General features: G+C 65.4%; 42 protein-coding genes (2 of these 42 running past the window's edge). 18 read left to right on the forward strand and 24 right to left on the reverse strand.

The features are described from left to right. The 3 genes from ASD71_RS27925 to ASD71_RS06385 all read right to left on the reverse strand — a co-directional run. Nucleotides 1-4,993, reverse strand: partial view of an autotransporter-associated beta strand repeat-containing protein gene (locus ASD71_RS27925; RefSeq protein WP_056561259.1) — the 5' end (the start) only. It extends 7,904 nt beyond the left edge of the window; the window shows 4,993 of its 12,897 coding nt (coding positions 1-4,993); the start codon lies at nt 4,991-4,993; its stop codon lies off the left edge, out of view. Between the two features lie 620 nt (nt 4,994-5,613). After that, nucleotides 5,614-6,252 (reverse strand): FMN-dependent NADH-azoreductase, encoded by a 639-nt coding sequence (locus ASD71_RS06380; RefSeq protein ID WP_056561261.1) that lies wholly within the window; start codon nt 6,250-6,252, stop codon nt 5,614-5,616. Beyond that, nucleotides 6,249-6,707, reverse strand: a complete 459-nt coding sequence (locus ASD71_RS06385; RefSeq protein ID WP_056561263.1) for a GNAT family N-acetyltransferase — start codon at nt 6,705-6,707, stop codon at nt 6,249-6,251. Before ASD71_RS06385 ends, ASD71_RS06380 begins: the two co-directional genes overlap by 4 nt. A gap of 111 nt (nt 6,708-6,818) precedes the next feature. On the opposite strand from ASD71_RS06385, the gene ASD71_RS06390 reads away from it, so the two are divergent. Both ASD71_RS06390 and chrA read left to right on the forward strand, forming a co-directional pair. Further along, entirely contained in the window at nt 6,819-8,243 is a 1,425-nt protein-coding gene (locus tag ASD71_RS06390) for a PLP-dependent aminotransferase family protein (RefSeq protein ID WP_056561264.1), read from the forward strand. A gap of 205 nt (nt 8,244-8,448) precedes the next feature. Continuing rightward, on the forward strand, nt 8,449-9,705 hold the full coding sequence (gene chrA, locus ASD71_RS06395) for a chromate efflux transporter (protein ID WP_056566483.1): 1,257 nt from the start codon (nt 8,449-8,451) through the stop codon (nt 9,703-9,705). 111 nt (nt 9,706-9,816) lie between these two features. On the opposite strand, the gene ASD71_RS06400 is transcribed toward chrA, so the two are convergent. Then, nucleotides 9,817-11,019 carry a multidrug effflux MFS transporter gene (locus ASD71_RS06400; protein WP_056561266.1) on the reverse strand — a complete coding sequence of 401 codons (1,203 nt, stop codon included), beginning with the start codon at nt 11,017-11,019 and terminating at the stop codon, nt 9,817-9,819. A gap of 87 nt (nt 11,020-11,106) precedes the next feature. On the opposite strand from ASD71_RS06400, the gene ASD71_RS06405 reads away from it, so the two are divergent. Both ASD71_RS06405 and ASD71_RS06410 read left to right on the forward strand, forming a co-directional pair. Further along, on the forward strand, nt 11,107-11,436 hold the full coding sequence (locus tag ASD71_RS06405) for a SelT/SelW/SelH family protein (RefSeq protein ID WP_056561268.1): 330 nt from the start codon (nt 11,107-11,109) through the stop codon (nt 11,434-11,436). A 155-nt stretch (nt 11,437-11,591) separates the two neighbouring features. Then, nucleotides 11,592-12,038: a carboxymuconolactone decarboxylase family protein gene (locus ASD71_RS06410; RefSeq protein ID WP_056561270.1), complete on the forward strand. Its 447-nt coding sequence runs from the start codon at nt 11,592-11,594 to the stop codon at nt 12,036-12,038. Between the two features lie 119 nt (nt 12,039-12,157). On the opposite strand, the gene ASD71_RS06415 is transcribed toward ASD71_RS06410, so the two are convergent. The 7 genes from ASD71_RS06415 to ASD71_RS06445 form a co-directional block, all read right to left on the reverse strand. Then, nucleotides 12,158-13,684: a tripartite tricarboxylate transporter permease gene (locus tag ASD71_RS06415; protein ID WP_056561272.1), complete on the reverse strand. Its 1,527-nt coding sequence runs from the start codon at nt 13,682-13,684 to the stop codon at nt 12,158-12,160. Nucleotides 13,685-13,687: 3 nt separating this feature from the next. Then, on the reverse strand, nt 13,688-14,158 hold the full coding sequence (locus ASD71_RS06420; RefSeq protein WP_056561274.1) for a tripartite tricarboxylate transporter TctB family protein: 471 nt from the start codon (nt 14,156-14,158) through the stop codon (nt 13,688-13,690). A 236-nt stretch (nt 14,159-14,394) separates the two neighbouring features. Beyond that, complete coding sequence (locus tag ASD71_RS06425; protein ID WP_056561276.1) at nt 14,395-14,874, reverse strand: nuclear transport factor 2 family protein; 480 nt, start codon at nt 14,872-14,874, stop codon at nt 14,395-14,397. Between the two features lie 53 nt (nt 14,875-14,927). Then, entirely contained in the window at nt 14,928-15,506 is a 579-nt protein-coding gene (locus tag ASD71_RS06430; protein ID WP_056561278.1) for a TetR/AcrR family transcriptional regulator, read from the reverse strand. Between the two features lie 62 nt (nt 15,507-15,568). Beyond that, nucleotides 15,569-18,040, reverse strand: coding sequence for a TonB-dependent siderophore receptor (locus ASD71_RS06435; protein ID WP_056561280.1), 2,472 nt, complete (start codon nt 18,038-18,040; stop codon nt 15,569-15,571). A gap of 138 nt (nt 18,041-18,178) precedes the next feature. Then, nucleotides 18,179-19,174, reverse strand: a complete 996-nt coding sequence (locus ASD71_RS06440; protein ID WP_056561281.1) for a FecR domain-containing protein — start codon at nt 19,172-19,174, stop codon at nt 18,179-18,181. Between the two features lie 21 nt (nt 19,175-19,195). Then, the gene (locus ASD71_RS06445; protein WP_056561283.1) at nt 19,196-19,693 is read right to left on the reverse strand and encodes a sigma-70 family RNA polymerase sigma factor; all 498 of its coding nucleotides are present in this window, start codon (nt 19,691-19,693) and stop codon (nt 19,196-19,198) included. A gap of 312 nt (nt 19,694-20,005) precedes the next feature. On the opposite strand from ASD71_RS06445, the gene ASD71_RS28180 reads away from it, so the two are divergent. After that, nucleotides 20,006-20,161 (forward strand): hypothetical protein, encoded by a 156-nt coding sequence (locus tag ASD71_RS28180; RefSeq protein WP_175121543.1) that lies wholly within the window; start codon nt 20,006-20,008, stop codon nt 20,159-20,161. Between the two features lie 31 nt (nt 20,162-20,192). Here the strand turns inward: ASD71_RS28180 and ASD71_RS06450 are convergent, their stop codons facing one another. The 3 genes from ASD71_RS06450 to ASD71_RS06460 form a co-directional block, all read right to left on the reverse strand. Further along, nucleotides 20,193-21,947 carry a diguanylate cyclase gene (locus tag ASD71_RS06450; RefSeq protein ID WP_056561285.1) on the reverse strand — a complete coding sequence of 585 codons (1,755 nt, stop codon included), beginning with the start codon at nt 21,945-21,947 and terminating at the stop codon, nt 20,193-20,195. 250 nt (nt 21,948-22,197) lie between these two features. Then, on the reverse strand, nt 22,198-23,748 hold the full coding sequence (locus ASD71_RS06455; protein WP_056561287.1) for a sensor domain-containing diguanylate cyclase: 1,551 nt from the start codon (nt 23,746-23,748) through the stop codon (nt 22,198-22,200). 111 nt (nt 23,749-23,859) lie between these two features. After that, nucleotides 23,860-24,978: a site-specific integrase gene (locus tag ASD71_RS06460; protein ID WP_056561289.1), complete on the reverse strand. Its 1,119-nt coding sequence runs from the start codon at nt 24,976-24,978 to the stop codon at nt 23,860-23,862. Nucleotides 24,979-25,192: 214 nt separating this feature from the next. Here ASD71_RS06460 and poxB point away from each other — a divergent pair, with 214 nt between their 5' ends. Both poxB and ASD71_RS06470 read left to right on the forward strand, forming a co-directional pair. After that, complete coding sequence (gene poxB, locus ASD71_RS06465) at nt 25,193-26,920, forward strand: ubiquinone-dependent pyruvate dehydrogenase (RefSeq protein WP_056561290.1); 1,728 nt, start codon at nt 25,193-25,195, stop codon at nt 26,918-26,920. A gap of 253 nt (nt 26,921-27,173) precedes the next feature. After that, nucleotides 27,174-28,226: a DNA-binding protein gene (locus tag ASD71_RS06470; RefSeq protein ID WP_056561292.1), complete on the forward strand. Its 1,053-nt coding sequence runs from the start codon at nt 27,174-27,176 to the stop codon at nt 28,224-28,226. A 122-nt stretch (nt 28,227-28,348) separates the two neighbouring features. Here the strand turns inward: ASD71_RS06470 and ASD71_RS06475 are convergent, their stop codons facing one another. The 4 genes from ASD71_RS06475 to ASD71_RS06490 form a co-directional block, all read right to left on the reverse strand. Continuing rightward, nucleotides 28,349-29,158: a response regulator transcription factor gene (locus ASD71_RS06475; protein ID WP_235512029.1), complete on the reverse strand. Its 810-nt coding sequence runs from the start codon at nt 29,156-29,158 to the stop codon at nt 28,349-28,351. 197 nt (nt 29,159-29,355) lie between these two features. Further along, nucleotides 29,356-32,625 carry a hybrid sensor histidine kinase/response regulator gene (locus ASD71_RS06480; protein ID WP_056561297.1) on the reverse strand — a complete coding sequence of 1,090 codons (3,270 nt, stop codon included), beginning with the start codon at nt 32,623-32,625 and terminating at the stop codon, nt 29,356-29,358. A 9-nt stretch (nt 32,626-32,634) separates the two neighbouring features. After that, entirely contained in the window at nt 32,635-33,852 is a 1,218-nt protein-coding gene (locus ASD71_RS06485; protein WP_056561299.1) for an EAL domain-containing protein, read from the reverse strand. Then, nucleotides 33,849-36,665: an ATP-binding protein gene (locus tag ASD71_RS06490; RefSeq protein ID WP_200949361.1), complete on the reverse strand. Its 2,817-nt coding sequence runs from the start codon at nt 36,663-36,665 to the stop codon at nt 33,849-33,851. Before ASD71_RS06490 ends, ASD71_RS06485 begins: the two co-directional genes overlap by 4 nt. 136 nt (nt 36,666-36,801) lie before the next feature. Here ASD71_RS06490 and ASD71_RS06495 point away from each other — a divergent pair, with 136 nt between their 5' ends. Next, a complete protein-coding gene (locus tag ASD71_RS06495; protein ID WP_056561301.1) occupies nt 36,802-37,569 on the forward strand; it encodes a hypothetical protein in 768 nt (255 codons plus the stop codon). 66 nt (nt 37,570-37,635) lie between these two features. Continuing rightward, a complete protein-coding gene (locus tag ASD71_RS06500; RefSeq protein WP_056561304.1) occupies nt 37,636-37,992 on the forward strand; it encodes a hypothetical protein in 357 nt (118 codons plus the stop codon). A gap of 42 nt (nt 37,993-38,034) precedes the next feature. Here the strand turns inward: ASD71_RS06500 and ASD71_RS06505 are convergent, their stop codons facing one another. Next, on the reverse strand, nt 38,035-38,223 hold the full coding sequence (locus tag ASD71_RS06505) for a hypothetical protein (RefSeq protein ID WP_056561306.1): 189 nt from the start codon (nt 38,221-38,223) through the stop codon (nt 38,035-38,037). 199 nt (nt 38,224-38,422) lie between these two features. Here ASD71_RS06505 and ydiK point away from each other — a divergent pair, with 199 nt between their 5' ends. The 5 genes from ydiK (at nt 38,423) to ASD71_RS06530 (ending at nt 43,890) form a co-directional block, all read left to right on the forward strand. Beyond that, on the forward strand, nt 38,423-39,550 hold the full coding sequence (gene ydiK, locus ASD71_RS06510; RefSeq protein ID WP_255357166.1) for an AI-2E family transporter YdiK: 1,128 nt from the start codon (nt 38,423-38,425) through the stop codon (nt 39,548-39,550). Between the two features lie 434 nt (nt 39,551-39,984). Continuing rightward, the gene (locus tag ASD71_RS06515; RefSeq protein ID WP_082578808.1) at nt 39,985-40,872 is read left to right on the forward strand and encodes an RNA pseudouridine synthase; all 888 of its coding nucleotides are present in this window, start codon (nt 39,985-39,987) and stop codon (nt 40,870-40,872) included. 272 nt (nt 40,873-41,144) lie between these two features. After that, entirely contained in the window at nt 41,145-42,086 is a 942-nt protein-coding gene (locus tag ASD71_RS06520; RefSeq protein ID WP_056561310.1) for an LD-carboxypeptidase, read from the forward strand. A gap of 135 nt (nt 42,087-42,221) precedes the next feature. Further along, on the forward strand, nt 42,222-42,566 hold the full coding sequence (locus ASD71_RS06525; protein WP_056561312.1) for a helix-turn-helix transcriptional regulator: 345 nt from the start codon (nt 42,222-42,224) through the stop codon (nt 42,564-42,566). 16 nt (nt 42,567-42,582) lie between these two features. Further along, nucleotides 42,583-43,890: a type II toxin-antitoxin system HipA family toxin gene (locus ASD71_RS06530; RefSeq protein WP_235512032.1), complete on the forward strand. Its 1,308-nt coding sequence runs from the start codon at nt 42,583-42,585 to the stop codon at nt 43,888-43,890. A 7-nt stretch (nt 43,891-43,897) separates the two neighbouring features. Here ASD71_RS06530 and ASD71_RS06535 read toward each other — a convergent pair whose 3' ends face one another. Beyond that, nucleotides 43,898-44,362, reverse strand: coding sequence for an Rrf2 family transcriptional regulator (locus ASD71_RS06535; protein ID WP_056561314.1), 465 nt, complete (start codon nt 44,360-44,362; stop codon nt 43,898-43,900). 194 nt (nt 44,363-44,556) lie between these two features. On the opposite strand from ASD71_RS06535, the gene ASD71_RS06540 reads away from it, so the two are divergent. Next, a complete protein-coding gene (locus ASD71_RS06540) occupies nt 44,557-50,118 on the forward strand; it encodes an autotransporter domain-containing protein (RefSeq protein ID WP_156395091.1) in 5,562 nt (1,853 codons plus the stop codon). Between the two features lie 6 nt (nt 50,119-50,124). On the opposite strand, the gene ASD71_RS06545 is transcribed toward ASD71_RS06540, so the two are convergent. Then, complete coding sequence (locus ASD71_RS06545; RefSeq protein ID WP_369818960.1) at nt 50,125-50,883, reverse strand: cyclopropane-fatty-acyl-phospholipid synthase family protein; 759 nt, start codon at nt 50,881-50,883, stop codon at nt 50,125-50,127. A gap of 166 nt (nt 50,884-51,049) precedes the next feature. Further along, the gene (locus tag ASD71_RS06550) at nt 51,050-52,414 is read right to left on the reverse strand and encodes an APC family permease (protein WP_056566498.1); all 1,365 of its coding nucleotides are present in this window, start codon (nt 52,412-52,414) and stop codon (nt 51,050-51,052) included. A 530-nt stretch (nt 52,415-52,944) separates the two neighbouring features. On the opposite strand from ASD71_RS06550, the gene ASD71_RS06555 reads away from it, so the two are divergent. Together ASD71_RS06555 and ASD71_RS06560 are read left to right on the forward strand one after the other, a co-directional pair. Further along, a complete protein-coding gene (locus tag ASD71_RS06555) occupies nt 52,945-53,331 on the forward strand; it encodes a DUF6152 family protein (protein WP_056561318.1) in 387 nt (128 codons plus the stop codon). Nucleotides 53,332-53,344: 13 nt separating this feature from the next. Then, entirely contained in the window at nt 53,345-53,830 is a 486-nt protein-coding gene (locus ASD71_RS06560) for a DUF6644 family protein (RefSeq protein ID WP_056561320.1), read from the forward strand. Between the two features lie 8 nt (nt 53,831-53,838). Here the strand turns inward: ASD71_RS06560 and ASD71_RS06565 are convergent, their stop codons facing one another. Continuing rightward, the gene (locus ASD71_RS06565) at nt 53,839-54,774 is read right to left on the reverse strand and encodes an SMP-30/gluconolactonase/LRE family protein (RefSeq protein ID WP_056561321.1); all 936 of its coding nucleotides are present in this window, start codon (nt 54,772-54,774) and stop codon (nt 53,839-53,841) included. A 155-nt stretch (nt 54,775-54,929) separates the two neighbouring features. Then, on the reverse strand, nt 54,930-56,591 hold the full coding sequence (locus ASD71_RS06570; RefSeq protein WP_056561322.1) for an arylsulfatase: 1,662 nt from the start codon (nt 56,589-56,591) through the stop codon (nt 54,930-54,932). Nucleotides 56,592-56,879: 288 nt separating this feature from the next. On the opposite strand from ASD71_RS06570, the gene ASD71_RS06575 reads away from it, so the two are divergent. Next, a protein-coding gene (locus ASD71_RS06575) for a tetratricopeptide repeat protein (protein ID WP_056561324.1) crosses the window boundary here: on the forward strand, nt 56,880-57,671 show its 5' portion. 531 nt of this gene lie beyond the right edge of the window; 792 of the gene's 1,323 nt are visible here — the first part of the coding sequence; its start codon is at nt 56,880-56,882; its stop codon lies beyond the right edge, outside the window.

Raw genomic sequence — 57,671 nt, forward strand, 5'->3', positions numbered from 1 at the left:
GCCCGGCGCCGATCGCGCCGTCGTTGCCCAGCACCAGACGGCCACCGTCCAGCCGGGTTCCGGCGTACGTGTTCACGCCGTTCAGCGTGAGCGTGCCCGCACCCGACTTGATGAGCGTTCCGCCGCCCGTGATCGTGTTGTTCAGCGTCAGATCGCCGGCCCCGCCCGTCGTCAGGGCAGCGCCTAGCACGATGGCGTTGTTCAGTGCATGCGTGCCGTCGGACAGCAGGCTGGACGCCCCGGCAACGTTCAGCGCGCCGGTGCCCAGCGCAGAGTCGCTGCCCACGCGGATGGCGCCGCCGATCAGCGCCGTGCCGCCGCCATAGGTGTTGTTGCCGGCGAGCGTCAGCGTGCCGCTGCCCGCCTTCGCGAGCGAGCCGGTCGCGCCCGACACCGCGCCGTTCAGCGTCAAGTCGTTCGTGCCGGCATTGGTCAACGTCGCGCCCGCGCCGATGGCCACGTCGTTGGCCAGCGTCACGGCGGTTGTCGCGTTGAGCCCGGCACCGCCCGTGACATTCAGCACGCCCGAACCCAGCGCCGTGTTGCTGCCCGCGGCAATCGTGCCGTCGGCCAGCGTCACGCCACCGATGCTGCTGTTGTCGCCGCCCAGCGCCAGAGTGCCGGCTCCCAGTTTGGTGATGCGGCCCGCGCCGGACAGGGATTGGTTCAGCGTAAAGACGTTGCCCGCATCGGCAATGTCGAAGCCCGCGCCCGCGCCGATATCGATGGCGCGCGAGGTGCCGGTGTAGCCGGTGCCGGCCACGCGCAGCGTGCCGCCGGCAAAGGTCACGCCCGTGCCGGCCGCGCCCAGGTTGTTGTCGGCGCTGACCTGCAGCACGCCTTCGCTGATCTGCGTGCCGCCCGTGTATTCGTTCGCGCCGCCCAGCACCAGCGTGCCTTGGTCGCGCTTGTTAAGTCCCCCGGCCCCCCGGATCACGCTATTCACCGTGCCGGTCAGCGTCGGATCCACGCGGAAATTGTTGGGCCCGGCCGCCAGCCGGATCGCGCCGCCTTGCAGCGTGTACCCATTGGTGAAGAACTGCATGCCGGTCACGGCCTGTTCACCGGCCACGGTGACGGCGCCGCCCGACGTGCCGCCGAACACAGCAAAGTTGCCGGTCCAGCTTTGCGTCAGCGCGCCCGCCTGATTGGTCCAGTTGGTCGAACCCGCCTGCCAGGTGCCCGCGCCGCCCGCCAACGTGCCGTCGGCAAGCTGCTTGGCGCCATTCCAGAACTGCACGCTGCTGCCCGTGGTCTGCACCACCAGGTTCACCTGCTGGTTCACGGCGGTCTGGATCTGCAGATTCGACGGCACGGTGCCCGGGGGCAGGGAGCCCAGCGCCAGCCCGTTGTCCGTAAGCTGTCCGGTGTAGGTGATCAGCCGGTACACGCCTTCGCCAAAGCCGCCCTTATCGGTGACGTTCAGGTCGCCGTCCAGCGTCAGGTTGCCGTTGACCTGCACCAGCGTCTGCGGCGTGGCTTGCGGCGCGCCCAGCGCCACGTTGAACTGCGATCCCTGGTTGAGCGTCAGTCCGCCCAGTGTCAGGGTCTGGCCGGATGTTGCCGACAGCGCACCGCCCGAGGCAAGCGTCGTCAGGCCGCTCAGCACGCCCGAACCGGCCAGCGTCGCGCCCGCGCCCACATTGACCTGCGCACTGGCCAGGCTGCCGTTCACGTTCAGCCCACCCGACGCCACATCGAACGTGCCGCTTTGCGTGCTGTTGCCCGCGAGCGTCAGCGTGCCGGTGCCGTTCTTGACGACATTGCCCGCGCCCGTCAGCGCGCCGCCGAAGATCGAGTTGGCGTTGTCCTGTCCCATCTGCACCGTGGCGGCAGCGCCCAGGTCCAGCCGTCCGGCGCCCGCGAGCGAGCCGAACGTTTCGCTGTCCGCCAGCCGCAGCACCGTACCGGCGCCCAGGTTGACGGCAAGGCTGTCCGCCAGCGCCTGCCCGCCACGCGTTTCCACCGTGCCGGACAGCAGGTTCAGTCCGCCCGTGAACGTGTTGGCGCCGCTCAGCACCAACGTCTGCGCATTGGCCGCCACATCCACGCTGCCCGAACCGCTGATCGCGCCGGCGTAGGTCGCGTCCGCGTTCTGACCGATCACCAGCTTCGAATTGTTCAGCACGCTTGCGCCCAGGCTGCCCGCGCCCGCCAGCACCGTGCCGCTGCTGATCGTCGTGCCAGCATGCGTGTTGGCGCCAGACAGCGTCAACGTGCCCGCGCCGTTCATCACCACACGGCCCGGTCCTGCAATGGCGCCGGCCAATCCGATATCGTTTGCGCCGCCCACGGTCAGGTTGCCGTTCAGCGCAACGTTGTTCACGAAGTTGCGCGACGCCGTGCTCTGCAACGTGGCGTCGCCGCCGACGGCAAGCGTGCCGCTACCCAGCGCCGTATCGCTCGCGGCGATCAGCGTGCCCGCGTTCAGCGCGACACCGCCGCCATGCGTGTTGTTACCCGACAGCGTCAAGGTGCCGGCGTCGTTCAAGGCGATGGCGCCGCCGCCGGACAGGTTGCCCGACAGGTTCAGCGCCTGTCCGCCGGTGGCGATGCCCAGCGTGTTGCCCAGGCGGATGTTGTTGCCCACGGTCAGATTGCCCGCGGCCAGCGTCGCCGGCCCTTGGACGTCGAGCAGGCCGGTGCCCAGCCCTTGCGCGTTCGTCAACGTCAACTGGCCCGCGTTGAGCAGTACGCCACCGCTGTGCGTGTTGGCGGCCGACAAGGTGAGGTTGGCGTTGCCGTTCTTGACCAGCGTGCCGCCGCCCGACAGCGTGCCGGCCAGCGTCAGCGCCTGGCTGCCGCCGACAGTAAGCCGGTCACCCAGCACGAACTGGTTGCCCAGGCTGACGGGCGCGGCGCTATCCACCGTGGCCGCGCCGGTCACGTTGATCACGCCGGTTCCCAGCGCGTTGTTCGCGCCGGCGACGATCGTGCCCGCTGCAAGCGTGCCGCCGCCGAAACTGTTGGTGCCGTTGAGCGTCAAGGCCCCGGTGCCTGTCTTCACCAGCGTGCCGCCGGCTCCCGACAACGTGCCATTGAGCGTGAGGTTGTTGGCGCCGGCCACGGTCAGCGCGTTGTTCAGCGTAAAGTTGTTGCCCAGCGCCACGCCCGAACCGGCGAGGGTGGTGGCGCCGCTGACGGTGACCGCGCCGGTGCCGAGCGCGCCGGACGCGCCCACGTTCACCGTGCCGCCCGCCAGCGTGGTGCCACCCGCATAGGTGTTGGCGCCGTTCAGGTTCAACACCCCCGAACCGGTCTTCACCAGCGATCCGGCGGCACTGATCGGCCCATTCAGCGTCAGCGTTTCCGTGCCGTTCAGCGTCAGCGCATTGTTCAGCACGATCGCGTTCTGCAGCGCGACGCTGGTGGAAGAGGCCAGCGTCGCCGCGCCGTTGACCGTAAGCGGTCCCGCGCCCAATGCGGTGTTGTTGCCAACCACCAGTCCGCCGGCACTGATGCGCGTCGCGCCATGCGAATTCGCCCCTGTCAGCGTCAGGACGCCGGCGCCGCTCTTGACCAGCGCGGAGCCGCCCGACAGCGCGCCGGAAAGGGTGAGGGCCGACGCATTGGCCAGCGCAAGATCGGCATTGAGCACGATGTTGTTGGAGAGGCTGGTGGCGCTGCCGGGTTGCAGCGACGACGCGCCGTACACGACCAGATCGCCCAGTCCCAGCGCGCTGTTGCCGCCAAGCGCCAGGCTGCCGCCGCCCAGCCGCACGCCGCCCAGATGCGCATTCGCGCCATTGAGCGTCAGGACGCCCGCGCCGGATTTGTCCAGCGCGCCGGGGCCGGAGATGACGCCCGCCAGCGTCAGATTGTTCGCGCCCTGGACGCCCAGACCGCCCGCATTGAGCTGGATGGCGTTTGCCAGCGACAACCCCGGCGTGGCCGGCGAGATGGCGCCGCCGTTGCCGATCAGGGTCCCGGTGCCGAACGCGGTGTTGCTGTCGAAGTTGACCAGGCCGCCGTTCAACGTGGACTGGCCGCTGACGAGCGGCCCGTTGAGCGTCCAGGTGCCGCCATTCACGCGCAGGTTGTTGAAGTTGCGGTACACCGACGCGCTTGCTGTGCCGGTGCCGGTGGTGCCGGATGCGCCCGGATTCTGCAGCACGAGCGTGTTGTTGCCGTTCGCCCCGCCGTCCACCGTGCCGCCCTGGGCAAAGCCCAGCGCGATGCTGACGTCCAGGCCGGCCACGGCCAGATCGACGCCGACATCCGCGCCGCCCGTGGATATTGTCGATCCCGTCACGGCGGTGAACGTGTTGGTGCTGTTCTGCCCCATGCTCACGCTGCCGTTGATTGCACCCGCGTTGACGAAGCTGTTGCCGGTGGCGGAACGGCCAAGCCCGACGCGCCCGTTGATGACCCCGCCCGCCGCATTGTTCACGGTGACCGGCGCGCCGCCATAGGCGGCAATCACCGGGCTGGCATTGAGGAGCGACAGGGAGAGCAGTCCCGGCTTCAAGCCGATCGTTCCCGAGTTGTCGATGTTGATGCTGCCCGTGGCGTTGCTGCGCAAGGAGAGGGCAGTGCCGTCCAGCGTGCTGAGAACCTGCAGGCCCAGCACCGACAGGCCCGCGCCGTACAGGGTGCCGCTGTTGTTGACACGCACTGCACCGGCATTTGACGCGTTGCCCATGATCGCGCCCGACGTGCCAAGCGCCACCAGGGACAGCGTGGGATCGATGAGTCCCTGGTTGGTGAGCGTGGTATTGCGGCCCGTCAGCTTGACGGCGGCCGAACCCGGCAATCCCAGCAGGGGGCCCGCGGACTGGCCCGTCGGCGTCACCAGCACCGAGACGTCGTTGGCGCTACTGGTGACCGTGTTCCAGTTCAGCACCGACGCCGCGTCATTGCAGATGATGCTGGTGCCGGTTGTCGTGCACGCCAGCGCTGCTGGCATGGGCAACAACAGCATCGCGAGGACGCGCCAGACATAGTTCAGGTGAAGGGGGACGGGGAAATAGCCATGCCGGTGGCCAGGTGTCATTGTCAGCTCCAGGGACAGAAGGAGCCTTACCCGTTTTCGCACGCGTACCATCCGCAAACGGACAAGGCGATGCTGCAACTTCAGGTATCCAATCGGCGGTTGCTGTTGTTGTCCCGTCCGCTGAATAGGGGTCAGTGTTGGGGGCAAACTGGGGCGGGGCTGTAAATAATCTGCGTTAAACGTAACGGATAAATTCGAGAAAACAACGGATCGTCTCTAGTTGAAACGTACGACTAGTTACTACAGTTTCAAATAGAAATTACAGTTGTAGATAATGCTGCAGCGCACTTGTTCGGATTGTTCTTATTCTTGCGGGCAGATTATAAAATTCGACACAATTCATAAATGTATTAAGAAAAGCGTCGTAAGTACTTGATAGCGCATGAACTTTTGCGGCATTTAAAACGATGGTTTGAGATGTTCTTAGCGTATGAAGGACCGTCCGATGGTTTTGGGCGACATGCGTAGCGCTGATAGACCGATTTTCAGCCGCGCCGCACTTGATTATTTCCGGTCAGCGGGCGGCAACAATTCCAAGGTCAAAGCCCCGCGATCCTGGCTGGATCCGGGGCCCGTTTTGCCCGCTGCTCGCGTCAAAACGCAAGCAACCGTAAACGCCATCAGCCGGCCATTTCCTCAGCCACTGCGGCAAACGAAATTGCACCGAGCGCGGCGTGTGCGCGCGCCCGCGCCGCCGCCAGCAGCTCAGGGCCACGAGCGGTCCCTTCAACCGCCACGAACGTCACCTGCTTCAACCCGATCGTCGCCAGCACATGCCGCAGGTACGGCGTCAGGAAGTCCGGCTGCCCTGCGTCCTCGCCGCTGAACGTGCCGCCCGACGAAATCGCGACAAACACCGGACGGTCCGCGAGCACGCCGACCTTGCCTTGCGCAGTGATGTGGAACGTGTGGCGCACCCGGACCACGTGGTCCAGCCATGCCTTCAGCGCGGACGGCACCGTGAAGTTGTGCATCGGCGTGGCCAGCACGATGTGGCTGGCATCGTCCAGCATTCGGATCAGTCCGCCCGACGCGAGCAGCGAGCCATTTTCCGATCCGTCGGCCGCGGGCTCCTCTCGCGCCGCCAGGACGGCCGCATAGTCGCCATCCGCATGGGTGAGGGTGGTGGCGTCGAACTCCACGACCTCCAGTCCGCCTGCCGGGCCCGTCTGCGCCAGCCGGTCGATGATCTGCTGCGACAGGCGATAGCTTTCCGATTCGAGCCCCCGCGGGCTGCAGCGGATTCGAAGAATGCTCATTGGGAACTTCCTTTCAAGGGCTTGCTGAACCGGATGGCGCTGGTCAACAGGCCCTGCCGGAAGTAGAAGCGTTGCGCCAGCGCGTTGCCCAGGCCGGTATCGAGCACAAGCTTGTCGCAGTCGGCGCCGCGCGCGAGTTGGTCCAGTTCGGCGATCAGCCGGGCTCCCCAACGGCTGCCGCGCGCCGATGGATCCACCACCAGGTCGTCCACATACATGAAGCGGCCGTAGATCAGGTTTTCCTGATACCGATATCCGGCCAGCGCGACCGCCTGGCCGTCGCGCATGACGGCGAGCAGCCGGTAGTTTTCCTGGTGCATCCGGGCCAGGCGCTCAGTAAAGTCGTCGGCATGGGCCAGATGGGGACGCAGTTCGCGCATCAGCGGCAGGCAGGCCCGCCATTCTTCAGGCGTCTCCAGATGGCGCAACGCGGGTTCCGTGGAGGATGTGTGCATGGATAAGTACCTCAGAGGTCAGGGCGCTGAACGTACGCCCACCGTGAGTACGAATCTTAAAAACCACATGACATAATTCAAAGGGCCATAAATGCGCTTAAGGACTATGCCATGATTCCCGCAACACCCCACGGGCTGCAAACCGTCACCGACGCCGACGCCAACCCGCTGTATCGGCAGGTCTACGAGCGCTTTCGAAGCGCCATCGCCGAAGGCACCCTTAAACCCGGCGACCGAATCCCCTCAGCGCGCGCGCTCGCCAAGGAAATAGGCGTGGCGCGCGGCACCGTTGAAGTCGCGTACTCGCTGCTGGCCTCGGAAGGGTATATCCAGGCACGCGGGCAGGCCGGCACGGTGGTCGCGCCAAATCTGCAACCCCTCGCGCGCTCGGCGCCGGCGGTGCGGACACCGCCGACCGAGGTGATGGAAGATCGCTGGCCGCGACCTGGCACGCCGCTGCCATTCCAGATGGGGCTGCCTGCGCTTGACGCCTTTCCGCGCAAGATCTGGGCGCGCCTGGGCGCGCGCCATCTGCGCGGCATGCAGCCGCCGGACCTCGGCTATCCCGATCCCGCGGGATTGCTCGGGCTGCGAACCGCCACGGCGGCCTACCTGCAGGTGGCGCGCGGCATTCAGTGCACGCCCAGCCAGGTGTTCATCACGTCCGGCTACAACAACACCCTGCAACTCATCATGCAGGCGCTCTTCAAGCCCGGCGATTCGGTCTGGGTGGAAGATCCCGGCTATCCGCCCACGCGGACGCTGCTTGCGCAGGCCGGCATGCAGGCCGTGCCGGTGCGCGTGGATGCCGAAGGTCTCGTGGTGGAGGCGGGCATTGCGCAAGAGCCGCGGGCTCGGGCCGCCGTCGTGACGCCCGCGCACCATAGTCCGCTCTGCCTGTCGCTGTCGCTGCCCAGGCGCCAGGCCTTGCTGGACTGGGCAGAACGCAGCAGCGCCTGGATCGTGGAAGACGACTACGACGGCGAATACCGCTACGTAGGTCGTCCGCTCCCGGCCCTGAAAAGCCTGGATCAGCAGGGGCGGGTGCTGTATTCGGGCACGTTCAGCAAGGTGCTGTTCCCCGGCATGCGGCTCGCCTATCTGGTCGTGCCCGAAGCGCAGGCGCCGCGCTTCGAGCGCCTGTGCAGCCTGCTGGCGGGCGGCTCGCCGGCGCTGACGCAAGCCGTTCTGACCTCGTTCATCAACGAAGGCCATTTCGCACGCCATATCCAGCGCATGCGCCGCCTGTACAGCGAACGGCGCAACGCCACGGCGGCAGCGTTATCCGATGTGTTGGGTTCTCGCATGCGCATCGATTTGCAGCCGGGCGGCATGCACCTGGTGGCGCACCTGGAAGGCCATCAGACCGACCGCGAGCTGGCGGCGCGCATGCTGCAGCATGGCCTGTATGCGCAGGCCTTGTCGCACTGGTCGGCGGCGCCCGATGCGCGCTCCGGCCTGCTGATGAGCTTCACCAACATCGTGTCGGCCGAGCAGGCGGAGCAACTGGCCCGCCGGCTCCTGCAGCTCATGTGAGCCGCGCAAGGGCGAGGCCGGTCATTGGCCTGATACTGCGTGTCAGCCACCCGGTTTCCATATGGGCCATGATCCGCGCCGGGACGGGCGCGGCAAGCGCCAATTTCTGACATTTATCCGATTGAATCTCGGCCGTGGCCCGGCTATAAGCTTGAAACCGGGGCCCGAAAAAATCGACGCCCTGACTCCCAAGAAGCCCGAGCCGATGCCGCATCCATCCCCCCACGATGAACACGTCGACAGCAAGCCGGCCACCGGCGCGCGCGCCCAGACCGGCCGCGGATCCTTCCTTGAAGTGTTTCTGGTGTTCCTGCGCCTGGGCCTGACGTCCTTTGGCGGACCGGTGGCGCACCTGGGCTACTTCCGCACCGAATTCGTAGACCGGCGGAGATGGCTCGACGACTACGCCTTTTCCGATCTGGTCGCGTTGTGCCAGTTTCTGCCGGGCCCCGCCAGCAGCCAGGTCGGCATGGCGATCGGCCTGCGCCGGGCCGGCTGGGCCGGCATGCTGGCCGCGTGGATTGCGTTCACGCTGCCGTCGGCGCTTGCCCTGATCGGCTTCGCGCTGGGGCTTGCCCACTATGGCTGGCTGTCTGAGTCGGCGGCCATTCATGGCCTGAAGGTGGCGGCGGTCGCCATTGTGGCCCAGGCGGTCTGGGGCATGGGACGCTCGCTCTGTCCGGACCGGCCACGCGCCGCGCTGGCCGTTGCCGCGGCATTGCTCACCGTCGTGCTGCCCACCGCGCTGGCGCAGATCGGGGCCGTCGTGCTGGGCGCAGTCATCGGCGCTGCCTTCCTGCAACTGCCGCCCCGGCCCGTCCTGTCCAACGCCTCATCGGGCGTGCCTCGCGCGGCGGGTCTGGCGTCACTGGCGCTGTTTGCCGCTTTGATGGCGGGGCTGCCGCTCTGGGCGATGTTCTCGGACGGCGCGCTAGCCAGCCAGATAGCCGGTTTCTACCGTGCCGGGGCGTTGGTGTTTGGCGGCGGGCACGTGGTGTTGCCGCTGCTGGAGACCGCGTCGGTCTCTTCCGGAATGGTGTCCAACGCGGACTTTCTCGCTGGCTATGGCGCGGCGCAGGCGATGCCCGGCCCGTTGTTCACGTTCGCGGCCTTCCTGGGCGCCATGTCGTCCGGCCCCTTGTCCGGCTGGGCGGGCGGGCTGACCCTGCTGTGCGTCATCTTCGTGCCGGGCGCCTTGCTGCTCGCTGCTGCGCTGCCATTCTGGGACACGCTGCGCCGCCGGCCCGGCGTGCGCAACATGGTGGCCGGCGTCAATGCCAGCGTCGTCGGCATCCTGCTCGGCGCGCTGTACGACCCCGTCTGGACCAGTGCGATTCTCGGCAAGGCCGACTTCGGCCTCGCCTTGCTGCTGTTCGCACTGCTGGTCTATGCCCGCTGGTCGCCGGTATGGGTGGTGCTGCTGGCGGCCGTCAGCGGCTGGTCGCTGGGCTGGCTGGTCTAACCAATGAGCGCGCCCGATCTGATGCGAGGTGTCTGACACCCGCTGAGACGCTGCCACGCGCTGACGGTCGACTGCCCAGGGTGTCAGACACCGGCCCGAATGCGCGTGCGCTCAGGAACCCGGTCCAAGGCGCCGGCCCAGTGCCGGCGACAACAGCAGCAACGGCGCCACAATCACCGCCCCAATCAACGCCATGGCCGCTTGCGGCGCCATTCCGCTATCCAGCAGCACGGTCGCGATCACCGCCGATCCGCTCATCTGGAACAACCCGTAGACTGCCGCGGCGGTGCCCGCCCGGTCCGCAAACGGCTCCAGCGCCAGACTTAACCCTGACCCCAAAGCCAGCGAGAATCCCACGGTCAGCACCGCCACGGGCAGCATGAAAATCCATGCCGACAGCGGCGCCCACAGCCACGCGCCCAGATGCAGGGCCGACGCAATCAACAGGGCCACCATGCCGACACGCACCATGGTGTAGCGGCCGTACCGCGCGATGAACGCAGGCGCCAGGAAGAACGCCGCGATGTTGATCGCCGCATTGCCACCGAACCAGGCCGAAAACCCCAGCTCCGAATAGCCGAGCTGCTGCACCAGAACGACCGGCGCGGCCGACACGAACACCAGGATCATGGCCATGCCCGCCATGCCGAAGCACGCAAAGTACAGAAACCGGCCGCTCGCAACGATGGGCGCATAGCGGGGCAGGCTGTACAACGCGCCCGGCCGGTGCGCCGGCTTGGCCCGCGTCTCCTCGAAGCGCAGCGCAAGCAGCGCCGCCAACGCCAGCGCAAACACCGCCATGAACACGAACGTGCTGCGCCAGCCGGCATGCAGCGCCAGCACGCCGCCCACCATCGGCGCCAGCGCCGGCACCGTGCACAGCGCGCCGTTCAGATAGCTGTAGACCCGCGCGCCGACGGCCGGACTGAAGCAATCGCGCACGGCGGCAAACGCCACCAGCGACGCCGAACACGCGCCCAAGCCCTGCACGATGCGCGCCGCATAGAACACCTCGAGCGACGTTGCCGCCGCGCCCAGCGCGGAGCCCGCCAGATACGCCATCGCCCCGCACAGCGCCACGGGCCGCCTGCCATAGCGGTCGGCCAGCGGTCCGATCACCACCTGGCCCAGGCCCACCGCGAAGATGAACAGGGTGATGCTGGCCTGCAGCGCGCCAATGGACTCGCCAAGTGCGTGCGCCATGGCGGGCAGGGAGGGCAGGTAGATATCGATGGCCATCGGCGTGAGCGTGACCAGTCCCATCAAAAGACCGATCAGCCAGCGCTGGCCTCGGGGCGTCAAGGCAGACTTCATTGCAGGCTCTGGGCCCATTGCAGACCCGGGAAAACCCGACATTATCCATGATCGTGCGCGGCCGGGCTGGCGTAGAATGCCTTTCCCATGAATCCGCCCGCCTTGCGCCCTCGCATCGTCATCCTGTACTGCACACAGTGCCAGTGGCTGCTGCGCGCCGGCTGGATGGCGCAGGAACTGCTCTCCACTTTTTCGACCGATCTGGGCGAAGTGGCGCTGCAGCCCGGCACCGGCGGCATCTTCCAGATTACCTACAACGGCGACCTGATCTGGGACCGCAAGCGCGACGGCGGTTTTCCCGAAGCCAAGGTCCTGAAGCAGCGCGTGCGCGACCGGCTGGATCCGGGCCGCCCGCTCGGGCACATCGACGGCCACACCGGCGCCCCGACCGGCCCCGTCTCCACGCCCGATCGCTGACTCCACCCGCGTGCCATGAAGGGCTTTACCCATCTGCAGGCACGGTCGCGGCAATTGCCATCTTGGTCCAGTCAATACGCCAATTCTTGGATCTGTTGCGTGGGCATCCGCAAGGGTAACGTTGCGGTTATCAACCACAGCAGCAAGGAACTGGAATGACCCGATTGAACTGGCAAGAAGCCGCACCCGAAGGCGCGAAAGCCCTCTTTGGCATCCACCACTACGTCACGCAGCGCACGGCGCTTCCGGCGGAACTCGTGCATCTCGTGTTTTTGCGCGTCTCGCAGATCAATGGCTGCGCGCACTGCATCGACCTGCACAGCCGTGACCTGCGCAAAACCATGTCGGTCGAGAAGATCACGCTGGTACCCGTGTGGGACGAGGTGCACCACCTGTTCTCCGACGAGGAACGCGCCGCGCTGGCGTGGGCAGAGGAAGTGACCCGCGTCAGCGAAACCCACGCGTCGGACGAAGCCTATGCCGCCGCCTCGGCCGCGTTCGCACCCAAAGATCTGGTCGATCTCACGATCGCGATCGCTGCCATGAATGCCTTCAATCGGCTGGGCGTCCCATTCCGGGTTCCCGTTGCCGCCAAGGCATGACGATCTGAAGCGCGCCAGCCACACCTGAGCAGCGTTCCAATTAAGCCCGCGATAAGCAAAAAAAGGCCGGTCCTTGCGAGACCGGCCAAAGCAGCACTACCCCGAAACTTGCCTTGCGGCTACGCGGAGGACTCCGCGTGCTTGAGCGCTTCGCGCGCCTTGCGCTGGCGCAAGGCCGACACCCCGAGCAACGCGATCAGTCCCACGCATGCCAGGATGAAGCCCAGGCTGATGGGCCGCGTCACAAAGATCGACAGCTCGCCGCGCGACAGCAGCAGGGCGCGGCGGAAGTTCTCTTCCACCATGGGCCCGAGCACGAAGCCCAGCAGCAATGGCGCCGGTTCAAACCGCAGCCGGATCAGCGCATAACCCGCCGCGCCAAACAAGGTCACCATCCCCACATCGAACAGGTTGTTGTTCGTGCTGTAGACCCCCACGCAGACAAAGAACAGCGCGGCAGGGAACAGATAGCGGAAGGGAACGGTCAGCAGCCGCACCCACATGCCGATGAGCGGCAGGTTCAAGAGCAGCAGCAGCACGTTGCCGACCCAGAAGCTGGCGATCAGCCCCCAGAACATGTCGGCGTGCTCGATCATCATCTGCGGACCCGGCTGGATGCCGTGGATGATGAGCGCGCCCAACATCAGCGCCATGACCGGGTCGCCCGGAATGCCCAGGCTCATCGTCGGAATGAAGCTCGTCTGCGTCGAGGCGCTGGTGGCCGCTTCCGGACCGGCGATGCCTTCAATGGCGCCGCGGCCGAAACGGCGCGGTTCCTTTGCAACCTTCTTTTCCGTCGCGTACGAAATGAACGACGCAATGGTCGGACCCGTGCCCGGCAGGATGCCGAATGCCGCGCCGATGGCCGTGCCGCGCACCAGCGCGCCGCGCGACTGCTTGATGTCGCCGGCCTCGGGGCGCATGGACTTCATGCTGATCTTTGCCGACGTGACCTTGCTGTCGCTGCCGATACGGTTGATGTTCTTCAGGAAGTCCGCCACACCGAACAGACCCATGGCCAGCGCCACGATCTGCAGGCCGTCGGACAGTTCCAGGATGCCGAAGTGAAAACGCATCGTGCCCGTGTTGACGTCCGTGCCCACCACGCCCAGCAGCAGGCCGACCACCACCATCGCCACGCCCTTGATCGCCGATCCCTTGGCCAGCGTGGCGCCGGCCAGCAGACCCAGCATCATCATCGAGAAGTATTCGGCCGGACCGAACTTGAACGCGACGTCGACCAGCATTGGCGAGAACAGGATCATGGCCAGGATGCCGACGGACGCGCCGCAGAACGACGAGAACATCAGCATGAAGAGCGCAGAGCCGGCCTTGCCGTTGCGTGCCAGCGGATTGCCGTCCAGACACGCTACCGCATGCGACGCGGTGCCCGGCAGATTCAGCATGATCGACGTGATCCCGCCGCCGTATTGCGAGCCGTAGTAGATGCCGGACAGCATCACCAGCGCCGCGGTCGGCGTCATCGTGTATGTCAGCGGCAGCAGGATAGAAATAGCGGCTAGCACACCCATGCCCGGCAGCACGCCGATCAGGTTGCCCATGAACACGCCAAAGATCGCCCACATCAGGTTGTCCAGCGCGAACGCGACAGAGAACCCGTGCATCAGGTTAGTGAGGATTTCCATGGATCAACCCCAGCGGAACAACGGAAACTGGAGCTGCAACGCCCAGGAGAAAACCGCCACGCCGAGCACCGTGACACCGGCGGCAAGGATGGCTGCGCTGCGCCAGGTGTGCTGGCGATCGCCCATGGCAGAAATGAAGACCAGCACGAAGGTCGCCGGCACCAGGCCGCCGAACTTGCCGACCAGGATGAAGGACAGCAACCCGCCGATGATGCAACCCCAGCCGCGCCATTCGGGCGGCGCCACTTCTTCGGCATCTTCCTCGGCGGCCACGGGCGAGGCCGCCATCTTGGCAATGGCCAGGCCCAAGAGGACCAGCAGCACGCCCAGGATCGCGGGGAACATGCCCGGACCCATGCGGTCCAGGCTTCCCAATGTATAGGTTGACGCCTGCGCGATGGCGCCCAGGCCCAGCACGATCATCGTGCCCGCGGCCCACGCCTCGCGCCGCACGGCGCTGCGTTTTGATTGCATGGTCTTTTCCTCCCGTTGTTGTGCTTATGTCTGACTGCGGTCTGAACAAAAGCTGACACTGCAATGAATGCGGGAGTCTAAAAATCCAAACTTCCGTTCACCTTTCAAGGCTCGCGAAAGTTGCGCAGGGGTGTGCGTATCGCAACAAAACCGGGGGAAATCCCTAGGCTGTTTTCAAACGAAATGCGGTTGTTGCGCGCATGCGGAGCGCATGCGCGCATGGGTGCCGAAGCGCACTACAGGCCCAGTTCCGACAGCCCCGGATGATCGTCGGGACGCCGTCCCAGCGGCCAGTGGAACTTGCGGTCCGCTTCCTTGATCGGCATGTCGTTGATGCACGCATAGCGGTTGAACATCAGCCCGTCTTCGCCAAACTCCCAGTTTTCGTTGCCATACGAACGGAACCAGTTGCCCGAGTCGTCATGCCATTCGTAGGCATAGCGCACCGCGATGCGGTTGCCGGTGTAGGCCCACAGCTCCTTGATGAGGCGGTAGTCCAGCTCGCGCGCCCATTTGCGCGCCAGGAACGCACGCGCTTCCTCGCGGTTCGTGGCGAACTCGGCGCGGTTGCGCCAGCGGGTATCAAGGCTGTAGGCCAGCGAAACCTTCTCGGGATCGCGGCTGTTCCAGCCGTCTTCGGCCAGGCGCACCTTCTGGATGGCGCTCTCGTGCGTGAAGGGAGGAAAGGGCGGGCGGACTTCGGGCGTTGTCGTCATGGCAAGGGCCTCATGGACAGGGGTGGAAAAAACGGGAATAGGAGCGCGCGGACTCAGCCGTCCGCGTCAAGCAGCGCCTGGGCGGCGCGTTCGGCGCTGTCGGTGATTGACGCGTCGCCCGTGACCATGGCCACGGCAATCGCGCCGTCAATCAGCACCAGCAATTGGCGCGCACGCTCATCGGCGTGCGGCAGGCCCGCGGCCTGTACCAGCGACTGCACGTGGGCAAGCAAGCGCTCTTTGTGGCGCCGGGCGACTGCGCGGATAGGGCTATCAGCGTCGCCGATTTCGCCGGCGGCGTTGATGAACGCGCAACCGCGAAAGCCGTCGGACGCAAACCATTCGCGCAGCGCATCGAAGATGGACAAGAGGCGGGCGCGCGGCGACGGCGCGCGGGTCGTGGCGTCGATGAACCACTGCATCCAACGCTCGTCGCGGGCCGTCAGCGCCGCGGCCACCAGGACTTCCTTCGTGCCGTAGTGCTTGTAGATGCTCTTGCGCGAGACGCCGGAGGTCTTGACGATGAGGTCCATACCGGTGGCATTGATGCCGCCGCCATAGATCAGATGTTCGGTGGCGCGCAGCAGCTTTTCCTGCACGTCGGAAGCGGGGGTAAGGGCGGTGTCGGACATTGGGAGAATGATCGTTCTATCTGCAATGGGCAGATGGTAGAACGATCATTCTCCAAAGTCAATCACCAGTTGTAGCGCAGCGTCGCGAGCACCACGCGGCCCGGACCGTAGAAGCACAAGTTGACGTTGTTGCACGAGGCGACGTAGGCCTTGTCGAACAGGTTCGACGCGTTCAGGCTCAGCGTGGCGCCCTTCATGGCCGGGCTTGCGCGGCCCAGGTCATAACGGATCGCGGCGTCGGCCAATGTCACCGAAGGCACCTTCACGGCGTTGTCAAGGTCGCTGTACGTGGTGCCCAGATAGCGCGCGCCCGCGCCGAATCCCAGTCCGGCCAGCGGCCCCGTGTCGATGGTGTAGTCGACCCACAGCGACGCCATGTGCGCGGGCACGCCGGCAAAGGGCACCTTGCCGATCTGTTCCGGGTAGTTGCTCGACACCGTCGTGATGTCCGTGTAGGTGTAGGACCCGACGATATCCAGGTTGCGGGCCAGCGATGCCTTGCCTTGCAGCTCGAAGCCTTCCGAGCGCACCTTGCCGGTCTGCACCTGCGAATTCGCGTGTTCGGGGTCGCGCGTCAGCACGTTGCGCTGCTCGATCTGGAACACGGACGCCGTGATGAAGCTGTCGAACCCCTTGGGTTGGAACTTCACGCCCGCCTCGTACTGCTCGCCCTTGGTCGGACGGAAGGGCGTGCCGGCGTAGGTGGTGCCCGCTTGCGGCCGGAATGACGTGGCGTAGCTGACATACGGCGCCAGCCCCGTGTCAGACAGGTACACCATGCCGATGCGGCCCGCGAACGCGTTGTCGTTCTGCTGCGTGCGTGTACCGGTCAGGTTGTTGCGCGTACTGGCTTCTGACCAGTCCATGCGGCCGCCCGCCGTCACCACGACCTTGTCCATGATCTTGACTTGATCCTGCGCGTACAGGCCAAGCTGGCGCATGCGCTGGAACGTATCGTTGTAGATGGGCGGCGCGTCGATCTGGTAGCCGTAAACCGGGTTGAACGGATTGATCGGCGGCACGCCATCCATGCCGAATCCCAGTTGAGTGTCGAAGCTCGACTGCTGGTAGTCCAGACCGAGCAGCACGGTGTGCGCGAATGCGCCCGTGCGGCCCTGGTACTGAAGCTGCGTGTCCAACGCAAGCGTGCGCGCCTTCTCGTCCGAGCTGAAGGCGTAGCGTTGCAGGGACTGGTAATCCGGCTCGCCATCGGGCAAGGTGCCCCAGCCCAGTTCCGAGATCAACGCGCGGTAATGCGTGCGGTTCTGGTTGTAGCGGGCGTTCTGGCGCACCGTCCAGCTATCGTTGAACTTGTGCTCGAACAGGTAGCCCAGCATCGCCTGGTCCTTGTCGTAGCGGTCGAAGTCCGGCTCGCCCGAGAAGAAACTGCGCGAGATCCGGCCGTACGGCGTGGGCGTCAACGTGCCCACCGACGGCAGCCACTGATCGGTGGAGCCCGCCCGGATGCGCTGGAAATTTGTCAGCACGGTGAAGTGCGTGGCGGCGCTGGGCTGCCACGTGAACGACGGCGCAATGAACGCACGTTTGTCGCGCACCGTGTCCACTTCCGTATCGGCGTTGCGGCCCTGGCCGGTCAGGCGGTACAGCCATTGCCCGTCTTCTGTCACCGGACCGCTGAAGTCGAAGCCAAGCTGCGCGCGGCCCGGGTCGCCCGTCGTGAACTCCACTTCGCGCAGCGGGGTCTCGGTGGGCCGCTTGCTGACCTGGTTCACGATCCCGCCCGGCTGGTTCTGCCCATACAGCAGGGACGCGGGTCCGCGCAGCACTTCCACACGCTCCAGGGCATACGGATTCACGTCGTACGAGCCGTAGTAGCGGGTCGCGAGCGCCAGGCCGTCCAGGTAGATGCCCTGGTTGGACGCGGCCACGCTGAAGCCCCGCACCGTGATGTTCTGATGGCGCAGGTCGTCCGCCAGTTCGGCGCGAACGCCGGCCTCGTAGCGCAGCGCCTGCTCGGTTTTCTGAATGGCCTGCCACGTCATCTGGTCGCGGGTCACCACGGAAATCGACTGGGGCGTTTCGATCAGCGGCGTATCGGTCTTGGTGCCCGTCATGCTGTACGCTGCCACGAATCCCTCCACGGGGCCCCACGCGCGGCTCGACAACGGATTGGCAGCCACCTCGATCGGCGCCAGCGTGGCAACCGGCGCCTGCGCCGCCGGCCGCAGCGCGTAGCTGCCGTTTGCCAGGCGCTGGGCAGCCAGGCCCGTGCCGGACAGCAGCGCGGCCAGCGCCTCGGCGGGCCGGTAGGCGCCACTGACGCCGGGGCTTTGCCGGCCTTCGACATCCGCAGCCGAGTAGGACAGCATCAGTCCGGAATCACGGCCGAATTGCAGCAGCGCGCCGGCGAGCGGCCCCGCGGGAATGCGGAAGTTCGTGGTGGCGGTCTGCGCTTGCGCCGCACCCGGAAACGCCAGGACGGCGGGCAGGGCGCTCGCGATGCCCAGTGCCAGGACCAGGGCGCGCAGGGCTGGCCGCGGTTGGCGCGGCCTCTTGAAGGCGGGAAGACTCATTGGGTTCTCGATGTCGTTGGGAGTGAAGACAGGGACTTCAGCTCCTATGCCACGCGAGATCGGAAAACCCATCACGGAACCTGAAAATAATTTGCGGGTATGGGAGAGGGGGAATGCGCCGGCCCGCACGGGCCAGATTCAAACCGCCGACCCGCGCGGTCCGATTGACACCCAATAGCGCGTCATCGAGCGCATCGATACGGGCAGCGTCAGCGCCAGCGTCTCGAGCACCTTGTCGGTATTGCCCAATGGATACACGCCGGATACGCGCAGGTCCGCCACCGCCGGATCGCAGCGGATCACCCCGGGGCGGTATCGCGACAGTTGCGCCAGGAAGGCGTCAAGCTGCATGTCGTGCGCCGCCAGCACGCCATCGGTCCAGCTCAGATCGCCCGCGCGCGCCGGCTCAGGCGTTTGGACCTCGAGCGCGGTAAACGCGGCCTGCAGGCCTGCCGCCAGTTCGCGCCGATGCGCCGGCGCCTGGGCCGGCGTCACGATAAGCGGACCCGTCACGGCGTGGACGAGGCTGCGCGCGGCCTCCAGCCGCAGCGCAAGCCGCGATCCGGGCGTTTCGACCTCGCCGTGGCGGGTCTGCACGATAAACGGCGATGCCAATGCGTCGCGGGCGCGCACCGCGTCCACCAGGATCTCGCCGCGCGTCAAGCGAATGCGCCGCCCATCGCCGGCGCCGATATCGATCGCGCTATCCGTGTTGAGCAGCACGGTGGAGCCGTCGGGCAGCGTAAGCCGCCGCTGCTCGCCCACGCGCGTGCTGGCGTCGGCCAGCAGCGGCTGCCAGGGTTCTGTGCGCACGGCCCACCACGAGGCGCCTGCACCGGCCGCCAGCAGCGCGGCGGACTTCATGAAACGGCGGCGGCCGGTGGCTGCCGGGTGCGCCAGCGTCGCGTGCGCCAATACTGATGGCAATCCCGCCACGTCGCCCGCGCAGTGCTGCAGATGGTTCCATGCGCGCGCGTGCTCGGGGTCGGCCGCCATCCATGCGCGCCACGCGTGTTGCAGTTCGGGCTTGACCGCATCCGCGCGCAGCCGCACGAACCAGTCGACGGCTTGCCGCGCCACGGCGTCGGCAATCGGCGCCGCGGGCGCAAAGCGCGAAGGATCGGAAATGCTCACGTCGTGATCTCCCGGTCCGCGTCAAAAGAAGCACTGCAGCAACGCGCGGGCGACGTAGCGCTGCACCGTCGGCAGGGAGACGCCAAGCGTCGCGGCGATTTCGGACTGCTTCATGCCGTCCACCTGCGCCAGCAGGAACGCCCGCCGCACCGGCGCGGGCAGCCCACTGAGACGCCGGTCGATCTCGACCAGCGTCTCCAGCACCATGGCGCGAGACTCGGGCGAGGGCGCGAACGTCTCGGGCAGATCCGCCAGACTGCGCAAATAGGCCTGCTCGATGTCGCGGCGCCGGTAAAAGTTGGCCAGAATGCCGCCGGCCACCGTCGACAAGAATGCGCGCGGCTCGCGAATGTCGGCGCGCGCATTCCCGAGCACCCGCAGGAAAGTGTCATGCGCCAGATCGGCGGCATCCGTCGCGCTGCCCAGGCGCCTGCGCAACCATCCCAGCAGCCATCCGTGATGGCTGGCGTACATCGTGGTGATCGAATCCGCTGGTCGGGGAGGAGGGGATTCGATCATGGTTGGCCCGGCGAGATGGGTATGGTCGAGAATGAGAATGGATAGCGATTATAGAGGCGGCATTTGCCGATTGGCACGCACTCGGTACTCCTGCTTGCTATTTCTGTCAACTTCGTGCTAAAATCTTTTATCTATCGGCAAAACCCGCACTATAAGAACAACATTACAAGTGCACCACTAAGATTGCCGATATCTCTTCCCGGCGCCGCCTGCCTTCTGAATGCTCCCCCGCACCCGCGGCATTCATGGCCCGCCAGAATCTGTGCATGGTGCTCGGCGGGGGAAGCCATGTGCCTGTCCAGGAGCATGCTTATGACTCATCAATTGACTGCCAAGAAGGGAAGCTTCGAGATCCCCCCGCTGAATTGGAAAGCGCCCGAATCCAACAAGCAGTCCGACCGTCACGACGCGCCGTCCCGTAGCGCCGAGACCTCCAAGCAGGCCGACGTTTCACGCGTCAAGTCGTAATCCGGCAAGCCTCCGGGCCGCCAAGCCGGTTTCACCCCAGGGTGCGTTGCTGGACCTGATTGCGCCCATTCAACTTCGCCAGATACAAGAGTTCGTCAGCGGCCCGGAAAAGGCCGCTGACGGATTCGGCATGGCTCCACGAAATACACGCCACGCCAAAGCTGGCCGTCAGGCCGAACGTGACGCCGGTCTCTGACGTCACCGTGCTCGCGCCAATGCATGCGCGCATCCGTTCCGCCATCTCCACCGCCTGCTGCGCGCCGCGCGTGCGGCACAGCACCGCGAATTCCTCCCCGCCCACGCGCGCGACCACGTCTGACTGACGCCAGGTTGTGCAGCACAGGTCGGCCACGGCCTTCAGCGCCAGGTCGCCGCTGGCATGTCCGTGCGTGTCGTTGATGGTCTTGAAGTGGTCGATATCGAACAGGATGAAGGCCAGCATCGGCTGGCTTTCATCCCAATGCGCGCGCGCCGCCTCAAACCGCTTTTCAAACGCACGCCGGTTCAACAGTCCCGTCAGGTAGTCCGTCTCGGCGGTGTGCGCCAGATCCGCAATCAGCCTGTCGCGCTCCGCTTCCAGGCGTTTGCGCGCCGCGGCGTTTTCCTTAAGCACGCGCAGCGCATTGAAGACCTCTTGGACTTCGCCGTGGTATTTGCCCAGTGGAATCTTTGCCGGCGTCGACCCGTTGGCGACCGATCCAATGATGCGCGTGGCCAGCGCAAAAGGCTGGATCACGCGCTTTCGGAATTGAACCAGCGCCGCCGCCAGCGCCGCTACGAGCAGGGCGGTCGCCGCCAGGGTCACGGCGAGCAACCGGGCCGCTGACACGCGATGCGCGTCGATGTGGCGTTCCATCTCGTCCAGCAGCACGTCGCGAAATTCCGTGATGGCGCCCATCAACGGCACATACGCCGCAGCCAGCTCGCCGGTCGAGACCGATGCGTCGTCCCACTGCCGCGACGCCTGGTCGCGCACCCGTTCCAGATAGGCGAGGCCTTCCCCGAAATAGCGCTGCTCCATCCGCGCATACATCTTGGACGCCTGCGCATCCGGATGCGTTGCCATCCGCGCCCGGATCAGCGCGTGCAACGCGTCGATCCGGCCCAGCACCCGTTCGATGCGGAACTGCTCCTCGGCGGTCAGCTTCCGATGCCGGCTCAGGGCGGGCGTGTAGGTCGAGCCCAGCAGGCCGGCCTGTTCGCGCAGTTCGCTGGCCAGCAGTGCCAGCGTCAACAGGCTGGGCGCATTGGCTTCGCTGCGCATGACCAGCCCCGCGTTGACGGCCAGGCTCGCCTGCCATTGGGGAATGATGCGCACCATGGCGCTGACGCCGTCCCATAGCATCTGCCCGGATAGCTGATCGCGCGGGATGGCGATCAGCCGGTCCACGTCCTGGCGCGCGTCAGCCAGCGCCTGGCGTATGCGTTGGATCTCACTGCGCTTGGCCTTGCCGTCCGCGCCGGGATGCAGGGCTAGCAGCGCCTCGATCAGGCTGTCCGTGTTGGCGCGCGCGGCGGCCAGGGAGGTCATGACCGCTTGCGGCACGGGCAGGGCAGAACCCAGTGCCGCGTTCATGGGACCGCGCTCGGCAGAGGAATGCTCCAGGACACGGATCGTCGCCCGCACCGAGGCAAATGCCTGCCGCGCGTCCGACGCCGCGCCGTACGACTGCCAATTCTGATAGAGCAGGATGCTGGCCAGCACCGACACCAGCAACAGCACGCCGACAGCCAGTGCAATGAAATGACGTTCCAGCGATTTTGGCGCGACGGCAGGGCGCAACATCTCGGCGTGCAGGTCCAGGCAAAGTCGAAGCTGCGCAGGATACTGTAAATGCCCCTACCCAAAACGTTGTTTTGGCAGATTCCGGTCTATTTCAATTTGTGGTGGCAAGAATATTTCGCTGCAATGCGGTTGATTGCGATTTTCTGCGAAAACTTGCAGGGGAGGGGCGCGCCATGCCTTGCTGCGAAATAGGCGGGTACAGGTCGGCGCACGTCTCGTGCATCAAGCTTCGTGTATCAAGCTTCGTGCATCACGCTTCGTGCATCACTACGCGGTTGCGCCCCTGCTGCTTCGCCACGTAAAGCGCGGCATCGGCGGCCCGGAACGCTTCGTCCACGTCCGGCCCGGTCGACGGCCATTGGGCAACGCCAGCAGACACCGTCACACGGTTGGCGCCGTGCAATGGCCGCTGCGCGATGTGCGCCCGCAGCCGTTCGGCGACATTCACCGCCTCCGGCGCAGCCACGCCGGGCAACAGGATCAGGAATTCCTCGCCGCCATTGCGGCAGAGCACGTCCGACGGCCGCGAACATTCGCGCATGATCTGCGCCATGTCGCGGATCACCTCGTCGCCCACGGTGTGGCCGTAGGTATCGTTGATCCGCTTGAAATTGTCGATATCCAGCGCCACCACCGAAAACGGCGTGCTGCCGGCCTGCATCTGATCCACCGCGTCCTGCGTGCCGCGGCGGTTGCGAAGCCCGGTCAGCGGGTCCGTGATGCTGGCCAGGTTCAGCTTGCCGATCTTGTCCTGCAGGCTCGTGAAGCTGGCCATCACGGCACGCTTGAGTCGTTCGGCCTCGAAATACCAGGCTTTCACGGACTGGACCCGCTGCATCGCCACGGCCACGTCCTGATGCTCCACGTTCGTGGCCAGTTGCGACAGCGGTAGCGAAATCATCCGGGCGCACCACCAGATGGCCAGCAGGAAGGCCACCGCCAGTGGCGCGGCGTAGCCCAGCAACGCCCAGATCAGGTCGTGGATCGGTTCCAGCGTGATCTGGGCGGGCCGTTGCGCGACCACGCCCCAGCCGCTGATGGGCACCGGCGCGTATCCGGCCAGCATGTCCACGCCCTTGGTGTTGATGACGCGCATCGCCCCCGTGTTGCCCTTGATCACCGACGTGACCACCGGATTCGTCAATACCGTTTCGCCGACGCGCGTGGGATCCGTGTGATAGAGAAGCTGTCCTTCGCCGTCCACCACATACAGATAGGATCCATCGTGGTAGTGGTGCTTGCCCAGCAGCTCATTCAACGCGCTTTCGTTGCGCAGGTAGATCGTGCCCCCGAGGTACCCCAGGTAGGCGCCCTCGTTCGAAAAGATGGGGTGCGTGACATTGATCAGCAGATTGCCCGCGATCGACACGTACGGCTTGCTGATCATGGGCTGGCGTTTGCTCAGGGCGGCGCGGCTGCCCGGACTGTCGACCTGTGTGCCCAGAAAACTGCGGAAGGACGCCGTGGTCGCCAGGATGGTGCCGTCCGCGCCCACCACGCCCACCGAGTTGAAGCTGTCCGTCTGTTGTTGCACGCGCATCACTTCAGCGGCCAGCCGATCCGGCGACTCCATCAGATCCGGCATGTGCCGGGCGCTGTATCCCAGTTGCTGCTGCGCGGATCTCAGAAAACTGGAGGCGCCTTCCGCCAGTTTCGTGGCGTAGACGCGGTTGGATTCGAGCGTGTTCTCGATCAATTGCTCCCGCTGCACGCGATAGCTTGCATACAGGGCATTGGCCGTGGCGGCGATGGCGCTGAAGACGGTAAGCGCAAGCACAAGCCCGCGAAGATTGATTTGCATGGGATCGGAACGGGCAGGGGACAAGCCGGCGCCCGGTCGCTCATCCTGAATCCGAAGAGAATCGGTCGGGATAAAGGCCGGAGCGCGGTGATTGTAAGGCGACTGCAAGCATTACGGCAGGTTGTGCGGATCCTGTAGGGCTGGCTCCTGCGGGTCGTCCAGCAGGCGTGCGGCGGGTGACTGAGCAGCCGCGCCGGCGCGAAAATACCCCATCACCGTCGCCACGCTGGCATGGCCGGTCATCGCCATCGTGTCGCCCAGCGGCACGTTGCGTCGCCCGGCTTCCGTGACGAATCCCGAACGCAGACTGTGCGCCGAATACGCGCCGTCCAGTCCGGCCAGCCGGCTGCGGTCCAGCACGATGTCGCGCACGGCTGCGGCGGCCAGCGGTTCGCCCAAGACATCGCCGCGCCTGACCCGGCGGAAGATCGGCCCTTGCTGGATGCCGCTCGCCGCCAGCCAGTCCGCCAGCGCCTCGGCAGCCTTGCCCAGGATCGGTTTCTGGTCCTGGGCCCGCACGGCGCCCGTCTGGTTGGTCTTGGAATGCGCCATCGTATAGAGATAGCCGTCGCCCGTGCGCCGGGTGTTATCCATCGTGGCACGCACCACCTCCGACCGGCGCCGGCCGCCGCTGGCCCAGGCAAACAGGAGCAGCGCGCGATCGCGCTTGCCGCGCAACGTGTCGTCGCAGGTGTCCAGCATGGCCTCCAGCGGTTCGCGCGTCAGCGCCTCCTTGCGGGCGGGCGCCACGCCGCGGCGGGCATAGGCCCGGCGGGTCTTGGACACCAGCTCCCGCACGGCGGGGGTGCGGCAGGGGTTCGGGTGCCCCAGCAACTCATGCGCCTTCGACAGCACCGACAGACGCTGCAGCAGCGTGTTCAGGCTGGGCGCGCCCAGCCGGCCCTTCGCCTTCAGCCGCACCAGCTCCCGGTCCAGCGCCAGCGGCAACTCCCATTCCAATCCGCTCCCGGAAGACCGTTGCGCGTGGTCCACCACAAACTGAATGACCGCCGCCTCGGACACGGGCAACGCGAAAGCGCGGCCATACCGCAGCCCAAACCAGGCTGACCAGTACCGGATCGCCGCGCGGTAACTGGCTGCCGTATTGGCGGAACTGCCTTCGCGCAGCAAATCGCGCACTGCCGCGTCCGCGTGGCTGTCGAGCGTGTCCGGATCCAGCCGCGTCAAGGCGCCTGTCACCGCCGGCGTCGTGCCTGGCAAATCATTCATGTTTCCGCGCCCATGGCAGATAGCCGTCCCTTTGGTAATAAAACGATCAAATAATCCCGTCATGTTAGCTGGTGGGCATGGCGCGGCCGGGATCCGGCCATTAGGTTTGGCCGTGGGGTGCGGTGCTACGATTTCCGCACGCAAGTCAACTTCCGGCGCTTGGGCCAAACCATAGCGGTAAGTGTCCCGGCGGCGTTCCTTCAAGGAGCATTCCATGGCCGCAACCGTCGCAGATTATCTCGTCAACGTGCTTGCCGAAGTGGGGGTCCGCCGCATCTGGGGCGTGACGGGCGACAGTCTCAATGGACTGAACGACAGCCTACGAAGAATGGACCAGATCGAGTGGATGCACACCCGCCACGAAGAGACCGCCGCATTCGCCGCCGGCGCCGAGGCCGCGATTACCGGCACGCTGGCGGTATGCGCCGGCAGTTGCGGTCCGGGCAATCTGCACCTGATCAACGGCTTGTTCGATTGCCAGCGCAGCCGCGTCCCGGTGCTGGCCATCGCCGCCCACATCCCGTCGTCTGAGATCGGGCTGGGATACTTCCAGGAAACCCGTCCCCAGGACCTGTTCAAGGAATGCTCCGAATTCGTCGAACTTGTCTCCAATCCGGCGCAACTTCCCGGGATACTGGCCCGCGCCATCAACACGGCGGTCGGCAGGCAAGGGGTGGCGGTCCTGGTGATACCCGGCGACGTGGCGCTCGCGGCCGCGCCATCGGATGCGCCGGCATCGTGGCCGTTGCCTCCCGCGCGCCCGCACATCCGCCCGGACGCAGCGGCGGTCCAGGAGCTGGTCCATCTGCTGTCTGGAGCAGGGAAGGTGTCGATACTGGCCGGCAGCGGCTGCTCCGGCAGCCACGACGCGGTCGTCGCGCTGGCCCAGCGGCTCAAGGCGCCCGTCATCCATGCGCTGCGCGGCAAGGAACACGTCGAGTGGGACAACCCCTACGACGTCGGCATGACCGGCTTCATCGGCTTTTCGTCCGGCTACCACGCGATGGAGAACGCCGACCTCCTGCTGATGCTGGGCACGGACTTTCCGTATCGCCCGTTCTATCCCAAGCACGCAAAGATCGTGCAGGTCGATCGCGACCCGAGCGCTCTGGGCAGGCGTGCACCACTGACGTTGGGCATTGCCGCGGACGTCGGCGAGACCATCGCCGCGTTGCTGGAGCAGCTTGACGAGCGCCAGGACAGCGCCTTTCTCGACGCCGCGCTCCGCCATTACCGGGATTCCCGCAAGGAACTCGACAACCTGGCCGCACCGGCGCCGGCAGGCCGTCCGCTGCATCCGCAGTATCTGGCCCGCCGCATCAACGAACTGGCCAATGACGATGCCATCTTTGCGGCGGACGTCGGCTCGCCAACCGTGTGGGCGGCCCGATACCTCACCATGAACGGCAAACGCCGCCTGCTGGGCTCCTTCAACCACGGCTCGATGGCCAACGCGATGCTCCAGGCGATCGGCGCGCAGGCGGCGGCGCCGGGGCGGCAGGTGATTTCCATGTCCGGCGACGGCGGGTTCACGATGATGATGGGAGATTTTCTGTCCCTGTCCCAATTGCAGCTTCCCGTGAAGATCATCGTCTTCAACAACGGCTCACTTGGCTTTGTCTCCATGGAAATGAAAGCCGCCGGTTTCCTGGATACGGGGACGGACCTGTCAAACCCCAATTTCGCCGCCATGGCAGAAGCCGTCGGCGTCCGAGGCATTCGAGTCGAATCGTCGGAATTTCTGGATGCCGCCCTGCAGGAAGCGCTGGCCCATCCCGGCCCGGTGCTGGTCGACGTGCTGACCTCGGCGCAAGAGCTGATCGTCCCGCCCAAGATCAAGCTTGAACAAGCCAAAGGGTTTGGCCTCTACATGCTGAAGGCCATCATGAACGGCCGGGGCGACGAGGTGATTGAATTGGCCAGGACGAATTTGGGACGGTGAGGGGCGCGTGTTAGGCGGCGCGTCCCTTCCGAATCCCGTCTCAAGCGCTAAAAAAATTCTGCAGAGGTGGCGCAGCGAAACGCGCCGCCACTGCGGTCTCTTTTCACGCCAAAGCCCCAGCGGAGCGCTGCCAGATCGTTGTGTATTAAATCATACGTATGCTGTATGATATAAAACATCGATTCTCAGCAAGTCACGATAAGGTTCCATTATCGTGACTAATCCGGCGCGTTAACCCGACTCAAACATCATCATGGCCACTGGAATCACCGAATCAGACGTCTGGTCCGCCGCGGACGCGCTTTTGCTTGAAGGCGCACGGCCCACCATCGAGCGCGTACGACAGAAGATCGGCCGAGGCTCCCCCAATACGGTCAGTCCGCACCTGGAAACCTGGTTCCGCGCGTTGGGCGCCCGCATCCAGGATCCGCGCGCCTTCGCCGCACCGCCCGCCGTGCCTGATCCGATCGCGCAGGCGGCTACGCATTTCTGGGAAGCGGCGCTGGCCGCGGCGCGGGCAGAACAGGCCCAGGCCTATCAGGAACGCTGGGAAGAGCTCGCCAGTGAAGGGGAACGGTTCGCAGCGCAGGCCGAACAGCTGGAACAGCGCGAAGCACAATTGCTCGAGCGCGAGCGGGACCTGCAGGAAGCCCTGAAGGTCGCTACGGCCCAACTGGCAACCACGGAGGCCCGCTTGCAGGCAGCGGAAGGGCAATTGCGTCAGCGGGACACGGCGCTCGCCGCCACGCAGGACAGCCTGGAGGATGCGCGCGGCGCCAACAAGGCGTTGCTGGCAGACGCAGAACAGGATCGCGACCGCCACGCGCAAGCTATTGCCGCTTTGGAATCCCGCCACGCCGCCCACGAGCGGCGGTGGCTCAACGAGCTGGATGTAGAGCGCGGAGCCGTAAAGCGTCTGCAAGCTCGCCTGGACGCGTCCCAGGCTGCCGCCCAGCAGCAGGCAGATCAACTGCGAGACGCGCTTGCCGCCGCGCAAGAGCAACTTCGTTTGTCGGACCAGCAGGCGGCAGCCTTGCAGGCGCAAGCGCTGGCAGACCAGCGCCTGCAACACACCGAAGCCGTCGCCGCCGCCAATGCGCTTCAGGCCAGCCAGGTGCGAGAATCCGACATGGCGCAACGCCTGGCCGCCGCGTCCGCGCAGGTAAACGATCTGCTGGCGCAATTGAAGTCGCGGGACGCCCAGTTCAGCGACCTGGCCAATCGCTTGCTGGCGATTCAGGAAACGTCTCGGCCAGCGCCGTCGCCGCATCAACAGGACCCGGCGGAAGCCGAGCGTTCCGAATGACGCGGTAGCCGACGCGCAACTGGCAGTCCGCGACCCCGTACGACGGGATGCGTGACAGCACTGGGAAGTGGCGTAAAAAGATGCCCCGAATGACCAATCGTCCGGGGCATCTTTGCAGACCCTCAGGAAAAACCTTGCTCGTCGGCGTACCGGAGCAGCTCGGCGTTGGTTTCGATGTTCAGCTTGCGCATGGCCGACTGTTTTTGCGTGCCGATGGTTGCCACCGACCGGTGAAGGCGCCGCGCGATCTCGGTGACGGAAAGCCCCTGCGCAAACATCCGGACCACCTCAAGTTCCTTGGGCGACAGGCCCTTGGCCTTGCTTGCGCGCCCCATCGTTACATCGTTCTGGCTGAGCCGCTGGCTGATGCTGTTCGACAGGATCGGACCGCTTTCGCTCAGCGCGCGGACGCAGATGGACACCAGTTCGTCGATCGGCTCTTCCTTGCTGACGATGCCCGCCACGCCGACCTGGCGCAGCTGGTTCAGAATGCCGCTGTTGGACAGCATCGTGAAGACCACGATGGGAATTTCCGGGAACAGGCGCTGCAGCCGTTCAATCAGGCGCAAGCCGTCTTCGTCCGCGGACCGGGCGGCCATTGAAAAGTCGGTGACGATGAGATGGCAGGGATGACCCTGCACGGCAGTGACGAGTTCGAGGCCCGAGCGCGCCGTGGCGACCACCGTGAACCCCGGCACCTCGTTCAGGGAATCCGCAAGCGCGAGGGAAATGATGGGATGGTCGTCGGCGACGATGATCCGCACATCCTGATCGGACGAAAGCTTCATCATGGTCCCGCCATCGTGTTGATGATCGAATGAGCCTGGTGTACCCGGGTGCCCGGACTGCGACACGGCGCGGGGAAGCCGGTCCATGGCTGGCCCCACCAAGCTGAGAGCGCCACGATTTTCGGTACTTCCGTCGGTGAGCATTTTATGTTCAAACTCCACTGAAAAGGCGAGGAGAAACGGTTGGGCTGCAGGCAGAAATACGCGCCAAACGGGCTGCCAGGGCTATTGCGAAAGCCGCAGAATCTACCGTCGGCAACACACCTGATACATAGACAAGCTTCGAAAGCCCGTCGCCGCCATCCCAACAAGCGGACTGATCGAAGGCTAAATTTTGTAGGCTAGAGCTTCGCCAGCGTGTCGCGCAGCAGTCTCACAACCGCGTGGCCCTCCGCCTGGGCCGCTGAGCCCAGGCCCGCGTTGCGCAACTGGTCTTCCAACGCCTCCAGACGTTCGGTAATGGCTGTCATCTGCATGACGCTCAACGCGCCGCGCATCCGATGCAGCGTGCGGCCGAGCAGGCGCTGGTCGTTCATCTCCAGAGCCCGGACCATCTGCGCGATGTCGGTTTCCATCGTGCTGACGAACAGTGCGCGGTATTTTTCCGGGACGGCCGGCGCGGGATCGGGTTGCCGGGATGCCCGCGGCTGCGCCGCGGCTTCGGCAATGTCGGCCGATGGCGTGCCGGTTCCCTGCAGATGCCGGCGCAACGTGGATAGACTGATCGGCTTGACCAGCCACGACGTCATGCCCGCAGCCAGGCAACGCTCTTCTTCTTCGCGCATGGCATTGGCGGTGACACCGATGACGGGAATGGTGGCGCCCTGGGCCCGCAACGCTTTCACGAGTTCATAGCCGTTCATGCGTGGCATGTTCACGTCGGTCAGAACCACGTCGTAACGCGTAAGCCCCCACAGCATCAGCGCTTCCGCGCCGTCTGACGCCACGGTGACCTCGCACCCGAGTTGTTCAAGCTGGTGCTGCAAGGTCGCTTGATTGATCGGGTTATCTTCGGCGACCAGGATCGACAGGCCCAGCGGGGCAAAGGCGCCGATGTCGGTTTCCGGGGTCAATGCATGTTCTCCGCGAATCGCGGCCAGCATGCCGGCGGCAATGTGCTCGACGCTGGTGATGACCCGCACGGTACGGGCGGTGGGCGGCTTGGCGCTAGCGCTGGCCAGCACATGGTGGCCGGGCCAGTCGTGGAGGTTGCCGCTGCCGGGATACAGCACGTCCACCAGGATGTCGTCGGGCGCGCCAGCGGGCAGGGGAGAGGGCGCGGGAACCGCCTTGGCGCCCCAGCGCTTGAGCCATTGGCAGACGTTGTCGGATAGTTCGTGGTGCGGGCTTCGGACATGGACGCACAGGTTGCTCAGATCGGGCGGACTGGCAGGCTGGCCCGTCGCCACTTGCAGCGGCAGATCCAGCGAGAAGCTGCTGCCCAGCCCAAGCTCGCTGGTGACATGGATGCTGGTGCCCATCAGCCCGGCCAGGCGCGCGCAGATGGATAGGCCGATGCCGGCGCCGCGCACCGTATGCGAGCCGCTGTCGATCTGATAGAAGGGAACAAAGAGCTGCGCCTGTCCTTCCTTGGGAATGCCTATGCCCGTGTCGACCACCTGCAGCCGTAGATGCGTTTTGTCGGCCAACGTTTGCGCCACCGTCAGCCGCACGATCACGTGCCCGGAATCGCTGAACTTGATGGCATTGCTGAGCAGGTTGCTGAGGATCTGGCGGATGCGCACCGCGTCGCCCGTCATCCATTCGGGCACGGCGACGTCCACGCAGCAAAAGAGCAGCAGCCCCTTCTGTTCGGCCATCGCCGCGTAGGAGTTGGTGCATTCTTCCACCAGCTCGCGCGGATTGAAATCCGAAAATTCCAGCGCGAGCTGTCCGGCTTCGATCTTGGTGATGTCCAGGACATCGCTGATGAGCTGCAAGAGGATCGCCGACGAACTTTGCATGCGCTCCAGGTGCTGGCGCTGTACCTCGTCCAGCGTGGTGAGGCTCAGTAGTTGCAACGTGCCCAGCACCCCATAGAGCGGCGTCCGGATTTCGTGGCTCATCGTGGCCAGGAAGGTGGACTTGGCTTCGCTGGCCTTGTCCGCTTCGCGCTTGGCGTCTGTCAGCGCCTGCTCGATCACGGCGCGGGCGCTGATGTCGGAAAAAGCACACAGCACGACGTCCTGGTGGTTGTAGCGGGTGGGCGCATAAGCCACGTACAACGGACGTCCATCCGTGGACTGGAAGCTTGCAATCGTGCCCGGGCCGGCCGCCCCGAGCACCTGCCGCAGGAACAGGTTGGTCTGCGGCGAATTGTCCAGTTCCCGGCCGGCCTCGGCGCCCAGCCATTGCAGCGCCAGGCTGTTGCCAAAAACGACTTCACCCCCGGGTCGCGCCAGCACGCACAGCGCCACGGGCGCGGTCTCGATTAACGTGCGGCTGAATTCTTCCTTTTCGACGATGTCGCGTTGGGCGTTTGACGCCGGGGCAATGACGTGGCGGCTGTACCAGCGCGAGGACACGATGCCGGTGCCAAGACTGAGCAACAGCAGCAGGCCGGCGATGGCCGGGAGCCAGAGGTTGTCCTGGAAGAAAGCGCCATAACTCACGCGATAGGTGCCGGTCCACACGCCCGACGGGTCCGTGATGCGCAGAACGATGCCTTCTGCCGTGTATTCAAGGCCGTCCTTGGACGCGGCCGGGCCAGGAGGCTCGCCCAGCAGCAGCCCTTCGCTGCGGTGGGTCAGCCAGAATCCGCCATGCAGCGGCTTGCGCAGCGTCTTTTCAAAGATGTTGATCCGCTGGTGATTGAATTGCGTGGTCGCGTAGACGGCGGACGTTCCGTCCTGTCCCGTGGACCAGACCGACTGCGGCATGTCGGCGTAGATGATGCCCAGCATGCTGCCGGCAAGTGCCTCCGACCGGAACCAATGCACGCGCTTGGATCCCGGCGTTTCGCGATTTCCGGGAAGATCTTGCTCGATGAGACGTTGGCGCACCGTCTGCAGACGGCGCAATTCCGTTCTGACCGCGTCCGTGACGGCCAGGAAAGCGGCGGGGCTCAGGCGCTCATACCCCGACACCGCGCCGACGGCAGGCACGCTCATGCTGATGCTGTCAGCCTGGTTGACCAGGAAGATCGTGGAGGCGGGGTAGTACGACGCCGCCCAGAAGCTTGAATAGAAGTCGGCCACGAAACCGCCCAGGTTTGCTAGCCGGCGTCCGGCGGTAGGGCAGTCCGACGCCTGCTCGCACGCCAGCGAGAACGCCATTTCCGCATAGGTGTGCTGTCCTTCGAAGAGCTGCATGCCGAAGCGCTCCGGCACATCGGTCGCATGCAGGTTGATCGTCGTAGACAGGCTTTCGGCGGGGAGCGACGCGTTGTGGGCCCGAAGCTTGCCCAGGAATTGCTCCTGCGCCTGGATGTAGCCGACCAGGATGGAGAAATCGAGCTTGAGGCGATCGCGCTCCTGATCGACGATGCGGTTCAGTCCCCAATAAAGCGCGCCAATCAGGACCAGCGCAAAGGGCAGGATGCCGAACAGGGCAAAATTCAGCCAGCGAGACGTGCGGGTGATCCGGGCAAACGGAGTATCGGGCTTTCGCATGGCCGGCTCTTACCGTTGCACAGGGTTCGTGGCCTGCCGCGCGCTGGCGAGAAGCTGGCTGAAGCGATCGGGGCCGACGGCGGCCGAAATGAAATACCCTTGTGCGCAGTCGCAACCGATGCGCCCAAGAAAAGCAAGGTCGTGGGCCGTCTCGACGCCTTCGGCGGTCACCTGCAAGCCCAGTTGCCGGCCAAGCTGCACGGACGACACGAGCGCTGCCGCCTGGCTTTCGTCATGGGCCGCGCCGCTGACAAAGGCGCGATCGATCTTCAGTTCGGTGAATGGCGTCGAAATCAGGCTGTACATGGAGCTGTAACCTCGGCCAAAGTCGTCCTGCGCCAACCCGAAACCCTTCAATCGCAACCGGCTGGCCCCCATATAGTATTGGCCTTGTATGGCCGGTGTCTCGTCCTCGAGTAGCTCGAAGGTGATTTCGGGCGCCGCCACCCCCTTATTTACCACCAGGTCCTCGAGTTCGTCAGGCAGATCCGGGTCGTCCAGAAACTGAGTGGGCAGGTTGACGGAAACGGGTACTCGAAAGCCTATCCGGCGCCAGTTCAGGTGCGCGTTCAGGGCGTCTTCAAGGATGCGCCGCAGCAACGCCTTGTCCAGCCCGTGCCCGCGCACGGCGGCGAGAAACGTATCGGGCGACAGGCAGCCTAATGCCGGGTGCAGCCACCGCGCAAGCGCTTCGGCGCCGACGATTCGCCCGCTGGTGAGCGATTGCTTGGGTTGGAACCAGGCTTGCAGGTGCCCTTGTTGCAGCGCGTCCTCGATCGAGGCTCGGTCCAGCGCGGGGCTCGTCAGGCGCCGGACGCGCGGTGGCGCCAGCTGGTCGCGGCAAAGCAGGCTGGCCAGTTGGGAGGCGTGGTGCGGGGTAAAGGGCTTGGAAAATGAGCCCAGCACGGCAAGCCCCTTTTCCTTGGCCATCATGGCGACGCTGTTGATGATGCGGGGTAGACAGGCCGACACGATTGCCAGCCTGGGAGGGCGTTGCTGCCGGGCGAGCCGGTCGATGAACTGCACGCCATCCATGCCGGCCATGTTCAGGTCGATCAGCACCAGGTGATACGGCTGCCGCGCGATCTTGGCCAGGGCGGTCTCGGCGGATGGCGCCACGTCTGCCGGGCCAAATCCGGCCGACGCGAGCTGATCGGCGAGGTGAACGCATTGAAACGGATGATCGTCCACGATCAGGACCCGGTACTCCGACAGCTTTCTCGTCATGCGGCTTCCTTGAAGGGCATTAGCGCCTGGCACAACGCGGCGATTGGCAACGGCTTGAGCAGCACGGTGTTCATACCGGCTTCCTTGCTGCGCTGCAAGTCCTCGGTGAATGCACTGGCGGTGATGCCCACGATCGGTCGGGTGTAGCCCTGCCGTCGCAGTGCGCGGGTGAGGGCGTAGCCATCCAGCTCGGGCATGTGCAGGTCAGTCAGGATGGCGTCGAAATCAGGAAGTTCGGGCAGGGCCAACGCGTCGTTGCCGTCTGCCGCCATGACCACCGTGCAGCCCAGGTGTTCAAGCTGTTCTCTCAAGATCTGCCGGCTGACCGGGTTGTCCTCGACGACGAGCAGGTGCATGTCGAGCGCGTCGCGCGACGGCTCCAGCGCGGCTGGCGCCTTGGTGGCGACGCTGTCCTGCGCCAGGCGGACTGCCGCGATGATGCTGGCCAGGCTATGGCTGTCGGCCGTCCAGGTGTTTCGAGTAGGCCGCGGCTGGACGCCCGGCGGTTGTGCAAACACCCGGGCGCCGCTCCAGGCGGCCGGCGTCAGATCGCGTGACCAGGTTTCCACCAGGACGCCGCCTTGGCGCCGGCCATGCAAGGTGGCCTTGTAGGGCATTGCCAACGCGCCGCAGTGACGCAACCATTGGCACAGATTGGCGACCAGCTCGTTGTTGGCGCCCCGCACGAAGACCGGCCTGGGATCCAGCCGTACGCCCAGGTCCGCATGTGCGCCGTTGACCCGCGGCAGGGTCAGGATGAGCGACATGCTGGTGCCCAGGCCGGGTTCGCTGACGGCGCTGAGTGTTCCGCTCATCATCTCTGACAGCCGCCGGCATATGGCAAGCCCGAGACCGGTGCCATGGACATTCTGGTTGGAACCGGTTTCAGCACGGTAGTAGGGCTCGAAGAGGCGCGCGTGGTGCTTCGCCGAGATGCCCATGCCGGTATCCGCCACCTGGAACTTCAAGGTGGCGAAATGCGCATCCTGGCCGAGTATTTGCAGGCGCAACACCACCTGGCCCGAACCGGTGTACTTGATGGCGTTGTTGACGAGATTGTTGAGGATCTGGCGAACGCGGGTGGCGTCGCCCAGGACCCGCGCCGGCGCTGCCACGTCGGCCAGGGCGTGCAGGAGCAGTCCCTTGGCGTCGGCGCGCGCCGCATAGGTTCCGATCACGCTATCCAGCAACTGAACCGGCGAAAACTCCGAGGTTTCGAGCTTCAGGTAGCCGGCCTCGATGCGCGACAGGTCGAGCGTGTCGTTGATGGAGCTGAGCAAGGTTGCCGAAGACTGCTGCATCGTTTGCAGGTATTGCTGCTGCTGGCTGTCCATGGCGGTAAGGCCAAGCAACTCGAGCGTGCCAAGAATGCCGAACAGCGGCGTCCGGATCTCGTGGCTCATGGTGGTCAGGAACACCGTCTTTGCGTGGTTCGCGGCGTCGGCGTGCAGCTTTGCCTGGGTAATGGAATGCTCGACCCGCTTGAACGCGGTGATGTCGTTGATGCCGCAGAGGATGACGTCCTCGGCGCGGTAGGTGATCGGGGCGAACGTCAGGTAGAGGCACCGGCCGTCGTCCAGGGCGTACTCGCGTTCGGTGCAATGGCCGTCTTCGGACAGCAGCCGGGCCAACAGCGACGGATCTTCCAGCAGCCAATCCCGCGCGAGTTCGTTTGACAGCAGCGGCATGCCGTCGGCACGGCGCAAGAGGCACAGACCCACGGGCGCGACTTCGACCAGTCTTCGATTCAGCGAAACGCTTTCGGCCAGGGCTTCGTATTGGCGCAAGGCGGGGGCGACGAGTTTCTTGCGGATGTACCGTATGCCGAAGATGACGGCCGCGCAAAGCAGGAGCGCACCGCCCAGCGTGGCCTGGATGGCGTAGGCGGCGTCGCCCAGGATCCGGCTGACCGGCGTGTAGTAGACAAGCCGCCAGCCGTCTTCGCCGACCGATTTGCTGAGAACGACGTAGCGGGGCAAGAGGCCCGGGCCCCACCAGCCGAACGCGTCCTCGCGTCCGGCGTGCCGGCTCAAGCCCGCCAGGATTTGCGGGTCGTCCGGGCTGTGCAGCACGGGCGCACCATCCTGATCATGCAGGATGTAACTGCCGCCACGCAAGGAAGACAGGTCGATGGCCGCGTTGATGTCGCCGAGTTCGAGGCCGATCCACCCCGCGCGGGGCGCGGAGGAGTCGACGGGCGTGTACAGGTACAGCGGATTGGCGTTGTGCAGGGGCGGCTTGAGCCAGGTGATGGCATTTTGCCCGCCGTGCGCCGCGTTGGGATCCGCCATGGCGAGCTCGCGTGCGATCCAGGATTGCGCGGCGTCGTCCAGACTTGCGCGTTGACCGGGGCGCGGCGCGACGTACGTGGTCTGCCCATTGCGGATGGAACTGAACAGCAGTTGGGTGTGCGCGAACGCAATGTCGTTGAGGTCGCGCGGGGTGAGAATCAATGCCCAGTCGTAGGCGTTTGGTTCTTCGTGCAGGGGAAAGACGTTGATCTGCCCGGTGTTGCCGAAGTGCCGCGGGGTTTCGGAGGGGGGCGCGGCATCGGTATTGCGGACCAGGCTGGACGCCAGCGAGCGAAGCAGCGACTCGCGCTGATCGAAGAAGATCTGCGCGTTGTACGCGGCGGCGTTCATTTGCCGGCGGTAAGTGGAAACCGAGCTGGTAAACGACCAGTAAAGCAGAAATGCAGCGGCCGCCGCGATGCAGGCAAGCAACGCGGCGGCGAAAAGATGCAGGAGCAGCGTGGGGGCTCGGGGGACTGGCTGGACGTCTGGCGCGAGGGTGTTGGATTCCTTGACAGGCATGCGCCCATCGTAGGTAGGGCCCAACTCGGCGGATATAAGAATATTTTGAAAATACGCCAATGACGGGGCAAACGACCAAGCAAATCGTACTTTTACGATTGGTTTGTGTAATGGCGATCCATAAACTCGTCCGCTTATGAACGCTATCAACCAGGCCGAATCCGCCTCACTCGTCAGCGAGCCGTTACGAATCCAACCCGTGCTGGACGCCAAAGGTGTCGTCCGCGAAATGGCGCTGGTCGGCGGCCGCAGCGGTCACATCCCCGCGCTGCTTGCCAATGCCGCCTCGGCAGACGCCTTGCGCCGCGCAGGACGTGTTTTCCGCGCCGCGGGCTGCTTGGCAACGCTGTCCATGGATCATCCGCTCAACGTCAACGCCGACATTCTGCTTCCGCAGCAGCTATGCCAGGATCTTCGCATTGGCGCCGTGGCAGGCGACCAACTGCGCGAAACGCCGCAAGAAGCGCATCCCAGCCAGCCCATCTATCCGTGCGCCAAGGTTACGTACAACGTCCCCCTCAGCGATCGTCTTGCGCAGGGCGCCACGCTTTTTAACGGCTACCAGGAACTGCGGCCCGCGTTACGCGTGCGGCTGCTGCCTTCGCCACAAGTCCAGTTCGGCACGCTTCGCGCCATCGGGCTGCGGGTCGGCATTCCAGAAGGCATCTGCACCCGCCGCCCATTGCAGGAACGCTTTTTCAGCCTGCTCGGGCAGGCCTCCCGTCAAGGGCTGAAGGTATTGGCGCAGGACATCCGCAGAATCGATGACTTCAACTGGCTCCGCGCGCAGCCGGATGTGCTGTTTCAGGGCGAGGCCCTGTCCATCGCCTTGAGCCTGCAGTACGTGCAGGAATGGCTGACCAGCGCGGGCTCCGGCTGGCGGGCCTTTCAGTTGGGGACGTAGGCCAAGGCGGCATAGATCAAGGTAGCGTAGACCAGCCGTCACGGCGGATCCGATTAAAATCCGCGCATGCTTCCTACTCAAGTCATTCTGGCGCTGCTGGTGCTACAGCTTGCGCTCCTTATTCCCCTGATCGCCGTGGGCATCCAACTCGTGCGCTGGTTACATTGGCGCTTTCTCGCCAATCCCCAGACGCGGGGAGAGCGCCCTCGATTCACCGGCCCGGTGCTGGCCCTGATTTTCAGCACATTGGCGGCCACCGACTTCATCGGCTTCGAACCCTTCCTGACCCTGTCGCAGATGAATCCTGTGCCGGAGGGCGCACGCGCCTACTTCACCGTGGCGATGCTGGCCCTCGCGGTCTGGTGCTGGGCTTATGCCGGCGCGATCCGCAGCCGGTTCCGCACGATGCTGGGCGTCTCGTAGCCCCTGCGCCCTGTTCTCGTCACGGTTGGCCCTTGGGCGGACCTAGTGGCCCGGATAGACACCCTGGAACGGTTCATTGTCGGGCTCGCCAAAATTGGACCGATGGTAATTGGCGGGGTCGGAATGGGTCGCGCGCGTGGCGCGCGATCCGTCGGCGCGTTGAGAATCCATGTAACTGCAGCCGCTCAACACGAGTGCCAGCAAAGCGCCAGCGAAAGCCATGTTTTTCATGGCACACCTCCACAGTTTTTACCTGCGCCCCGGACCGGCGAACCCGGCCGGTCGCAGCGGCAAGCCGAGCAAGTAACGTTCCCATTCAAGTTCACGCCGATTTCGGATACATTCGACTGATTGCGATGGCTGGCAGGACGGGCGCCGCTCGGTCCGCATCCACCGCAATTCGGGGCGGCAGCCCCGCCAGGAGCCGCGTGTGATACCACGCCAGTCTGTCGACATCGCCCGGGTTCTTCTTGTCATCGTCATGCTGTTGGCCTTGATGGTCGGCAGCCTGTACGTCCTGCGTCCCTTTCTTCCTGGGCTGATCTGGGCCACGACGATCGTGGTCGCCACTTGGCCGGTGCTGCTTTCGATTCAGCGGCATTGCGGCGGGCGGCGCTGGTTGGCCACCGTGGCAATGCTCTTCATCCTGTTGTTCGTGATCGTGCTGCCGTTGTATCAAGCGATCTCGACGCTGGCGTTGCATGGCGGCGCCATCATGGCGGCGGTCAAGAGCCTGCCCGACTATGCGCTGCTGGCGCCTCCCGCGTGGATTGGCAACATTCCGCTGGCCGGCCCTCGCATCGCCCAGGAGTGGCAGACGCTGTCCGACGCCGGCGCGGGCGGGCTGCTGGCGCGCATTGAACCGTACCTGACCACCGCCGCGCACTGGCTGCTGGGTCACGCCGCGATCGTTGGCGTGTTCGTGATGCACATGCTGATCACCGTGATCATTGCCGGCATCCTATACAGCAAGGGCGACGCCGCGGCGGATCTTGCGCGGCGGTTTGCCAACCGGCTTGCCGGCCAGCGGGGCGTGGCCGCGATCAGGCTGGCCGCCTCTGCGATCCGTGCGGTGGCGCTGGGCATCGTCGTCACCGCAGTGGTGCAATCGGCGTTGGGCGGTATCGGGCTGTGGATTGCGGGCGTGCCGGCCGCGGGGGTGCTGACTGCGCTCATGGTGATGCTGTGCTTGGCGCAGCTTGGCCCGTTCCTGCCGATGCTGGGCGGGGTTGCCTGGCTGTTCCAGAACGATATGAAGCTTGCGGCCGCCGTGCTGCTGGTCTGGGCCATCGTGGTTGGCACCTTGGACAACCTGCTGCGGCCGATGCTGATCAAGCGGGGCGTGAACCTGTCGATGCTGCTGATCCTGTCAGGCGTGCTGGGCGGCATGTTCGCCTTCGGCATCGTCGGATTGTTCATCGGCCCGGTGATTCTGGCGGTGACGTCGACGCTGCTCAAGGCCTGGATCGATGAGGTGCCGCCACCGGCGGACGTCTATCCGGACGAGGCGGCCTTGGACGCAGACCATCCCGACGGATCGCAGCAGAAAAGGGCGTAACATCCGTCTCAAGGTGCGGGCCATGTGGCCCGCTTTTCGCAATACCCGGCAACACCGATGACAAAGCTTTTAACCGAGGCGCCCGCAGGCGCGCCTGACCTTTTCCTTTATCGCTTCAATCCGATGCACCAGGAGGGGGGACGATGAGCAACACCATGCGGCCCACCAAGCCCGGCACGCTCAGCCTGACCTCTCGCCCCGCTAAGCGCGCTACGGCAAACCGTAACGGACGTCCGACGAGATCGGACGGCTCCGCTGCGACGAGCAAGCCGTACCAGCGAGACCCGGCAGGCTCCAACCCGCGCGGGTCCGACGCGGACCGGACCGCGCGAAATGCGACTTCCGGACGCCCCGAGCGCTCTGGCAGTGAAGGCACCGGCCGTCCCGCCAGAGGCCCCGGCGCTGGCCGAGCCAATCAACCGGCCAAGCCCGGCATGAAACCCCGCGGCGCAAAGCCTGGCAACGTCAGCAGGGGCGAGAAGGGCGACAACGCCGGCAGCGCGGCCAGCCCGCGCAGCACCGGCTTCCGATCGGGTGGCCCGGTCAAAGACGTTGCATCGCCAGCCCGCGCCGCCCGCCCCGCGAGAACCCCGGCCGCCCCAAACACCGATCGCCTGGCCAAGCGGCTCGCGGCCGAGCTGCCGTGTTCCCGAGGCGATGCCGAACGCTACATCGAAGGCGGTTGGGTGACCGTCGACGGCAAGGTGCAGGAAGAGCCGGGTTTGCGGGTCGGACCGTCGCAAGCGGTCAGCCTGATGCCCGGCGCGCGGCTCGAAGAAGGCCGTCCGGTCACCGTGCTGGTCCACAAGCCGGCCGGCATGTACGCCGACGACCAGCGGGGTTCCGCGCTGGACCTTATCCTGCCCGAGAACCTGATGCCCGGCGACCGATCCGGCCAGCGCTACCTGAAGCGCATGTTCAACGGCCTCAAGCTGGTGACGCCCCTGGAGCGCGCTGCCAGCGGTCTGGTCGTCTACACCCAGGATTACGCGGTAGCTCGCAAGCTGGTGGAGGAGGGCCGCCACGTGGAGCAGGAGTACATCGCGCATGTCGAAGGCCAGTTGAGCGAGGCGGACCTCGCCCGCATGCAGCGCGGCATGGCGTACGAAGGCCGCGCCGCCACGCCGATGAAAGTGAGCTGGCAGAACGAAAGCCACCTGCGTTTTGCGCTGAAGTCGCCGATGCCGGGTTTCATTGAAGCCGTATGCGAGGCCGCGGGTCTGCGCTTGCTGGCGTTGCGGCGTCTGCGGATCGGGCGCTTGCCGATGGCCGGCCTGGCTGCCGGGCAATGGCGCTACCGGCTGGAGTACGAGCGATTCTGATGCGTCGACCCACCAGCTTCCAGATGGCCGATCCCGTGGTCGGACCGAATCCTCAAATGGGGCCGCGGGGTGATGCCGGGTATGCGGATATCGGGCGCCCGGACGCCGGACGCCGGCGGATGTTGTTGAACGCGGGCGCGCTGTGCCTGGCCGGCTTGGGGCTGGCGGGATGCGCAGGCGGGCGGCGAGGCTCGCCGAACGCCTCGCCGAATGCCGCAGCACGGCGCGACACTGCGCCCCCGCCTTCGCACGCGAAACCGGCAGCCGCGCCTGTGCCCGCACTGCGGCCCGGCGCCAAGGTCGCCATCGTGGCGCCGGCGTCGGCGGCCCCAAACGCCAGCGACCTTGCCGCCGAGTGGCTGGAAGACCGGGGTTTCGTTCCGTTGATCATGCCGGCATCGCGTACGCGGCTCGACGCCCCCTATGAATACCTGGCCGGTACCGACGCGCAGCGTCTGGACGACCTGCATGCCGCGTTTGCCGGGCCGGATATCGGCGCGGTGTGGTGCCTGCAGGGCGGTTTTGGCTCATGGCGGCTGTTGGATAAGCTCAACTTCGATTTGCTGCGCCAGAATCCCAAGCCCTTCATTGGCTATAGCGACATCACGGCCCTGCATCTGGCCATGCAGCGCCACGCCGGTTTTGTGACGTTTCATGGGCCGATGCTGGCGCAGGATCTGGTCGCGGGCAAGCGCGAGCCCACTGAATCCCATCTGCTGGCCATGCTTTCCGGGCAGATTGGGCAGGGGGCCTGGATTCAACCTCCGCCGGACACGCGTGCGGTGGAGCTGGTCGCAGGCACGGCCAGCGGGCGGCTGATCGGCGGCAACCTGGCCCTCATCGCCGCGCTGATCGGCTCCCGCCATGAGATCGACACCCGCGACGCGATCCTGTTTTTCGAGGACGTCAACGAGGCGCTGCCACGCGTGGACCGGCTATTGAGCCAGTTGGCGGCCGCGGGCAAGTTCGACGGCGTCAAGGGCGTGGTCGTGGGCAGTTTCACCCGCATCGCCGGGACGAACCTGGACGACGCGCAGGCGCAAAGCCTGTTGTATCCGCTATTGCTCGAGCAGGTTGGCGCACGCGGCATTCCAGTTCTGGCCGGCTGGCCAAGCGGACACGGCGAGCCCAACCTGACGCTGCCGCTCGGAGCGCGCGTCACCCTGGACACTGCGCGGGCGGCCTTACGGCTGGATCAGGCCGTGATACGGTAAAGTCAAACCTGAATACATTATTTGCCTCATTAATGGCGCATAATTTGCATCTATGTACCATTAGTGAGGCAATTTATATCAATAGCTTGACTCATTAATGATGCATTAACGCGTTTACAGCGCTATTATTGCGTCATGAAAAAGAAGATCGAGCCCAGTTTCGAGGCGGCCGAGGCCTTGGTTCGCCTTGGCGCGCACATCCGCACCGCGCGTTTGCGCCGCAACGAAACCGAAGCTACATTGGCCAGCCGCATGGGGGTGTCGCGCGCGACCATCAACCGGCTTGAAAGCGGCGATGGCGGCGTGTCCCTGGCGCTCGCGTTCGAGGCCTTGCTGCAGTACGGCTTTGGTGAACAGGTATTCGCGCTGGGCGAACCCGACCTCGATGGCGTCGGCAAGCGTCTGGACGCCATGCGCAGGCCTGCCCGGGGCAGCGGCAAGGCGCGGCATTCGCATCGCGCCGATCCTTCCAGCCTGTAGCGCGGCGGTCGACATCGTGCCAGCCAAAAAGCATAAAACCGTCGAAAGCGAGCTTTTCGTCTACGTGGATATCCGCGGTGAGGCCGTGCTGGCCGGGATCCTGACTCTGGACGACACCGACGAAAACCACTTCTTCGCCGAATTCACGTACGTGCAGTCCTACGTGAACGATCCGCGCGCGTTTTCGCTGGATCCGCTCAATCTGCCCCTGACTGACGCCACGACCACTTTCCGGACCGAAAGCCGCTATCAAACGTTAGGGGCCATTTTCGACGCGGCGCCGGATGCCTGGGGCCGCAATGTGATGCGCGTCGACAATGCGGGCGCCCGCGTGACGGAGAACGAGGTCTTGCTCAAAGGCCGCGGCATGGGCGTGGGGGCGCTCTTTTTCAGCGCCCGCCAGTTGACGCCCAACATGCGCAAGACCTACCGGCTGCCTGAAGTCAGCCAGTTGGAGTCGCTGGCGGACCTGCTGACGGACATCGATCAGGGCATCAAGCCCAAGGGGCTGTACCGAGACATCCTGGGCAGCTCCTGGGATATTGGCGGCGCGCGTCCCAAGACGATCGTGCGGGACGCGGAAGGCGAGATGTGGATTGCCAAGTTTCCCCGCAAGGGCGAGTCCTATGATCGCCAGCGCGTGGAGTACGCCAACCTGCAAATGGCCCGCGCCATCGGGCTGAACGTGCCGGAGATCCGCCTGGCGCAAACGCACCTGGGCGCCGTGCTGCTGACGCACCGGTTCGACCGCGAGCTATTGCCGGTTCAACACGGCGCGGACCCGGTCATCGCTCGGCGGCACTTCCTGAGCGGCGCCTCCCTGATCAGCCCGTCCGTGCACATCGGCAAGCGCGAACTGGACGGGCCGCGCGGCAAGGCCACGTATTCCTACGCGCGCCTGGCCGACGTGGCGCGCCGCATCTCGTCGAATCCCGTGCAGGACCTGCTGGAACTATATGCGCGGATGGTCCTGAACGTTGCCGTCCACAACACGGACGATCACCTGAAGAACGTGGGCTTCCTGAAAGACGACGGGGCGCTCACCTACCGGATGTCGCCGCTGTTTGATGTGGTGACCCAGGAAGGGTCGGCCCGCCATTACCTGCATATCGGCGCCGACGGCCGCGACAGCACCTTTGCCAATTGCCTGACCGAGTACCGGCGTTTCGGACTCCGGTCGGAAGCCGCCGCCAGATCGATCATCGGCCGCGTCCTGGACGTGGTGCGCGAGCGCCAGCGGTTCTACGAAGAAGCCGGCATGTCGCCGGCCGAGATCGCGCACGTCGAGGCCTCATTGATGGCGTGGCGCCAGCCGTGGGAGTAGGGGGCGATCACGCCTCGTGCACTGCCTGCGGGTCGAAAGCCTGCCCGCGTTCGACCATGCGCGCGTGAAAGTCGCGGCTGAGTGCGGCCAGCGTAACCTGGCCGAGGCGTTGCAGAAGCAGTCGTTGTGCCTCTTCGAATGCGCCGTCCAGTGACGCATTCACCGCCTCTTCGACGAGGCAGCCGGGGGACTCGCTGCGGTTGCCCATCGCGAAGATCTCGGGCGCGCCCAGGGCGTCGTAGATGTCGCGCAGCGTGACGTCGTTGAAATCGCACGAGATCGACCATCCGCCGCCATGGCCTTTTTCGGAGCGGACCAGACCCTGCTCGCGCAGGCCGGCCATGATGCGGCGGATCACCACGGGGTTGGTCTGCATCACGCGGCCCAGGTCGTCGGAGGTCATGGGACCGGGGTGCTCGGCCATATGCAGCAGAACGTGCAGGACGCCGGAAAGCTTGCTGTCTCTTCTCATGCAACCGATGCTATTGCATGACGCCGCACACGGTCAACGCGGCGTGGCTGTCAAAATAATTACATTTCGTGATAGATTGCAAGGTTGATCCCATGTCGACAGATTGCAAAGCGGCGAACTAGATCCGACGTTTGACGACGGGCCTACCGCCGAGACGATCAGGTTTGGCTCCTCCAACTCAGATAAAGATCACCATGACCCTCCGTTACTCGACACACGGTGCATCGCGCTTTCCCCGGCGGCCCTTGGCGCTCGCCGTTGCCTCCGCGATCAACCTGATGGCCGGTTCGGGCGTGGCGCTGGCCGCCAGTGTGCTGGTCGGCATCGGCGGTGATGGTGGTGAGGCGGACCTCTCCCAAGTGGTGGGTGGCGGTGGGGGTGGCGGGATTGGTGGAGGCGGTGGCGGCAGCGCCTACCTCAAGTCGGGTAGTCAAGGCGGCGGTGAGGGCGTCGGCGGCGCTCCCGGACCCTGGTCGGGCGGCACCGGAGCCAACGGGGGGAGCGGGGGCATGGGCGGGCTCGGGGGCTCGGGAAATACCCCGGGCAATGATGGCGCACCCGTGGAGAACCTGGCCGGCTCGCCGCCCAATACGCATCCCGGAGCGGGCGGCGGCAATGCATTAAGCTTTGTGATCTCGGGGGGGCGCATTACCCAACCCCTGGGTGCTTACGATTTCGTAGGTATCGGTGGCGGCGGCGGTGGCGGCGGAATGACGGCGGGCGGCACTGGGACGGCTGGAACGATGTCGGTCTACAACGGCTCCCTGTCCATCCGCAAGATGTTCGTCGGCGGTGGTGGCGGCGGCGATGGCGGCCCTGCCGGTGTCACGCCCACAGCAGGGGGCGGTGGAGGCGCCGGCTCGCTGATGCTGAACGAGGCGCGCCTTTACATCGACGAGAGCTTGTACATCGGCGGCGCGAGTGGCGGTGGCACACGCGGCGGACGCGGTGGCGATGGCATGGTCACCTTGATGGGTGGGTCGTTGTTGAACGTGGGCGTCACCGATGCGTTTGCCTCGGTGGTGCTGGGCGGCGGCGTCAATGGGGGCGCGGGTGTGCTGAACCTAGCGGGGGCCTCGACCCTGATGCTCAGCGGCGAGAACCAGAGCCTGCGGATTCAGAGCAACGGCGTGCTGAACATCGGCAACGCCTTGCGCGGCGCCGAGTCCGGCGGCAACATCGTCTCGCTCAACCGAATCACCAATGACGGACAGATTCATTTCAATCAATCCGATCTCGATTACGACTTCACGCCCTCGATCCAGGGCACGGGGACGGTCACCGTCAGCAGCACGGGTATCACGCGGCTGAGCGGCACCCATATGTATACGGGCGGCACGACCGTGGAATCGGGTAGCGTGCTGCAGGTCGGCAGCGGCGTAACCGGCTCCATTGCCGGCAATATCGCCAACGAAGGCGTTGTCCTGTTCAGCCGCACTAATGCCTCTTCTTACAGTGGCTCGCTCACCGGTGCGGGCACACTTGAAAAACATCTGGCCGGCTCGTTGACGCTCACGGGGAACAGCCCCATGACGGGCGCGATCCGGGTCGACGGCGGGGGCCTGACGTTGTCGGGGCCCAATGCCCGCCTGGGTTCCGTGTCCTCCTCGCTGGATATCGGCCAGACGGCGGCAACGACCATGGCGGTGTCGAACGGGGCCATCCTGACGACCGGAACGTCGACGATCGGCCGAGGGGCGGGGGGCGCCTTGCCCAGCACCGTGTCGGTCAATGGTGCGAACTCGGCGTGGTTGGCGCAAGACTTGACCCTGGGCGGGGCGAGCGCCGGCACGCTCAGTATCCTCAGCGGCGGTACGGTCAGTGCGACGAGAGCGGTGGTCGGGCAGGCCGCTATCGGCAATATGTCCATCGATGGCGCGCAGTCTTCGCTGACCGTGGCGGACGTGCTTGATGTGGGCAGCACGGTAGCCGGCGCGGGCACCATTACCCTTAGCAATGGCGCGACGCTCTCCGCCGCGCAGATTCGCATAGGTACGAATGGCGGCAATGGTCAACTCGTAGTGCGGGGCTCGCCCACAGACGGGATCTCGTTTGTCTCCGCGGCAGAGATCCGCAAGCCGGTAGGCGCGGGCGCGGCCAAGATCACCTTCGAGGGCGGTGGCCTGCGTGCAGTCGGGCCAACCTCGCTTTTTCAGGGGTTTGCGGCGGGCGAGGTGGTCATCGGCAATGGCGGGATGATCCTCGACAACAATGGCCAACTTGACCTTCATCTCTCGGCGCCCTTGTCTGGCACGGGGCAACTCCGCCTGCGCGGCACGGGCGGAGTCAGCTGGACGCAGGCGAACGCACACACGGGCGGTACCGTGCTCGAGGCGGGGTCGCTCACCGCCTGGAGCACGAATGTGCTCGGGTCCGGTGGGTTCGACGTGCGGGCCGGAGCAATCGCGACCCTGCAAGCGTCGCAAGACATCGGATCGTTGGCGGGTGCCGGCATGATCAGCGCTTCGGGCGGCGTGGGTCTCAACGTGGGAAGCAACAATGCGTCGACGACGTTCTCAGGAACACTGGGAGGCAGTCTGAACCTGCGTAAACTCGGCACCGGCACGCTCAGGCTATCGGGCGTGAACACCTATACGGGGGCAACGGTAGTCGAGGCAGGCACGCTGCTCGTGAGCGGGCAGGCCACGAGCTCCAACTTTACCGTCGCCGACGGCGCCACCCTGGCCGGGGCGGGCCGTGTCGGGGCCATGACCGTGCTATCGGGCGGCACGCTCGCGCCAGGATCAACCCTCGAGACCTTGCGGATCACCGGGTCTTTGCGGTTGGACGCGGGTAGCACCTTGGCTTACACACTGGGCGCGGCGGGTGCCACGCCGTCGGCCGGCGTCAGTTCGCATGTGAACGTCACGGATGACGTGACCTTGAACGGTTCGCTCTCGCTGGACAACGCGTCTGCCTTGGCAGGTCCCGGCTACTACCGACTCCTGAGCTACGGCGGCAACTTGCTCGCCAACAATCTTGGCGTACCGCTCAGTGTTGCGGGACAGCCCGTGGCCGTGGTCAGCAGTCTGCCGGGCTTCATCGATTTGCGCCTGGGTAGCGTCGGTGCGGATCAACTGCAAACCTGGATGGGCGGTGCGGGCACGTGGCGCGACACGTCCGCGCAATGGACCAACGAAAACGGCAACATCGCGCAGGCCTGGGCGGGCAAGACCGCCGTATTCAACACCGCGGGTGGCGGCACCATCACGGTCGAAGGAACGCAGGCCTTCGAAGGCTTGCAGTTCGTGGCCGATGGCTACGCGCTGCAAAGCGCGGTGCATGGCAACGGCACCCTGGGTGGGCTCGATACCGCGCCGGGGGGTAGCGAAGTTCGCGTTCTGCAGGGCGTGACCGCGAACGTCGGCGCGGTGATTGGCGGGGCTGGCGGCATCGATAAGACCGGCGGCGGCACGCTGGTGCTATCCGGTCCGCACATCTATCAGGGGGAGACGCGCCTTTCAGGCGGTACGCTGTCGGTTAGCGGCGACAGTAACCTCGGCACGGCGGGCGCGCTGCGATTCCAGGGCGGCACGCTGCGCATCACCGGCGATCAGTTTGCGTCGACCGGGCGCACGATTCTTTGGAGCGCACAGGGCGGCGGCTTCGACATCGAAGACGCGGCTCATACGTTCACGGTCAGTCAGGATCTGGTGGGGGGGGGCGATCTCTTGAAGCGCGGCGCCGGCACGCTCATGCTTGGCGGCGCGAATGCGTATGGCAACACGTTCGTCGAGGCGGGCACCCTGGTGGGCAGCGCGAGCGCCATCAACGGCAATCTGCTGAACCAGGGCGCCGTCGTCTTTGACCAGGCCGCGAATGCAACGTATCAGGGGGCGATCACGGGAACAGGCAGCTTCAGCAAGCGCGGCCTTGGCACCCTGTCGCTTGCGGCCGATGCCCATCAGCAGCAGTGGCGCGTGGAGGGCGGCGAGCTGGCCGTGATCGCGAATCGCTTCACGGGCGACGCCGACGTCGCAGCGGGCGCGTCATTGCGGCTGGATGCCAGCGGCGACGCTGCTTATGCCGATCGCGTGACGGGCCTTGGCACGCTCGCTAAGACCGGCGCAGGCCGGCTCGTCTTGGCAGGCGATAGCAGCGCATTCGCAGGACATACCGATGTGCACGCGGGAACGCTGATCGTGGGCAGCGCAGGCGCCGGCAAGCTGGGCGGCGCATTGACGCTCCGCCAGGGGGCCACCCTGCAGGGCACGGGCCAGGTGGGCACAACCACGCTCATGAGCGGCGCGACCATCGCGCCGGGCAATTCCATCGGCACGCTGACAGTGATGGGCGACCTCACGTTCTCGCCCGGCGCCACATACCTCGTCGAGACCGATCCCGACTCGGGCGGCAGCGATCGGATCGACGTGAGCGGCACCGCGCGTCTGGCGGGTTCAGTCGTGCACGTGGGGCCCGAGGGCGGTTTTGCCACGACGCGGCAGTACACCATTCTCACGGCCAATCAGGTCCAGGGCCAGTTCGCGTCGGTGCGTTCGAACTACGCCTATCTGGATCCGACACTGGGTTATGACGGCCAGAGCGTGACGATGCAGCTGGCCCGCAAACAGGTGGATGGCACGCAGCCGAACCCACCGACGCCCATGGCGTTTGCCGACGCAGCCAATACGAACAATCAGCGCGCCACGGCGAATGCGCTGGACAGCCTGCCCGCGGGCAACGTGCTGCATGAGTACATCCTGACGCTGCCGGCCGGTGCGCCGCCTGCGGCGTTCGACAGTCTTTCGGGCGAAGCGCATGCCGGGATAGCGGGCACGCTGATGGGACTGAGTTCCACGGTGCGCACGCTGCCGCTGAACCGTCTGCGCGCGAATCTGAATGCCGGCATGCGTGCGGGCGCCCCGACGGCGCAGGCGGGGTCGGGACCGGCGCCGGCGTCGGCGTTGCCCGTGTCGAATGCGCTCCCGGCCTGGGCGGAACTGGTGGGCAATTGGCAGACGATCGCAGGCGACGGCAACCACGCAGAGGTGCGCCAGCGCACGAGCGGTGTCTTCATGGGCACGGACCAAGCCGTGGGCAACGGCTGGCGCGTGGGTGGCGCCGTGGGCTACACCGATGGCAAGTCGCGCGTGGACGACCGTGCCTCGCAAGCCGATGTGTCGAGCTATAGCGCGGCGCTGTTCGGCGGCAAGTCTTTTGAAGCGGGCCGCGGCCGGCTGAATGTGATGGCCGGCGCAGCTTATACCTGGCACGACATCAGCATCGAACGCACTGCCCGCGTGGCCGGCGCCACCGAGAAGCTCACCGCCGATTACGGCGCGAGCACGGCGCAGGTGTTCACCGAAGTGGGCTACGAAATCGCCGTGTCCGATCGGGCGAGCGTCGAACCGTTCGCGGGGGTGTCGTACAGCGATCTGCGCACACGAGGCTTCAGCGAATCGGGCGGGTTCGCCGCTTTGCGTGGCCGTGGCGAGAGTCAGGACGAGGTGTCAAGTACGCTGGGTGTGCGCGGCCGCACGGCCTTCAAAGTGGGCAGCGCCGAGGGCACGCTGCGCGGTTCGGTCGGTTGGCGCCATGCATTCGACGATGTTACGCCGCGCGCCACGATGGCATTCGATGGCAGCCAGACGTTCACGGTTGCCGGAGCGCCGATCGCGCGCGATGCGGCACTGCTTGAGTTGGGCGCAGACGTGGCGATGACGCGATCCGCCACGCTGGGTGTGTCGTACTCGGGGCAGTATGGCGATGGCAGCCGCGAGCACGCGGGCTCGATCGATCTGCGTTGGCGGTTCTGAGGGGGATCAGCTCCGTTTGGCCCGCCATTCCCCCTTGCCGGCGGCGCTGCCGCTCATGGTGCGGCCGTTCACGACGCCCGCATAGCGCACGCCGTTGGCGGTGAAGGTGATCGACGTGCCATCCAGCCGGGCATCCGAGATCGGCACGGATCCCAGCTTGCCGGACAGCACCTGAAAGTGCTGATCGAGCTGCAGCGTCTCTCCGCCCATATCCCATTTGCCCTGAACCTTGGCCGGCACGATCCACAGGAGCGCCGTGCAATAGGTCTGGCAGTTCTCGGTGACGGTCTCGGAAGCGTCCGGCTCCCAGTCGCCCATGCGGAAGGTATTGGACACGACCCGCGTGCCGGCGGGCAGTTCCAGAAGTTTTGGCCGCAGTTTCTCGTTGATGGTGGACAGCAGGAACATCGTGATCACATCCGCCTGAGACAGATCGGTAGTGAAGAGATCCTGCGCCACGAAGGTGGCACGGTCGGCCACGCCGGCGCGCTTGGCGTTCTGCTGCGACAGCGCGACCAGGTCGGGGTTGTATTCGATGCCTTGCGCGGTCAGTCCGCGTTGCGCGGCCGTGATGACCGTGCGGCCATCGCCCGAGCCCAGGTCCATCAGCCGGTCCTTGGGCGTGACCTTGGCCATGTCGAGCATCTTGTCCACGAGGCTTTGCGGCGTGGGGACCCAGATGACGTCCTTGCCTTCCTGGCCGACGTCGGGCACATAAGCCTTCTGTTCGCCGGCCTTGGGGGGCGCGGCGGCGGTCTGCGCCATGGCGGCGGTCGCGCCCAGCAGCATGAATGCCATCGCGGAGGCCAGCATCGCCAGACGCAGGTGCGGGGTGAACACCTGAACTGCGGTCTTGGAAGAGTCGGGAAAGCGTGCGTTGGAGCGTTGCATGGTGAGGGTTCCTTGGACGAAGAGGACAGGGAAGAACGGGTTAGCCCGCGGCCTGGGCGGGCTTGAGCAGGCGCATCAGGGGCACGCCGGCTGCCAGCACGGCCAGCCCGATCAGGGCGCCCGCGCCGGCATACATGGCGCTGGAAACGACCAGCCCGGCGCAGGTCAGCGCCAGCAGCAGGGGAGGCAGCGGAAAGAGCGGCACGCGGAAGGGACGGGGGCGATCGGGATCCAGGCGGCGCAGTTGCCAGACGGACGCGGCCACCAGCATCATGAACAGCCAGAACACGGGCGCGGTGTACGCCACCATCGTCTGCACGCTGTTCTGACTGAAGGCGCCCAGCGCCACCAGCGCCAGCGTGATCACGCCCTGGACCACCAGCGCGCTGACCGGCGTTTCATTGCGGTCGTTCCAGCCGGCCAACGCCTGCAGCCGCGGCACGTCCCGGCCCAACGCGTAATACACCCGCGCGCCGGTGATGATGGTGCCGTTGATGGTGCTGAGCGCCGTGGCGCAGATGGTCAGGCTGAGCAGTGCCGCCGCGTACGGCCCGGCCGCAAGCTGCATGACTTCGGCGCCCAGCGCGGGCGTGTCCCGCAGCCCCTGCAAGCCAAAGATCTCCAGTAAGGCAAGGTTGGTCAGCACATAGGCGCCGGTGACAACCGCTGTGCCGATGAGCAGCACCCGGCTCATGTTGCGTCCGGGATCGCGCAGTTCGCCGCTGAGATACGCAGCTTCGTTCCATCCGCCATAGGTCAGCAGCACGAACACCATGCCCATGCCCAGCAGGCCTGCGGTATTGCCCGACAGTGGCGCGGGGTCCGGGGTCTTGAGCGCCTCGCCGCCTGTGGCCGTCAGGCAGGCGATCAGGACGGCGGCCAGGGCGATCACCGTCAGCACGGTAAAGACCCATTGCAGGCGCTTGGAATAGCGGGTGCCGATCAAGTTCAGGCCAGTCAGCACAACCACCGAGATGGCTGCGTGCATGGCGGGTCCCTGCGTGCCGAGCGGCAACAGCTGGTTCGCGTAGTCACCGTAAATGAAGGCCACCACCGCTATTGCGCCCGTCTGGATGACGGAGCAGCGCGCCCAGGCAAACATCAGCCCGACACGCGCGCCCCACGCCCGGGTCAGATACAGGTATTCGCCGCCGGCGCCGGGGTACGCCGATCCGAGTTCCGCATAGCAAAGCGCGCCCACCAGCATGACGAGCCCGCCCGCGCACCACAGGCCGATATACATGGCCTCTGAATGGGAATGCTGGGCGACAAGGGGAGGGAAACCGAAGATGCCGATGCCGATGACGACGCCCACCAGCACCATGGTTGCGTCCATGACCGATAGGCCGGTGGGCGCGCGGTTGTTCACGGCGTCAGGAACGGCGCTCATGGTTGCGCGCGCCATGGACATGGATCGGCACGCAGCGTAAGGCCGTGGAAGTCAGGGAGATCAGGAGGGCGCGTGGTGGGGGTGGAGGGCTGATTCGCGAAGAAACGCGAGCGGAGCAATGACATGCAATTCTCCCGAGGGTGGACGCGCGGAGTCGAGCTCAGGGCAAATGTCGGCATATGCTGACAATTGCCTGAACATAAAGCGACCGTTACGGAATGGGGAAAGTTCCGCAGGGTTTTCCTGGGTGAATCAGGTAGGCGCAAACGATTCTGGGTGTGTTCTTAGTCTCAAGTGAAATCCTATATTTATTCGATAACCAGTTGATTTCCTTATGATTATGTGACTTATGAAAAGCGCTTCTTAAAGTGAATTCTTAAAAGTAAATTCTCGGCAACGACCTCACGATTTATCGCCGCGCAGCCCACCAAATAAATTCACACCGGCTGCAGGAACGCGCTGCTATCCTGTTTTTTCGCACGCTCGCGCCCGTGCCGCCGCCGCGCGGACGAATGACACGCCACCGCAACTTCAGGAGCATCGACATGAAGCTTTCTCAACGCGCGTTGATCGCCGCCCTGGCGATGACCGCCCTCGGCGGCGTCGCCCCCGCCGCCATGGCGCACCACGGCTGGTCGTGGGCGGAATCCGAACAGATGACGTTGCAAGGCACGGTCGAACAGGTGCAGATCGCGCCGCCGCACCCCATGCTCAAGGTCCGGGCCAAGGACGGCGTGTGGACCGTTGAGCTGGGCAATCCCAGCCAGACGAAGGAAGCCGGTTTCATCGAAGGGTCCGCCAAGCCCGGCGATGCGATCACCGCCGTCGGCAACCGCGACCAGGACGCCGCCGCCAAGCGCATGAAGGCCGTGCAGGTGACGGTGGGCGGCAAGACCTACGACATCTACCCAAGCCGTATCAAGAAACCCTGAGCGCCCGCGCCGGATGCCCGAACTGCTGCGGCTCGCGCTCGAACAGCTTGAATCCGTGCCGCCGGCGATGTGGCTGCGCCGGTCCGGCCTCCTTTATCTGCTGGTCAACGCCGCGCATATTGGCGCGATCGGCCTGCTGATCGGGTCCATCGTGCCGCTGGATCTGCGCCTGCTCGGCATCCTGAAGCCGACCTCGCTGGCCGTCCTGGCGCCGGCGCTGGCGCGCACCGCTGCGACAGGACTGGCTCTGGCGGTGCTGACGGGCGCGTTGCTGTTTTCGGTGCGTCCGATGGAATATCTGGAAAATCCCGCATTCCTGGTGAAGATGGCGCTACTGGCGGCCGGCGCAGCCAATGCCTGGCTGGTGCACCGCGGCCATGCGTGGGCCGACGTCGAAAGCGGCCGGCGGCCCACGGGCAGGCTTCGCGTGCAGGCGGGCGCGTCGCTGGCGCTGTGGGTGGGTTGTCTGGTGGCGGGACGCTGGATCGGATTTTTATAGCTGCCGGTTCAGCAGTATGCGACGCCCTGCGCATTCACATACAGTGCGAACAGGCATTGGCCGGTCACCATGAACAGCCGGTTGCGGCGCGCGCCGCCAAAGCACAGGTTGGCGCAGCGGTCGGGCAGGGCGATGCGACCGATCGCTGTGGCGTCGGGTGCAAACACCATCACGCCGCTCACATCGGGACCCGGTCCCCAGCCGGCCCAGAGATTGCCGTCAGTGTCGCAGCGTATGCCGTCCGGAATCGCGTCGCCGTTCGCTTCGACAAAGGGGCGCCCGCCGTCCAGCGTGCCGTCATCCTGCACGCCGTAGACCAGGATGCGGTTCGGCGACGATCCGTTGTCGACCACGTACAGCAGCCGTTCGTCCGGCGAAAAGCACAACCCGTTGGGATTGTGGATGCCCTGAACCGCGATCTGTAGCTGTCCTGTGCCTGGGTCCAGCCGATAGACGTGCGTCGGAAGTTCCGGATCGGCCTTGAAGCCTTCGTAGTTGCTCAGAATGCCGAATACCGGGTCGGAGAACCAGATCGATCCATCCCGGCGCACCACAACGTCATTCGGCGCATTCAGTCGCTTGCCCTCGAACCGGTCGGCCAGCACTGTCAGCGTGCCGTTGTACTCGGTTCGCACCACGCGCCGCTCGCCATGTTCGCAACTGATGAGCCGGCCCTGGCGGTCGCGCGTGTTGCCGTTCACATACCCGGACGGCTGGCGGTGCACCGACACCGCACCCGTTTCCTCGTCCCACCGCAAGAGGCGGTTGCTGGGAATGTCGCTCCAGATCAGGCACCTGCCGTCCCCGAACCACACCGGGCCCTCGCCATACCGCACGCCCGTGGCCAGCCGTTCGATTCCAGCGTTGGTGAGCCGGATCTTGAGGAATCGGGGATCCAGCACCTCGATGGCAGGATCTGGATAGCTCTCGCTGGGTTCCCACATGGGACCTCCTACAGGCGGGTGACAAGCTGGCAGGCGGCAAGCTTGCCGGGATGGAACTGCCGCGTCCATCCGCCGATAGCAGCAAGCCGCCTGCCCGGACTGGTCCCGCATCCGTGCGCGTCACCTGAATTCGGGTGAGACGCAGCGTTTCGGCATCAGTTTCCGGTGGGAAGGGAAAGCTTGAAACCGTCCTTGGCCAGGCTATCGCGGATGTACTGGAACCGCTCGTAACCGGACAAGGTCATCGGCCCGTCATAGCCTTCGCTTTGCATCTTGCGGGGCGGGTAGTCGATATACGTCTTCATCAGCGGCGCGACGGCGTCGTTGATCATGACCATCGTCCAGGTCCGTTCCGTGACGTTGCTCATGAAGATGTCGTAACGCTCCTGCGGGTCGGCCCACAGATCGAACACCTGGGGCACCGTCGCGACATAGGACTCCGCGCCTTTCCAGCCCAGGTTCGTGTCCACGGCAAGCCCGCCGGTCACCGCACCGTCGTCGCCGCGCAGGTTGAACACCGCCTTGTAATTGGCAACGCGCACCGCGCCCGGCGACAGCTCGTTCTCGGTGAAGTAGAACCAAGACTTGCGGTCGCACTTGCCCGTGCCAAAGAAAACGGGCGACATGTCATAGCTGTCGAAAATGATCGGCTTGTTTTCGCGGTCATTCGTGGGCAGCTTCACGCCCGCCACCGCCGCAAACGTCGCCATCAGATCCAGGCCGCCCACCAGGCTGTGGTCCTTGGAGCCCGCCGCGATCTTGCCCGGCATCCACGCGATCGCGGGAACCCGGTTGCCGCCTTCGCGCACAGTGCCTTTGGTGCCACGCAACGGCGTGTAGCCCGCATCGGGATAGACGTCCTGCCAGGCGCCGTTGTCCGTCGTGTAGAACACCAGCGTGTTCTTGTCCAGGCCTAGCTCGCGGATCTTGTCCATGATGCGGCCGATGCGTGCGTCCAGTTCCACGACCGAGTCCGCGTACTTGCTCTTGGACATCGACTTGTGGATGTAGTCCGGATCCGGCATGTTGGGCTGGTGCACCTTCATGAAATTGATGCTCATGAAGAACGGCTGCTCGGACTTGGCGTTGCGGTCCAGATAGTCCAACGAGGCCTTTTCGACGTAGCGGTCAAAGAACGGAATCCCGACGACGCCTTCACGGCCATTGACCATTGGCGTATCGACATACTGGCCGTTGATTTTGAATTCCTCGCGCGGCTTTTCGCCGGCGTTGCCGGACAATGCGCCCTTGGTGACGCGCTGGAACATCTCGCGCACGTCGGCGGGCATGTCGGGGAACCAGGTGGGATCCGCGTAGGTGTAGGCGTTCAAGTGATAAAGGCCTGCGTACTTCATCTCGTCGTAGCCCTGGGCGTTGGGCAGGGCGTAGTCCGCTTCGCCCAGATGCCATTTGCCCGTAAAGAACGTCTTGTAGCCGGCGGTTTTCAGAACTGACCCGAGCGTCCATTCGGCTGCAGGCAAGCCGCCGCCCTGGCCCTGAAAGGCCACGGTGGTCATGCCGCTGCGGTTGGGGATGCGGCCGGTCTGCATGGCGGCGCGGCCGGGGGTGCAACTGGGTTGCGCGTAGAACGAGAAGAAGGTCATGCCTTCGGAAGAAAGCCGGTCGATATTGGGCGTTGGCATGCCGCGGCCGATGCCGCCGCCATACGGACCGAGATCGCCGAGGCCGGTGTCGTCGGAGACAAGCAGGATGATGTTGGGTTTGCGCTGGTCCTGCGCGGAAGCGGGGGCACAGATTGCCGCTCCCGCCAGGAAAAGTGCTGCGGCACCGCAAGTGAGCGTTCGTTTGGTCGCCATTTTCAACTCCGTTGTGAGAGTGAAACCAACCGCACGAAGCTGCAAACCGTGCGGTTCACATTGGCCTACGTACTTGGGTAACGTTCAGTCCGGGACGCGTCGTCCGCGGGATTTGAACTGCAATAATTTTCATCTTCCTTTCCCGCATGTCAACAAGATTCGATTGCGCGCCTGTCCATACCCGCATGCCCGGTGCAACCGCACTAGCGCAGTTGCGTTTTGCCGGCATGCGTTATCCGTGCTTATATTTCCGAAGCCCGTCGCGGGCCGGCCCTTTGGGAGATCACCATGGCGCTGAGCGATGTACGGGGCAATCCCGTTTCCAGCGATGAACCGGCGTCGATGGCTGCCTACGAGCAGGCGCAAAGCCTCTTTCACGGCTACTACGGTGACCCCTTGGGCGTCATCGACAAGGCGTTGGCCGAGGACCCCGTTTTCGTCATGGGCCACCTGCTGCGCGCGGGCATGATGATTACCGCCAGCGACAAATGCGTCGAGCCGCTGATGCGCGAAAGCGTGGAGGCCGCCGAAGCACTCGTCGACATCGCCAACGAGCGCGAAAGACGGCACACCGCCGCGGCGCGCGCCTGGCTGGACGGCAATTTCTCTACCGCGCTGCGACGCTACGCCGACATCCTGGCCGACTATCCCCACGACACGCTGGCGCTGCAGGTCGGCCATATCGGCGACTTCCTGCTTGGCCGCTCGGCCATGCTGCGCGACCGCGTGGCCGGCATTTTGCCCGCCTGGAACTGCAAAATGCCCGACTACGGTTACGTCCTGGGTATGCACGCCTTCGGGCTGGAAGAGACCAATCTCTACCGCGCGGCCGAAACCCAGGGCCGGCGCGCGCTGGATCTGAACCGGCGCGACCCCTGGGCCGTGCACGCGGTGGCCCACGTTCTCGAAATGCAGGGCAGGGTGGACGAGGGCATCGCCTGGCTCAACGGCCGCCGCGACGACTGGTCCAGCGACAACATGCTGTCCATTCACAACTGGTGGCACCTGGCCCTGTTTCATCTGGACCGCGAGGACATCGCCAACGTGCTCGCCATGTACGACGACCGGTTGCGCGAAACG

This window comes from Achromobacter sp. Root565 (assembly GCF_001427425.1).
Taxonomy (GTDB): domain Bacteria; phylum Pseudomonadota; class Gammaproteobacteria; order Burkholderiales; family Burkholderiaceae_B; genus Achromobacter; species Achromobacter spanius_D.

Bases quoted from the DNA above. Each gene is read 5' to 3' on its own strand.
- ASD71_RS06380 (WP_056561261.1), bottom strand. From the start codon at position 6,252: ATGAGCATTCTTCGAATCCGCTGCAGCCCGCGGGGGCTCGAATCGGAA.
- ASD71_RS06385 (WP_056561263.1), bottom strand. From the start codon at position 6,707: ATGCACACATCCTCCACGGAACCCGCGTTGCGCCATCTGGAGACGCCT.
- ASD71_RS06390 (WP_056561264.1), top strand. From the start codon at position 6,819: ATGATTCCCGCAACACCCCACGGGCTGCAAACCGTCACCGACGCCGAC.
- chrA (WP_056566483.1), top strand. From the start codon at position 8,449: ATGCCGCATCCATCCCCCCACGATGAACACGTCGACAGCAAGCCGGCC.
- ASD71_RS06400 (WP_056561266.1), bottom strand. From the start codon at position 11,019: ATGAAGTCTGCCTTGACGCCCCGAGGCCAGCGCTGGCTGATCGGTCTT.
- ASD71_RS06405 (WP_056561268.1), top strand. From the start codon at position 11,107: ATGAATCCGCCCGCCTTGCGCCCTCGCATCGTCATCCTGTACTGCACA.
- ASD71_RS06410 (WP_056561270.1), top strand. From the start codon at position 11,592: ATGACCCGATTGAACTGGCAAGAAGCCGCACCCGAAGGCGCGAAAGCC.
- ASD71_RS06415 (WP_056561272.1), bottom strand. From the start codon at position 13,684: ATGGAAATCCTCACTAACCTGATGCACGGGTTCTCTGTCGCGTTCGCG.
- ASD71_RS06420 (WP_056561274.1), bottom strand. From the start codon at position 14,158: ATGCAATCAAAACGCAGCGCCGTGCGGCGCGAGGCGTGGGCCGCGGGC.
- ASD71_RS06425 (WP_056561276.1), bottom strand. From the start codon at position 14,874: ATGACGACAACGCCCGAAGTCCGCCCGCCCTTTCCTCCCTTCACGCAC.
- ASD71_RS06430 (WP_056561278.1), bottom strand. From the start codon at position 15,506: ATGTCCGACACCGCCCTTACCCCCGCTTCCGACGTGCAGGAAAAGCTG.
- ASD71_RS06435 (WP_056561280.1), bottom strand. From the start codon at position 18,040: ATGAGTCTTCCCGCCTTCAAGAGGCCGCGCCAACCGCGGCCAGCCCTG.
- ASD71_RS06445 (WP_056561283.1), bottom strand. From the start codon at position 19,693: ATGATCGAATCCCCTCCTCCCCGACCAGCGGATTCGATCACCACGATG.
- ASD71_RS28180 (WP_175121543.1), top strand. From the start codon at position 20,006: ATGACTCATCAATTGACTGCCAAGAAGGGAAGCTTCGAGATCCCCCCG.
- ASD71_RS06450 (WP_056561285.1), bottom strand. From the start codon at position 21,947: ATGTTGCGCCCTGCCGTCGCGCCAAAATCGCTGGAACGTCATTTCATT.
- ASD71_RS06455 (WP_056561287.1), bottom strand. From the start codon at position 23,748: ATGCAAATCAATCTTCGCGGGCTTGTGCTTGCGCTTACCGTCTTCAGC.
- ASD71_RS06460 (WP_056561289.1), bottom strand. From the start codon at position 24,978: ATGAATGATTTGCCAGGCACGACGCCGGCGGTGACAGGCGCCTTGACG.
- poxB (WP_056561290.1), top strand. From the start codon at position 25,193: ATGGCCGCAACCGTCGCAGATTATCTCGTCAACGTGCTTGCCGAAGTG.
- ASD71_RS06470 (WP_056561292.1), top strand. From the start codon at position 27,174: ATGGCCACTGGAATCACCGAATCAGACGTCTGGTCCGCCGCGGACGCG.
- ASD71_RS06475 (WP_235512029.1), bottom strand. From the start codon at position 29,158: ATGCTCACCGACGGAAGTACCGAAAATCGTGGCGCTCTCAGCTTGGTG.
- ASD71_RS06480 (WP_056561297.1), bottom strand. From the start codon at position 32,625: ATGCGAAAGCCCGATACTCCGTTTGCCCGGATCACCCGCACGTCTCGC.
- ASD71_RS06485 (WP_056561299.1), bottom strand. From the start codon at position 33,852: ATGACGAGAAAGCTGTCGGAGTACCGGGTCCTGATCGTGGACGATCAT.
- ASD71_RS06490 (WP_200949361.1), bottom strand. From the start codon at position 36,665: ATGCCTGTCAAGGAATCCAACACCCTCGCGCCAGACGTCCAGCCAGTC.
- ASD71_RS06495 (WP_056561301.1), top strand. From the start codon at position 36,802: ATGAACGCTATCAACCAGGCCGAATCCGCCTCACTCGTCAGCGAGCCG.
- ASD71_RS06500 (WP_056561304.1), top strand. From the start codon at position 37,636: ATGCTTCCTACTCAAGTCATTCTGGCGCTGCTGGTGCTACAGCTTGCG.
- ASD71_RS06505 (WP_056561306.1), bottom strand. From the start codon at position 38,223: ATGAAAAACATGGCTTTCGCTGGCGCTTTGCTGGCACTCGTGTTGAGC.
- ASD71_RS06515 (WP_082578808.1), top strand. From the start codon at position 39,985: ATGAAACCCCGCGGCGCAAAGCCTGGCAACGTCAGCAGGGGCGAGAAG.
- ASD71_RS06525 (WP_056561312.1), top strand. From the start codon at position 42,222: ATGAAAAAGAAGATCGAGCCCAGTTTCGAGGCGGCCGAGGCCTTGGTT.
- ASD71_RS06535 (WP_056561314.1), bottom strand. From the start codon at position 44,362: ATGAGAAGAGACAGCAAGCTTTCCGGCGTCCTGCACGTTCTGCTGCAT.
- ASD71_RS06540 (WP_156395091.1), top strand. From the start codon at position 44,557: ATGACCCTCCGTTACTCGACACACGGTGCATCGCGCTTTCCCCGGCGG.
- ASD71_RS06545 (WP_369818960.1), bottom strand. From the start codon at position 50,883: ATGGCGCAGACCGCCGCCGCGCCCCCCAAGGCCGGCGAACAGAAGGCT.
- ASD71_RS06550 (WP_056566498.1), bottom strand. From the start codon at position 52,414: ATGGCGCGCGCAACCATGAGCGCCGTTCCTGACGCCGTGAACAACCGC.
- ASD71_RS06555 (WP_056561318.1), top strand. From the start codon at position 52,945: ATGAAGCTTTCTCAACGCGCGTTGATCGCCGCCCTGGCGATGACCGCC.
- ASD71_RS06560 (WP_056561320.1), top strand. From the start codon at position 53,345: ATGCCCGAACTGCTGCGGCTCGCGCTCGAACAGCTTGAATCCGTGCCG.
- ASD71_RS06565 (WP_056561321.1), bottom strand. From the start codon at position 54,774: ATGTGGGAACCCAGCGAGAGCTATCCAGATCCTGCCATCGAGGTGCTG.
- ASD71_RS06570 (WP_056561322.1), bottom strand. From the start codon at position 56,591: ATGGCGACCAAACGAACGCTCACTTGCGGTGCCGCAGCACTTTTCCTG.